Origin of the sequence: Paraburkholderia sp. (assembly GCF_035948235.1) — a bacterium.
Lineage (GTDB): Bacteria > Pseudomonadota > Gammaproteobacteria > Burkholderiales > Burkholderiaceae > Paraburkholderia.
This window is the reverse complement of the sequence record NZ_DASZJJ010000321.1, coordinates 1-56733: the sequence shown is the minus strand read 5'-3', so window position 1 is coordinate 56733 and position 56733 is coordinate 1. Positions and strand designations below refer to the sequence as shown.

54 protein-coding genes and 1 pseudogene (1 of these 55 only partly in view) are annotated in these 56733 nt (G+C 66.4%); 19 read left to right on the top strand and 36 right to left on the bottom strand.

All coding sequences use genetic code 11. The annotated features are described in order from the left end of the window. The 3 genes from VG320_RS28545 to VG320_RS28535 all read right to left on the bottom strand — a co-directional run. Positions 1-520, bottom strand: partial view of a glycosyltransferase family A protein gene (locus tag VG320_RS28545; RefSeq protein ID WP_327203411.1) — the 5' portion only. It extends 323 nt beyond the left edge of the window; 520 of the gene's 843 nt are visible here — the first part of the coding sequence; its start codon is at positions 518-520; its stop codon lies beyond the left edge, outside the window. Between the two features lie 110 nt (positions 521-630). Next, a complete protein-coding gene (locus VG320_RS28540) occupies positions 631-1353 on the bottom strand; it encodes an LrgB family protein (protein WP_327203410.1) in 723 nt (240 codons plus the stop codon). Between the two features lie 66 nt (positions 1354-1419). Then, positions 1420-1881 (bottom strand): CidA/LrgA family protein, encoded by a 462-nt coding sequence (locus VG320_RS28535; RefSeq protein WP_327203409.1) that lies wholly within the window; start codon positions 1879-1881, stop codon positions 1420-1422. A gap of 152 nt (positions 1882-2033) precedes the next feature. On the opposite strand from VG320_RS28535, the gene VG320_RS28530 reads away from it, so the two are divergent. Then, positions 2034-2981, top strand: a complete 948-nt coding sequence (locus tag VG320_RS28530; RefSeq protein ID WP_327203408.1) for a LysR family transcriptional regulator — start codon at positions 2034-2036, stop codon at positions 2979-2981. Positions 2982-3047: 66 nt separating this feature from the next. Here VG320_RS28530 and VG320_RS28525 read toward each other — a convergent pair whose 3' ends face one another. Then, positions 3048-4790 carry an OmpA family protein gene (locus VG320_RS28525; protein ID WP_327203407.1) on the bottom strand — a complete coding sequence of 581 codons (1743 nt, stop codon included), beginning with the start codon at positions 4788-4790 and terminating at the stop codon, positions 3048-3050. Between the two features lie 261 nt (positions 4791-5051). Then, positions 5052-6683: a GMC family oxidoreductase gene (locus tag VG320_RS28520; protein ID WP_327203406.1), complete on the bottom strand. Its 1632-nt coding sequence runs from the start codon at positions 6681-6683 to the stop codon at positions 5052-5054. Positions 6684-7164: 481 nt separating this feature from the next. On the opposite strand from VG320_RS28520, the gene VG320_RS28515 reads away from it, so the two are divergent. Continuing rightward, positions 7165-8904: an isovaleryl-CoA dehydrogenase gene (locus VG320_RS28515; protein ID WP_414696141.1), complete on the top strand. Its 1740-nt coding sequence runs from the start codon at positions 7165-7167 to the stop codon at positions 8902-8904. Between the two features lie 26 nt (positions 8905-8930). Continuing rightward, positions 8931-10373, top strand: coding sequence for a coniferyl aldehyde dehydrogenase (locus tag VG320_RS28510; RefSeq protein ID WP_327203405.1), 1443 nt, complete (start codon positions 8931-8933; stop codon positions 10371-10373). On the opposite strand, the gene VG320_RS28505 is transcribed toward VG320_RS28510, so the two are convergent. The 5 genes from VG320_RS28505 to fliE all read right to left on the bottom strand — a co-directional run bounded on the left by VG320_RS28505 (position 10370) and on the right by fliE (position 13701). Next, positions 10370-10759 carry an EscU/YscU/HrcU family type III secretion system export apparatus switch protein gene (locus VG320_RS28505; protein WP_327203404.1) on the bottom strand — a complete coding sequence of 130 codons (390 nt, stop codon included), beginning with the start codon at positions 10757-10759 and terminating at the stop codon, positions 10370-10372. The genes VG320_RS28510 and VG320_RS28505 overlap by 4 nt on opposite strands. Next, the gene (locus VG320_RS28500) at positions 10756-12288 is read right to left on the bottom strand and encodes a flagellar hook-length control protein FliK (RefSeq protein WP_327203403.1); all 1533 of its coding nucleotides are present in this window, start codon (positions 12286-12288) and stop codon (positions 10756-10758) included. The genes VG320_RS28505 and VG320_RS28500 overlap by 4 nt, the downstream gene beginning before the upstream one ends. 143 nt (positions 12289-12431) lie before the next feature. Continuing rightward, entirely contained in the window at positions 12432-12764 is a 333-nt protein-coding gene (locus VG320_RS28495) for a flagellar protein FliT (protein WP_327203402.1), read from the bottom strand. Then, positions 12761-13207 carry a flagellar export chaperone FliS gene (fliS, locus tag VG320_RS28490; RefSeq protein ID WP_327203401.1) on the bottom strand — a complete coding sequence of 149 codons (447 nt, stop codon included), beginning with the start codon at positions 13205-13207 and terminating at the stop codon, positions 12761-12763. Before fliS ends, VG320_RS28495 begins: the two co-directional genes overlap by 4 nt. Positions 13208-13365: 158 nt before the next feature. Further along, entirely contained in the window at positions 13366-13701 is a 336-nt protein-coding gene (gene fliE, locus VG320_RS28485) for a flagellar hook-basal body complex protein FliE (RefSeq protein WP_327203400.1), read from the bottom strand. 320 nt (positions 13702-14021) lie between these two features. Here fliE and fliF point away from each other — a divergent pair, with 320 nt between their 5' ends. The 13 genes from fliF (at position 14022) to fliR (ending at position 26161) form a co-directional block, all read left to right on the top strand. Further along, positions 14022-15815: a flagellar basal-body MS-ring/collar protein FliF gene (gene fliF / locus VG320_RS28480; protein WP_327203399.1), complete on the top strand. Its 1794-nt coding sequence runs from the start codon at positions 14022-14024 to the stop codon at positions 15813-15815. Continuing rightward, positions 15805-16800, top strand: coding sequence for a flagellar motor switch protein FliG (fliG, locus tag VG320_RS28475; RefSeq protein ID WP_027816082.1), 996 nt, complete (start codon positions 15805-15807; stop codon positions 16798-16800). Before fliF ends, fliG begins: the two co-directional genes overlap by 11 nt. After that, positions 16793-17491 (top strand): flagellar assembly protein FliH, encoded by a 699-nt coding sequence (gene fliH, locus VG320_RS28470; protein WP_327203398.1) that lies wholly within the window; start codon positions 16793-16795, stop codon positions 17489-17491. Before fliG ends, fliH begins: the two co-directional genes overlap by 8 nt. Further along, positions 17485-19116 carry a flagellar protein export ATPase FliI gene (fliI, locus tag VG320_RS28465; protein ID WP_327203397.1) on the top strand — a complete coding sequence of 544 codons (1632 nt, stop codon included), beginning with the start codon at positions 17485-17487 and terminating at the stop codon, positions 19114-19116. Before fliH ends, fliI begins: the two co-directional genes overlap by 7 nt. A 31-nt stretch (positions 19117-19147) precedes the next feature. Next, positions 19148-19597 carry a flagellar export protein FliJ gene (gene fliJ, locus VG320_RS28460; protein WP_327203396.1) on the top strand — a complete coding sequence of 150 codons (450 nt, stop codon included), beginning with the start codon at positions 19148-19150 and terminating at the stop codon, positions 19595-19597. Positions 19598-19725: 128 nt separating this feature from the next. Continuing rightward, entirely contained in the window at positions 19726-21249 is a 1524-nt protein-coding gene (locus VG320_RS28455) for a flagellar hook-length control protein FliK (protein WP_327203395.1), read from the top strand. A gap of 337 nt (positions 21250-21586) precedes the next feature. Continuing rightward, positions 21587-22090, top strand: a complete 504-nt coding sequence (gene fliL / locus VG320_RS28450; RefSeq protein ID WP_327203394.1) for a flagellar basal body-associated protein FliL — start codon at positions 21587-21589, stop codon at positions 22088-22090. 46 nt (positions 22091-22136) lie between these two features. Continuing rightward, a complete protein-coding gene (gene fliM, locus VG320_RS28445; protein ID WP_322048782.1) occupies positions 22137-23135 on the top strand; it encodes a flagellar motor switch protein FliM in 999 nt (332 codons plus the stop codon). Next, positions 23128-23622: a flagellar motor switch protein FliN gene (fliN, locus tag VG320_RS28440; RefSeq protein WP_414696140.1), complete on the top strand. Its 495-nt coding sequence runs from the start codon at positions 23128-23130 to the stop codon at positions 23620-23622. Before fliM ends, fliN begins: the two co-directional genes overlap by 8 nt. Continuing rightward, on the top strand, positions 23619-24161 hold the full coding sequence (gene fliO, locus VG320_RS28435; RefSeq protein WP_327203393.1) for a flagellar biosynthetic protein FliO: 543 nt from the start codon (positions 23619-23621) through the stop codon (positions 24159-24161). Before fliN ends, fliO begins: the two co-directional genes overlap by 4 nt. After that, positions 24162-25061 carry a flagellar type III secretion system pore protein FliP gene (gene fliP / locus VG320_RS28430; protein WP_327203392.1) on the top strand — a complete coding sequence of 300 codons (900 nt, stop codon included), beginning with the start codon at positions 24162-24164 and terminating at the stop codon, positions 25059-25061. It begins immediately after the preceding gene. Between the two features lie 11 nt (positions 25062-25072). Next, on the top strand, positions 25073-25342 hold the full coding sequence (gene fliQ / locus VG320_RS28425; protein WP_167070205.1) for a flagellar biosynthesis protein FliQ: 270 nt from the start codon (positions 25073-25075) through the stop codon (positions 25340-25342). A 27-nt stretch (positions 25343-25369) separates the two neighbouring features. Next, positions 25370-26161, top strand: a complete 792-nt coding sequence (gene fliR / locus VG320_RS28420; RefSeq protein WP_327203391.1) for a flagellar biosynthetic protein FliR — start codon at positions 25370-25372, stop codon at positions 26159-26161. A 100-nt stretch (positions 26162-26261) separates the two neighbouring features. Here fliR and flgL read toward each other — a convergent pair whose 3' ends face one another. The 12 genes from flgL to VG320_RS28360 all read right to left on the bottom strand — a co-directional run bounded on the left by flgL (position 26262) and on the right by VG320_RS28360 (position 38686). Further along, positions 26262-27503, bottom strand: a complete 1242-nt coding sequence (gene flgL / locus VG320_RS28415; protein WP_327203390.1) for a flagellar hook-associated protein FlgL — start codon at positions 27501-27503, stop codon at positions 26262-26264. Between the two features lie 14 nt (positions 27504-27517). Further along, a complete protein-coding gene (gene flgK, locus VG320_RS28410; RefSeq protein WP_327203389.1) occupies positions 27518-29536 on the bottom strand; it encodes a flagellar hook-associated protein FlgK in 2019 nt (672 codons plus the stop codon). Positions 29537-29815: 279 nt separating this feature from the next. Then, positions 29816-30571, bottom strand: coding sequence for a flagellar brake protein (locus tag VG320_RS28405; protein ID WP_327203388.1), 756 nt, complete (start codon positions 30569-30571; stop codon positions 29816-29818). A gap of 325 nt (positions 30572-30896) precedes the next feature. Beyond that, the gene (gene flgJ, locus VG320_RS28400; protein ID WP_327203387.1) at positions 30897-31907 is read right to left on the bottom strand and encodes a flagellar assembly peptidoglycan hydrolase FlgJ; all 1011 of its coding nucleotides are present in this window, start codon (positions 31905-31907) and stop codon (positions 30897-30899) included. 11 nt (positions 31908-31918) lie between these two features. Continuing rightward, the gene (locus VG320_RS28395) at positions 31919-33118 is read right to left on the bottom strand and encodes a flagellar basal body P-ring protein FlgI (protein WP_327203386.1); all 1200 of its coding nucleotides are present in this window, start codon (positions 33116-33118) and stop codon (positions 31919-31921) included. Next, a complete protein-coding gene (flgH, locus tag VG320_RS28390; RefSeq protein ID WP_327203417.1) occupies positions 33112-33783 on the bottom strand; it encodes a flagellar basal body L-ring protein FlgH in 672 nt (223 codons plus the stop codon). Before flgH ends, VG320_RS28395 begins: the two co-directional genes overlap by 7 nt. Before the next feature lie 164 nt (positions 33784-33947). After that, complete coding sequence (gene flgG, locus VG320_RS28385) at positions 33948-34736, bottom strand: flagellar basal-body rod protein FlgG (RefSeq protein WP_103705770.1); 789 nt, start codon at positions 34734-34736, stop codon at positions 33948-33950. A gap of 64 nt (positions 34737-34800) precedes the next feature. After that, positions 34801-35559: a flagellar basal-body rod protein FlgF gene (gene flgF, locus VG320_RS28380; protein WP_327203385.1), complete on the bottom strand. Its 759-nt coding sequence runs from the start codon at positions 35557-35559 to the stop codon at positions 34801-34803. Between the two features lie 32 nt (positions 35560-35591). Further along, positions 35592-36824, bottom strand: coding sequence for a flagellar hook protein FlgE (flgE, locus tag VG320_RS28375; protein ID WP_327203384.1), 1233 nt, complete (start codon positions 36822-36824; stop codon positions 35592-35594). A gap of 32 nt (positions 36825-36856) precedes the next feature. Continuing rightward, complete coding sequence (locus tag VG320_RS28370; protein WP_327203383.1) at positions 36857-37576, bottom strand: flagellar hook assembly protein FlgD; 720 nt, start codon at positions 37574-37576, stop codon at positions 36857-36859. Between the two features lie 79 nt (positions 37577-37655). Continuing rightward, positions 37656-38081 carry a flagellar basal body rod protein FlgC gene (gene flgC / locus VG320_RS28365; protein WP_322048747.1) on the bottom strand — a complete coding sequence of 142 codons (426 nt, stop codon included), beginning with the start codon at positions 38079-38081 and terminating at the stop codon, positions 37656-37658. A gap of 89 nt (positions 38082-38170) precedes the next feature. Continuing rightward, positions 38171-38686: a flagellar basal body protein gene (locus VG320_RS28360; protein WP_327203382.1), complete on the bottom strand. Its 516-nt coding sequence runs from the start codon at positions 38684-38686 to the stop codon at positions 38171-38173. 227 nt (positions 38687-38913) lie between these two features. Here VG320_RS28360 and flgA point away from each other — a divergent pair, with 227 nt between their 5' ends. The 3 genes from flgA (at position 38914) to VG320_RS28345 (ending at position 41255) form a co-directional block, all read left to right on the top strand. Then, positions 38914-40233 (top strand): flagellar basal body P-ring formation chaperone FlgA, encoded by a 1320-nt coding sequence (gene flgA, locus VG320_RS28355; protein ID WP_327203381.1) that lies wholly within the window; start codon positions 38914-38916, stop codon positions 40231-40233. A gap of 169 nt (positions 40234-40402) precedes the next feature. Further along, positions 40403-40759 (top strand): flagellar biosynthesis anti-sigma factor FlgM, encoded by a 357-nt coding sequence (gene flgM, locus VG320_RS28350; protein WP_327203380.1) that lies wholly within the window; start codon positions 40403-40405, stop codon positions 40757-40759. Between the two features lie 49 nt (positions 40760-40808). Next, the gene (locus tag VG320_RS28345; protein WP_327203379.1) at positions 40809-41255 is read left to right on the top strand and encodes a flagellar protein FlgN; all 447 of its coding nucleotides are present in this window, start codon (positions 40809-40811) and stop codon (positions 41253-41255) included. Positions 41256-41497: 242 nt separating this feature from the next. Here the strand turns inward: VG320_RS28345 and VG320_RS28340 are convergent, their stop codons facing one another. The 14 genes and pseudogenes from VG320_RS28340 to VG320_RS28275 all read right to left on the bottom strand — a co-directional run. Beyond that, complete coding sequence (locus VG320_RS28340) at positions 41498-42229, bottom strand: RNA polymerase sigma factor FliA (protein ID WP_027816052.1); 732 nt, start codon at positions 42227-42229, stop codon at positions 41498-41500. Between the two features lie 359 nt (positions 42230-42588). Next, positions 42589-43371, bottom strand: a pseudogene (locus VG320_RS28335) (MinD/ParA family ATP-binding protein); the annotation flags it as partial. Continuing rightward, a complete protein-coding gene (gene flhF, locus VG320_RS28330; protein WP_327203378.1) occupies positions 43364-45466 on the bottom strand; it encodes a flagellar biosynthesis protein FlhF in 2103 nt (700 codons plus the stop codon). The gene flhF and the pseudogene VG320_RS28335, both read right to left, overlap by 8 nt. A 264-nt stretch (positions 45467-45730) precedes the next feature. Continuing rightward, positions 45731-47830 (bottom strand): flagellar biosynthesis protein FlhA, encoded by a 2100-nt coding sequence (gene flhA, locus VG320_RS28325; protein WP_327203377.1) that lies wholly within the window; start codon positions 47828-47830, stop codon positions 45731-45733. Next, entirely contained in the window at positions 47830-49137 is a 1308-nt protein-coding gene (gene flhB, locus VG320_RS28320; RefSeq protein WP_327203376.1) for a flagellar biosynthesis protein FlhB, read from the bottom strand. The genes flhA and flhB overlap by 1 nt, the downstream gene beginning before the upstream one ends. Positions 49138-49400: 263 nt before the next feature. After that, positions 49401-50645, bottom strand: coding sequence for a DUF3443 domain-containing protein (locus VG320_RS28315; protein WP_327203416.1), 1245 nt, complete (start codon positions 50643-50645; stop codon positions 49401-49403). 86 nt (positions 50646-50731) lie between these two features. After that, entirely contained in the window at positions 50732-51226 is a 495-nt protein-coding gene (locus VG320_RS28310; RefSeq protein WP_327203415.1) for a DUF2844 domain-containing protein, read from the bottom strand. A gap of 464 nt (positions 51227-51690) precedes the next feature. Next, on the bottom strand, positions 51691-52422 hold the full coding sequence (cheZ, locus tag VG320_RS28305; RefSeq protein ID WP_327203375.1) for a protein phosphatase CheZ: 732 nt from the start codon (positions 52420-52422) through the stop codon (positions 51691-51693). 2 nt (positions 52423-52424) lie between these two features. Beyond that, positions 52425-52820 carry a chemotaxis response regulator CheY gene (gene cheY / locus VG320_RS28300; RefSeq protein ID WP_027816047.1) on the bottom strand — a complete coding sequence of 132 codons (396 nt, stop codon included), beginning with the start codon at positions 52818-52820 and terminating at the stop codon, positions 52425-52427. A 149-nt stretch (positions 52821-52969) separates the two neighbouring features. Then, positions 52970-54118, bottom strand: a complete 1149-nt coding sequence (locus tag VG320_RS28295) for a chemotaxis response regulator protein-glutamate methylesterase (protein ID WP_327203374.1) — start codon at positions 54116-54118, stop codon at positions 52970-52972. Next, positions 54115-54939: a chemoreceptor glutamine deamidase CheD gene (gene cheD / locus VG320_RS28290; RefSeq protein ID WP_327203373.1), complete on the bottom strand. Its 825-nt coding sequence runs from the start codon at positions 54937-54939 to the stop codon at positions 54115-54117. Before cheD ends, VG320_RS28295 begins: the two co-directional genes overlap by 4 nt. Next, complete coding sequence (locus tag VG320_RS28285; protein WP_327203372.1) at positions 54936-55922, bottom strand: CheR family methyltransferase; 987 nt, start codon at positions 55920-55922, stop codon at positions 54936-54938. Before VG320_RS28285 ends, cheD begins: the two co-directional genes overlap by 4 nt. Next, positions 55919-56095 carry a hypothetical protein gene (locus tag VG320_RS28280; protein WP_327203371.1) on the bottom strand — a complete coding sequence of 59 codons (177 nt, stop codon included), beginning with the start codon at positions 56093-56095 and terminating at the stop codon, positions 55919-55921. The genes VG320_RS28285 and VG320_RS28280 overlap by 4 nt, the downstream gene beginning before the upstream one ends. A gap of 59 nt (positions 56096-56154) precedes the next feature. Next, positions 56155-56733: methyl-accepting chemotaxis protein (locus VG320_RS28275; RefSeq protein ID WP_327203370.1), on the bottom strand; the 579-nt coding region annotated here is incomplete at its 5' end.

Genomic DNA, 56733 nt, shown 5'->3' with positions numbered 1-56733 from the left:
TCGACACGGTGTTGCTGAGCACCGCAGCATGACGCTCGAAGGCGGGATGCTGGACGATGCGCGACGGAAAGCCGGCGAATTCGGCATCGAGGCGCACGGCGGCGGCGTGCGGATGCTGCTCCAGATGGGCGAGCGCGGCGCTCAGTGCGCCGCTCAGGTACTCATCGTCGGCGTCCAGAAAGGCGACGAAAGGCGTATTGGCATGCAGTGCCGCCCAGTTTCGCGCGCGCGCCGCGCCGCCGTGACGCACCGTCTGCAAGAGCCGGATACGGTCGTCGTGCATGGCGTAGGTGCGCACGGTCGACGCCGTAGCATCAGTCGAACCGTCATCGACAACGAAGATTTGCGCGACTTCGGCTTGCGCCTTGCAGCTTTGCAGCGCGCGCGCAAGCGTGGCGGCGCGGTTGTAACACGGGATGATGATCGAAATGGAAGGCATGAAACGCAACGCGAGTGGACCGAAGCCGCCGGGCGTGCCTCGATGCTCAAGGCTCGAAGCCGCCGCCGGAGCGTGGATCATAGTGGCGTCGCGAAATGCCGGGAGGCTTTGAAGCGCGTGGCGATGCGCCCGGTTGCGCAAATCGAATTCGTTCTATGGCGCGCGAAAGTGGATCAGGGCGATCCGGCCGATCAAACCGGCAGAAAGCCCAGCGCAGGCGCAAGTAACACCATCACCACGCCCGCGATCATCATCGTGAGGCTGGCGACGACGCCCTCTTCGCGCCCCAGTTCGCGCGCCTTCGCGGTGCCCACGCCGTGCGCCGCCGCGCCGAACAGCGCACCGCGCGCGAGGCGCGTGCGCAACGGCACAAGCCCCAACACCAGTTCGCCGAACAGCATGCCGCATACGCCCGTGGCGATCACGAACAGCGCGGTGAGGTCGCGCGGCGCGTGAATCTTGTCGGAGACGGCGAGTGCAAACGGCGTCGAGATCGATCGCGTCATCAGGCTGCGTTGCAGTTCCGGCGACAGATGCAGCAGTTTGGCCAGCGTGAGCGAGCCGCCCACCGCCACGATGATGCCCACCGTCACGCCCACGGTCAGCGAGATCCAGTGCTTCTTGAGCAGATCGCGGTATTCGTAGATCGGCACGGCGAAGGCGACGGTGGCGGGGCCGAGCAGCCACATCAGCCAGCGTGTGTCCTGAAAGTAGACCGGATACGGAATGTGCAGCAGCAGCACCAGCGCCGCGAGCACGGCGGGCACAGCCACGAGCGGCGTGAGCCAGGGCGAGCGAAAGCGCGCATAGAGCGACTTCGAAGCGAAATAGAGCGCGACCGTCAGGATGAAGCAGCCGGCGGCGATCAGCCGCGAAGCATCGTCGGCGAACAGGGATGCATAAAACGTGTTCATGACGGGATCATCCTTTTGGAGTGCGTACGATATGCGCCAAATAAAGGGCGCGTTGAATCAGGTCAGTCAGGCGCGCGCCAGATGGCGGGCGTGGCGCACGTTCTGCACGCGGCGCAGCGCGAGACGGCGCTCCAGCCCTGCAGCCTGCTCGACCGCAAAAGCCACCGCGAACATCACCATCAGCGTGCCGCCGACCACCACCAGCGCGAGGCGCCAACCGTCGGCGCGAAACAGGCCACCGTACTGCACCGCCGCTACGGCGGCCGGGATGAAGAACAGCAACATGTCGGAGAGCAGCCAGTCCGCGCCCGCCTTGACCCAGCGCGGCGTGACGCCGCCGCAAAACAGCAGCGCGAGCAGCAGAACGAGGCCCACCACGCCGCCCGGCACCGGCAGATGCGCGGTGCGCGTCAGCGCATCGGCGACGTACCAGACACCGGCGAGCAACGCCGACTGCGCCGCGATCCGGCCTGCGCGCGCCATCAAACCCTTTTTCGGGGCGGATGCGGAGGTGTTCGGAGCAGTCATGGCAAACCCTAAGTGACAGTGGAATGGAACTGAGTATAGGGTGCAGCGCAGCATAAATATAATGACTTGTAATCATCGACTTCATTCCATAATGGAATGCACGGACACCGCGAACCGTCGCGGCCCGTGAGCGACAACCAGGAGACAGAACCGTGGAATTGCGCGCGCTACGCTATTTCATCGAGGTGGTGCGGCAGCAGAGCTTTACCGCCGCCGCTGAGGCGCTGCACGTCACCCAGCCCACCATCAGCAAGATGGTGAAGTCGCTGGAAGACGAAACCGGCACGCCGCTGTTGCTGCGCGATGCGCGCCAGATGGTGCTCACCGACGCCGGTCGTATCGTCTATCAGCGTGGCCAGGACGTGCTGGCCGCGCACGCGCAGTTGCAGGCAGAACTCGCCGATCTTGGCACGCTCGGGCGCGGCGAAGTCACCATCGGCATTCCGCCGATGGGCGGCTCGCTATTCACGCCCGCCATCGCCGCCTTCCGCCAGCGCTATCCCAGGATCGAACTCAAGCTCTTCGAGCAAGGCTCGCGCGCGATCGAGGCCGCGCTGATCTCGGGCGAACTGGAACTGGGCGGCGTGCTATTGCCGATCGACCCGGAGCAGATCGACGTGCTGCCGATCTCGCACGAATTGCTGTGGCTGGTCGCGCCGCGCGGCTCGCGCTGGGACGGTGCGCAAAACGTGCCGCTCGCGGATCTGGCGGCCGAGCCATTCGTGTTCTACGGCGAGAGCCTGGCGCTCAACGATGTCGTGCTCAACGCCTGCCGCGCCGCCGGTTTCACGCCGCAGATCGTCGGTCGCAGCGGCCATTGGGACTTGATGGCGGCGCTGGTGCTCGCGGGCGTGGGCATCGCCTTGCTGCCTGCGCCTTACGTGCGTCGGCTCGATGCGGCGCGCTTTACCTGCCTGCCCGTCGCCGATCCGCAGATCACCTGGGATATGGCGATCGGCTGGAAACGCAACGGCTATCTCTCGCATGCGGCGCGCGCGTGGCTCGCGGTGGCGCGCGAGGAATACGGCAAGCCATCGTCCTTTCTCGACGATTTCGTGCGGCCGCCCGGCCTCGAAAAACCCGCCGACGCAGCGGGATAAAACGCACAATAAAAAAAGCCGCCCGGCTCGCGCCGGACGGCTTTGTCGTTTTGACCGCAGTGATGCTTACTGCTTTGCCGTGAAGGCGATGCGGCGGTTGTGGAAGCGCCCGCCTTCGGTGTCGTTGCTATCGATCGGATTGGCGTCGCCGTAACCGGCGGCGGTGAGCGTCGAGGCGCTCACGCCTTGCGTGACCAGGTAGGTCAACACGGCCTGGGCGCGGCGCTTCGACAGCGTGAGGTTGGCCGTCTTGTCGCCCACGTTGTCCGAATAGCCCGCCACTTCCAGACGCACCGGCTTGCCCTGCTTCGCGCAGGCCTTCAGCACTTTGGCCGACTGGCGCAGATCGTCGCCCGCCGAAGCCGGAATCGTCATGCTGCCGGTATTGAAGTTCACCACCTGCAGGTTGAGCACCTTCGCGACATCGTCGCCCGCGCACGAAGCGTCGGCGCCGAACAGGCCCTTCACGGCGTCCTGGAACGACTGCGTAGCGTCGGCCACGGCCTTCTGCACATTGAACACGCCGATATCGACGCCCGAGCCGAACAGTGCCTTGAGCTTGTCGAGCCAGCCGAGTTTCGCGTCGGCCGCCGTGCCGCTCAGTTCGACGTGCGAGCCGTCGATCTTCACTTCCGCGCCGGGCAGCGCCATCAGCGGCAGCAGGCCGTCGAGGTGCGCGAGCCAGTCGGCAGGCTTCGTCTTCGGATCGACCGTGACGTTGGCGGTGAACTTGCCGTCGCCGAACTTCTTCGTGAGGGCGTCCATCAGTTGCGCCTTTTCGGCGTCCGAACCAACGGTTGCGTCGATGACCGGCACACCGGCCTTATCGACCTTGAACGAGAGATGCGAATCCTGCGTCGGCGCGGGTGCGGCCGTGGCGTCGCTCGCGGACGAAGCCGCGCTCGCTGCAGAAGCATCCGAAGTCGCCGCCGCTGCCGCAACGCTCCCACTCGCCTCCGACGCCGCGACGACCGCAGGCGCGCTCGCCACTGCAGCCGCCGAAGCCTCCGGAGCCGCTGCGGTGTTCTGCGCGGCGTCATCCTTCTGGCATGAGCGCAGCGCGAAGAACGCGAGAATCAGCGCGATGGCGGCCAGCAGCCACCAGAGCCAGGAATGCTTGCGCTTTTCCGGTTCGATCGGCGGCGTCGAGGAGCTGACGGTCTGCGGCGGCACGGCAGCGGGAACCGGGCGCTCAACCGGTTGCGGATGCTCCAGATGCGCCGAAACATCCTTCAGGCGCGCGAGGATCGAGCCTGCGAACGCAGCCGCACTGCCCAGGCCCACGGCATGGGCGAGACGATCCGTGAGGCTGGCGTTGACCGACGAAAGCTGATGGCCAAGCAGCGTAGGCAGATGGCCTACGGAGCCTTGGGAGGACGTGAAGTGCTGCTTCAGGATGCCCATCAGCACCGCGCCAACCACGCCGGTCAGCGAGAAGGCCGTCGATTGCGCCGCGCCGGTTTGTGCCGCGACCGCGTCAGACAGCGCGCCCACATTGACGCCCGCTGCGCGCTGGACCAACTCGCTCCCCGACGTTTCGAGCTGGTTCAGGCCCGTCGTGCTGGAGAGCAGTTCGGGCAGTTGCTTGCCGATCAGTGCGTTCACGTCCGGCGACATGAGCGTGGAAAACAAACCGCGCGCGCCTTCTGCCGTGCTGCCACGGTGCATGACAGCGGCAACGATCGCGGGTGCGGCAACGCCCGTGACTTTACGGGTGAGATCCGGCGTGAGGCCGAAACGCCCGGCCAGCTTGCGGACCACGTCATCGTTCATGACGACGTCCAGCAGTTGAAAGACATTGATGCTCATCGAGCGGTTCCTCCAGTTCGCGGACGCGCCAACTGACACGCCCAAGGTGCCGCGCGATTATATGGAGTTCTAAATCTCGAAAATGCGGGAGGTCTTGATGCCGCACACTCTTTGACGAAAAACCCCATTAAACAGGTGGTTTTCGTCAAAAAAACGTCAAGAGCGACGCAAAAGCGAGGCATAGTGCGCCTCGCTTTTGCGTCGCATGTGCGTATCAACGGAGCAAGAGAAAGCCTGGTTGGGAAAAGTAGAAAACGCCTGTCAGGCGATCACGTTTGCGGCCTGCGCGGGGGTGCCCAAACGCCGGGTCTCGGCGATGAAATCCGCGGCGCGCTCGCCGATCATCACCGTCGGCGCGTTCGTGTTGCCGCCAATCAACGTCGGCATCACGGAGGCATCCACGATGCGCAGATGCGTGACGCCACGCACACGCAGTTGCGCATCGACGACCGAGCGCGCGTCGCCGCCCATGCGGCAGGTGGCAACAGGGTGATAGATCGTGTCGGCGTGCGCGGCGATGGTCGCGCGCAGTTCGGCATCGCTCTGGCCTGCGTGCGTGTAGATTTCGCGACCGCCCATCTGCGCGAGCGGCGCGGCATCCAGGATGCGCCGCGCCAGGCGCGTGCCTTCCACCAGCAGATCGAGATCGCGCGAATCCGAGAAAAAGCGCGGGTCGATCACGGGCGCGACGCGCGCATCGGCGCTTGCGAGCGTGACGGTGCCGCGGCTCGCGGGACGCAGCACGCACACATGCAGCGAATAACCGTGGCCCCAGTGCAGGCGGCGGCTATGGTCATCGACGAGCGCGGTGCAGAAGTGCAGTTGCAGATCGGGCCGCTCCAGCTCCGGGCGGCTCTTGAGAAAACCGCCCGCCTCAGCGACGTTGGTGGTGAACATGCCGCGCCGCTTCGCCAGATAACGCACGAGTCCCGGCACCATCTTCGCCGCGCCGCGTAGCGAATAGCCCACCGTCTCGCTCGAATGCACGCGCTTGTTATAGGTGAAGTCGATATGGTCGATCAGATTGCGGCCGACTTCGGGCGCATCGTGCAGCACGTCGATGCCGTGCGCGCGCAGTTGATCGGCGGGACCGATGCCGGAGCACATCAGCAGTTGCGGCGAATTGAACGCGCCTGCCGCGAGAATCACTTCGGCGCGTGCACGCAAGGTTTCCGTGCGGCCGCCTCGGACGATTTCGACGCCGCTTGCGCGCATGCCGTCGAAGCTCACGCGCAGCACGGTGGCATCGGCGAGCAGATGCAGATTCGCGCGCGGCGTGCCGTAGAGATAGGCGCGCGCAACCGTGCAGCGTTCGCCGCCGCGCTGCGTGACCTGGTAGAAGCCGACACCTTCCTGTTCGGCGCCGTTGAAATCGTCGTTGGCCGGAAAACCCGCCTCGCGCGCGGCGGCTACAAAGCGCTGCGCCACTGGATTGCGTTCGCACAGATCGGCTACGCCCAGCGGTCCGCCCGCGCCGTGCCACGCATTCGCGCCGCGCGAGTTGTCTTCGGCACGGCGGAAATACGGCAGCACGTCGTCCCACGTCCAGCCCTGGCAACCCAGTTGCGCCCACTCGTCGTAATCGAGCCGATGGCCGCGCGTGTAGATCATCGCGTTGATGGCGCTCGACCCGCCGAAGCCGCGTCCACGAGGCTGGTAACCGCGCCGTCCGGCGAGACCTGGCTGCGGTTCGGTCTGGTAGGCGTAGTTGTTCTTGCCGCGAAACGGTACGAGCGCGGCCACGCCCATCGGCATGTTGACGAAGAGATTGCGTTCGGTGTGCGGGCCAGCCTCGATCAGCGCGATGCTGGCGTCAGGACAGCGTTCGGCCAGACGCCCGGCGAGCGACGCGCCGCCCGAGCCGCCGCCTACGATGATGTAGTCGTATTCCATGCTATCTGCCTCCCATCCTGTGCAGCGCTGTCGGCCGGAGTTGCCGCCCTGTCGCAAAGCGAGGCTAACTCGGGTCCCAGCGGCGCACGCGTCTCTCTCTATTGCGTTGCGCCTGGCGTCGGGATGAGGCACGCTAGATGCACGCTCGTTCGATTTCTTTGTATCGCGCATTGTAGGAAGCGTCCGAAGTCTCGGTCAGCATTTATGTCAGAGCGCATCCTCTAATTCTGACGGGCGTGTGGCGGGCATTCGGCGGCTACCATGAAGGACGGTTCAGCCGACAGAGCTGAAAGGTTCCGGCAAGCATCACAGGGAGCGCCGGGGCATTCTCGTACCGCAATTGCCGCGGTACGTCTTAACTCGGGCGCTTGATCGCGCGCCCGCAGCCGCCTCCCGCAATAACGCATCGAGAACATCAAGACAAACACGACAGGCCGCGCTCACGAGCCAACCCGCGCGCCGCCGATGGAGACAGGTCACGATGGAACCGCTCGAATTGACTCAGCATGATCCCGGCACGACGCACGAGGTCACGAATCAGGCGCCGCCGCTCGCCGATTACAATCTTTTTGCATGCGATGCCGCGCTGGGCGAAGCGCTGACGCGCGCGGGCGCCGACTGGCACCGCGCGGCGCTCACGCAACACGGCGCGAAACTGGGCCTTGCAGCCACGCTGGAACTGGCCGATCTCGCCAACCGCCACGCGCCCGAATTGCACACGCACACGCCGCGCGGCGAGCGTATCGACGCCCTCGAATTCCATCCGGCGTGGCACGACCTGCTCGCCTTGCTGCGCGCCGAAGGCCTGCACGCGTTGCCGTTCTCGGAACCGCGCGCAGGCGCGATGGCCGCGCGCTGCGCGGGCTACTTCCTGCATGCGCAGCTCGAATCGGGCTCGCTCTGCCCGCTCACCATGACCTTCGCGAGCATTCCCGTGCTGCAAAACGAGCCCGCGCTGTTCGACACGCTGCGCGACAAGCTCTACACACGCGAACACGACGCGCGCGACGTGCCGCTTGCGCACAAGCGCTCGATGATGATCGGCATGGGTATGACCGAGAAACAGGGCGGCTCGGACGTGCGCAGCAACCGCACCGAAGCGCGAGCGGCAGGCGTCGCGAGCGGCCGTGGCGCGCCCTATCTGCTCACCGGTCACAAATGGTTCTTTTCCGCGCCGCAGTGCGACGCGCACCTGGTGCTCGCGCGCACGCCGGAACACGCGGGCCTCTCCTGCTTCTACGTGCCGCGTTTCCGACCCGACGGCACGAAAAACACCGTCAATGTGCAGCGCCTGAAAGACAAGCTCGGCAACCGCTCGAACGCCAGCAGCGAGGTGGAATTCTTCGACGCCTACGGCGTGATGATCGGCGATGAAGGGCGCGGCGTGCCCACCATCATCGAGATGGCCAACTACACGCGGCTCGACTGCGTGATCGGCAGCGCGGCGCTCATGCGCGCGGCGCTGGTGCAGGCGATCCACCACGCGCGCCACCGCAGCGCGTTCGGCAGACCGCTCGCCGAACAGCCGCTCATGCAGAACGTGCTCGCCGATCTCGCGCTGGAATCCGAAGCCGCGACGGTGCTGTTCATGCGTCTCGCGCAGGCCTTCGAGCAAAGCGCCGATCAATCCCCTCAAGCCGAAGAAAGCGATCTCGCCCGTGTGGCCCGCGCCTGGCGGCGCATCGTCACGCCCGCCGCGAAGTTCTGGGTCTGCAAGCGCGCGCTCGCTTTCACTGGCGAGGCGATGGAAGTCTGGGGCGGCAACGGCTATGTCGAAGAAGGCCCGATGGCGCGCTTCTACCGCGAAGCGCCCGTCAATTCGATCTGGGAAGGCTCGGGCAACGTGATGTGTCTGGATGTGCTGCGCGCGCTCGAGCGCGAGGCCGACGCCGCCCAGGCGCTCTTTCTGGCCTGGCGGCGCGAGGCGGCGGGGCACGCGGTGCTCAGCGCGGCGCTCGACCGCCTATCGGCACTCCTTAATGGCGCGCCCGGCACGCGCGAAGCCAGCGCCCGGCGCATCTGCCAGCAGATCGTGCTGATTGCGCAGGCCATGCTGCTGCGCGCGGGACCGCCCGAAGTCGCCGACGCCTTTATCGCCACGCGACTGGACGAGCACGACGCCGATTGCGGCCGCGTGTTCGGCACCCTGCCCGCGCGCTTTGACCACGCGGCGCTGATCGAGCGCGCGTTTTGCGCTGCCGCGCCCGCCAGCGGCCACTGAATGCGAGACAAACACAAGGACCGACCATGAAGCAGGATCTGCCCGAAGCCGTCGCCAACGCCCACACCGATGCGAACGCGTCGAAACTGGGCGCCCTGCTCGCGGCGCAGCGCGAAGCGTATCTACGCGCGCCGTTCCCGGCGTGGAGCGAGCGAGCGCGCCACCTGCGCGCGCTGCGCGACGTGCTGTTCGCCAACCAGGACGCGCTGGCCGACGCGATGAACGCCGACTTCGGCCAGCGCTCCAAGGCCGAAGTCGCGCTCGCGGAATTCCTGGTGCTCAAGCAGGAAATCGATTCGGCGCTCAAGCATGGCGAACGCTGGATGCGCGTGCAGCGCCGTGCCGTCGGCAAATGGCTGATGCCGGGCCGCGCGCGCGTGGTGCCGCAGCCGATCGGCGTGGCGGGCATCGTCGTGCCGTGGAACTATCCGCTGCAGCTCGCCGCCGGGCCGCTCGTCTGCGCGCTCGCGGCGGGCTGCCGCGCGATGGTCAAGATGTCGGAGCTGACGCCGCGCACTTCGGCGCTGTTTGCGGATCTGATCGCGCAGACCTTCGCGCCCGATCACGTCACCGTCGTCAACGGCGACGCATCGGTGGGCGCGGCGTTCACGGCGCTGCCCTTCGATCATCTGCTGTTCACCGGCTCGACGCGCATCGGCCATGAGGTCATGCGCGCGGCTAGCGCCAATCTCACGCCGGTCACGCTGGAGCTGGGCGGTAAATCGCCCGCGCTGATCGGTGCGCATGCGCGCTTCGACTACGCGGTGGACAGCCTGCTGCTGGGCAAGACGCTTAACGCGGGGCAGACCTGCATCGCGCCCGATTACGTGCTGCTGCCGCGCGGCAAGGAGGAGGCCTTCATCGCCCGCGCGCGCGTGCGCTTTAACGAGCTGTATCCGGATTTCGCCAACAACCGCGACTACACCTCGATCATCTCGGCGCGGCATTACGAACGGCTGGAACGGCTCGCCGACGAAGCGCAGGCCGAAGGGGCGCAACTCCACGCACTGGGCCCGCGCGACGCTGCCACGCGCCAGTTCGCACCGGTGCTGGTGACGGGCGCGGGCGCGCATACGCAGTTGATGCAGGAGGAGATTTTCGGGCCGCTGCTGCCGATCGTGCCGTACGACTCGCTCGACGAGGCGCTGCGCTACATCAACGCGCGTGCGCGGCCGCTGGCACTCTACCTTTACGCCGACGACGCGCGCACCGTCGATCGCGTGACGCACGAAACCATCGCGGGCGGCATGTCGGTGAACGAGACGCTCATGCATATCGCCGCCGAGGGGCTGCCGTTCGGCGGCGTCGGCGCAAGCGGCATGGGTTCGTACCACGGCTACGAGGGCTTCTGCACGTTTTCGAAGATGAAGCCCGTGTTCACGCAGGCGCGCCTGAACGGGCGGCATCTGATCGCGCCGCCCTACGGCAAGCTGTTCAATACGCTGATTCGCGTGATGCTGAAGTTCTAGCGCGCCGGCAGTGCCGGAAAGCGGAACGGATTGATCGCGAGCGCCTTCGCGTCGGGCGTGCCTGGCTGCGCGGCAGGACTGGCCTGCGCCTGTTTTTCGGCGGCCTTCGCATTGCTGTCCACGGCTTCCAGGCCGTGCAGCCACGCGAGCAGTTCCGCCACGGCCTGATAGAGCTGCGGCGGAATCTGCGAATCCAGATCCACTTGCATCAGCAGCGACACCATCTGGGGCGCTTCGTGAACGTGCAGGCCCGCTTCTCTCGCGCGCTGCACGATCATCTCGGCGACGATCCCGTAGCCCTTCGCCACCACGCGCGGCGCGCCATCGCGCGAAGCCGGATCGTCATAGGCGAGCGCCGCGGCGCTCTTGCGGTTGGTGCGGCTCATCCGCGCTCCCAATTGTTCGGATCGGCCGCAGCAGCGGCTTCGGCACCCTGCGCTTCCTGCGCCGGAGCCTGAGGAGCGGGCTGTGAAGCGGGCTGTGAAGCGGCGTTGCGCGCGTAAGCGTCGGCTGCGCGCGCGGAATCCGCCGGACTCGCGTGCGGCGTCACGCCGCCAATCTCGCGGATCGACAGCCCGGCAAGCGACAGCCCGAGCGCCTCAAGCCGTCCACGCAGCGCCTCGCTATTGTCGGTGAGGCGTTGCGCGCCGCCGGGACTCGCCTGCACGCGCACCGCGAGCGTCGCCCCGGTGAGCGTCAATTCCGCATCGACGGTGCCCAGCGACGGCAGCGAAAGCGTGAGGCGCGTGTGCCAGGGCGTCGCGTCCTCGTCGGCGCCGCGCCCGCCGTGCGGGTCGCGCGCGTCGTAGTCGTCCGGCTGGATGGTCCAGTCGAGGCGCACGCCCGGCCACGCCTCGCCGGTCCAGCGGAATTCGCCGGTCGCGAGCAGATCGAGCTGCTGGCGTACCAGCGGCAGCAGCGCTTCATGCACGCCGGCACCGGCGCCCGCGCCGCCTGGCACATGAATGGGCGGCAGCAGCGTATCTCCAGACGCCGAAGCCGCGTTGCCGCGCGCATTTTCCTGCGCAAACGCGGCGGCGCCGGCTTGCGCGGCGCGCGCGAACGCTGCCGATGACGGCGGCTGCCCGCCCGGAGTCCCCGCATTGGCCGCCGCGCGTGCGTTCTGCTGGCCTGGGTTCGGCAATTCGGTCCAGAAAACGTCGTCGATATCGTCGGCGGACTCGCTCCAGTCGAGCGACAACTGCGCGCCGCCGGTCAGGCGATTCTGCGGTTCGTCGGCAAGCTCGCCCAGCGTGCGCTGGCCGCGCAGCCATTGGGCCAGATGCGATTCGTAGAAGAGACCGCTGGTCGCGACGGTCTGCGCAAGCGACGCGGCCAGCGCCGCAACCGGCCCCGCTTGAGCCGCGAGTGCGACGCCGGTGGCGTTCTGCGCGCTTTGGGCGCTTTGGGTGCTTTGGGCGGCCGCGCTGTTCGTTGTGTTCGAAGGGTTCGCCGCAGTATTGGCGCCGTCGGCGCCTTCGCCATCCTGCGCGGCGCCCGCGAACGCGGCCTGCGCTTCGAGTTCCGCGAGCAAGGCGGCTTCCAGCGCCTGTGCGGCGGCGCTCGCCGGATTGGCCGGATTGGACAGCCCCGGCAGTGTCAGCGATTGCGGGTCGCCGCTGCCGGCGTCCGCGGCGTTGGGATCGGCCCACACCGGCGCGCGACCGACCACGGCGGGCGTGGCCTCGCCGCCCGAGCGGATGATCGCGTCGAGCGCCAGCGCGACCGCCGACAGCACGGTCTGCGCCGAGGCCTGCGGCGAGTCGGCGCTTTGCGTGTCGGGCGCGGCGATGGCGCCGCCCGCGAGCGCGGAAATGCCCGTCTGCGCGGTGCCGGCGCTGCCTTGCGCGGCGGGCCCCAGCGCGCCTATGCGGCTCGCGAGCAGCGACGCGGCGCTGGTGTCGATTCCGTTCATGCGGAGCGTGGGCCTGGTGTGGCGCCGCGCGCCCCCGTCAATGCGGATGGCGGTGCGGCTTTATTGTGTTTGCCCGGTAATGAGCCGGACGGTGATCGGACCTTCCTGACCTGACGCCCCGAAGGCGCGGTGTCAGCGCTGGATCAGCGCGCTCCGTACATCTCCTGCAGCACCCGCGCGGGATGCGCCGTGCCGTGAAAGAGCGCCGACAGGCGCGCCATGCACGGGCTGGCGAGGTCGCGGATCGCGGCATCGTCGGCGAGAATCTGCCGGATCAACTCGAATTTGCGCGTTCGCTCGGCGATGGTCAGCCGTACGCCGAAATCGGCGTCCTTGAGCGCGTCTACGAGGTGCCGGTATTCCTCCTGGAGCCCAATCAACTCGTTCCAGTGTGCGTCGCGTGCGGCGCAGAGCATCTGCCCCGAGACCGTCGCGATCGCTTCATAGTGGGCGAAGTAGTCTGCTTTCGAACTCATCTCGTCAATGAACCGGACGATGGTCCGGAGGCCTGTGCGGCCATCCTTGCCACTTCCGGCGCAATCCCCAACCAGGCTTCCTCGAGCGTTGCCAGCAGGCCATCGACTTCGACCAGCATGGGCTCGCTCTGATGAATATTTGCTTCCAGCAAGCGTCGCGTCATGTAACTGTAAAGTGAGTTCAGGCGCTGGGCGATTTCGCCACCCGCCTCGACGTTCAACGCCAGCTGGAGCCCGCTTTCGACGATCCGGATCGCCTTTCCGATCGCCTCGCCACGCGGCCCCACGTTGCCCATCTGCATATGCATGCGGGCCTGTGCAATCGCTTTGCGCGCACCTTCGTAAAGGAGCGCGATCAGCTTGTGCGGACTCGCGCCCATCACCCCCGTTTCGACACCCACGCGTGCATAGGCGTTGGCTCCAGACTGGGCAGGGGAAAACATCGGCGCTTCTCCTTCAAACGTACGGCTGTGGATACGGTGCATCCGGCCCTTTGCCATGAAGGCGCGTGCCGGTTCTAGCCGGGTTATCGGAAGGAGAAGCGAGAAGCTTTAATGAACATGGCAGGCGAGCGCGTGGGGTGCGCCTTATTGCACCTTTCTTACACCTGGATCTGCATGATGTCGGTGTAGGCGGCGACGAGCTTGTTGCGGACCTGCAGCCCGAACTGGAAGCCGATATTGGCCTTTTGCATGTCGACCATCACGTCGTTGAGCGAAACGTTGCTGGCCCCAAGCTCGAACGCCTGCGACTCGCCCACGGCCTTTTGCTGGTCGCCGCTGATCTTGTCGATCGACGCCTTGAGCGCCGAGGCGAATTCGCCCGCGGTCGCCGCCCCCGAGGCGCCATCGGCCGCAGCCGTCGCGCCTGCCGCCTGCGTGGCCATCGCCTGCATCTGCGCGAGGGCCGACGTGAGTGGGTTGACTGGCACAGTCATGTTTGCTCCACGATAAAGAGAGTGTGCAGGGCGGGCGGCGCTCGACGGGATTTCCACTAGTGCGCGCGGCCCCGGTCCGGCCCGCGCGGTGAGCTGATCTCGCCCCCCAGGACCCGGTCCGCATACACATTCCGGAGTCTGGTCGAGAGCATAGCAGCGGGCTATTTCCGAAAGCCCCGAAACTAGGGGGAAAACCCGGCTCTATTCGCGCAATCGGGTTGTCACGGGCTCCGGATAATCCCAGTCGTGAAAGTCTCCGTCGTTGGCTGCGTTTTCTGGCCCGCGGCGGGACATGCAAGTCTCCCGGAGATACCCGTCGCATGGATTCGTCTGCCAACTCTTTGATCAACCCCGACGCCCGCATGGGCCTCGCCACCAGCGGCGCCGCCACCGGCGCAAGCGCGGGCGGCGCCATGCCTGGCGGCGCGGAGGACCTCGGCGGTGGCTTCGCGCAGCGCCTGGGCTCGCTGTCGTCGCTGCGCAGCGTGCGCGGCAATCCGCGCGCGCCACTCATCATCGCCGTGGCCGTGCTCGTCGCCGTGGTCGCCGGTCTGATCCTGTGGTCGCGCGCGCCCGACTACAAGGTGCTCTACAGCAACCTGTCGGATCGCGACGGCGGCTCGATCATCACCGCGCTGCAGGCCGCCAACGTGCCCTACAAGCTGTCGGATAGCGGCAGCGCCATTCTGGTGCCGTCAGACCAGGTCGGCGAAATGCGCCTGCGTCTGGCCCAGCAGGGTCTGCCCAAGAGCGGCTCGGTCGGCTTCGAGCTGATGGACAACCAGAAGTTCGGCATCAGCCAGTTCGCCGAGCAGGTGAACTACCAGCGCGCCCTCGAAGGCGAGCTGGAGCAAACGATTCAGTCGATCCAGAGCGTGAAGTCCTCGCGCGTGCATCTGGCCATTCCGAAGCCTTCGGTGTTCGTGCGCGAACGCGAAGCGCCGTCGGCATCGGTGCTCGTCAATATGTATCCGGGCCGCGTGCTCGACGACGGCCAGGTGGCCGCGATCACGCACATGGTGGCCTCCGCCGTGCCCGATCTGCCGGTGCGCAACGTCACGGTGGTCGACCAGGACGGCAATCTGCTCACGCAAAGCGCTACCAGCGCGGGTCTGGACGCCTCGCAGCTCAAGTACGTGCGCCAGGTCGAGCACGACACGCAATCGCGCATCGACCAGATCCTCGCGCCCCTGTTCGGCTCGGGTAACGCGCGCTCGCAGGTGAGCGCCGACCTCGACTTCTCGCATCTGGAGCAGACCTCCGAAAACTACGGTCCGAACGGCAACCCGCAGCAGGCTTCGGTGCGCAGCCAGCAGCAGAGCATCGCCACGGATTCGGCGCAGACCAGCGCGGGCGGCGTGCCGGGCGCGCTGTCGAACCAGCCGCCGCAACCGGCTTCCGCGCCGATCGTTGCGCCCGCGGGCGCCAGCGGCGCAGCCGCCAGCACGCCGATCTCGGATCACCGCGACACCACCACCAACTACGAGCTGGACAAGACGGTGCGCCACTACCAGCAGGCGGCGGGCGACATCAAGCGCCTGTCGGTGGCCGTGATCGTGAACTATCAGCCGAAGGTCGACGCCAAGGGCCACGCCACGATGCAGCCGCTCGACGCGCAGAAGCTCGCCCAGGTCGAACAGCTGGTGAAGGACGCGATGGGCTATGACGCGAAGCGCGGCGACTCGGTCAACGTGGTCAACGCCGCCTTCCAGCAGGACGTCGATCCGAACGCCAACCTGCCGTGGTGGCGCCAGCCGGACATTCTCGCGCTGGCCAAACAGCTCGCGACGTGGCTTGGCATCGGCGTGGTGGCCCTGTTCCTTTACTTCGTGATGGTGAAGCCGGCGCTGCGCCGCGCCTTCCCGCCGCCGCAGCCGGCAGTGGCCGCCGCGGCGCTGGGCAGCGACAGCGAACCGCTGATGCTCGACGGCCTGCCGCAAGTCGAGAAGATCGAAGGCACCGGCGGCGAGGTCGAAGGCGACCCGACGCTGCTGGCCCTCGAAAACGAGAAACACAAGTTTGAACGCAACCTGGAATTCGCCCGCAGCATCGCGCGCCAGGATCCGAAAATTGTCGCAACCGTTGTCAAGAGCTGGGTGAACGATGAGCGCTGAAGGAGCCGTCAAGAGCGCACTGCTGCTCATGTCGATCGGCGAGGAAGAGGCCTCTCAGGTCTTCAAGTTCCTCGGGCCGCGCGAAGTGCAGAAGATCGGCGCCGCCATGGCCGCGCTGAAGAACGTCAAGCGCGAGGAAATCGACGTCGTGCTGCAGGAGTTCGTCAAGGAAGCGGAGCAGCACACGGCGCTCTCGCTCGACTCGAACGACTACATCCGCAACGTGCTGACCAAGGCGCTGGGCGAGGACAAGGCCGGCGCCGTGATCGACCGCATCCTGCAGGGCGGCGACACGAGCGGTATCGAAGGCCTGAAGTGGATGGACTCGGGCTCGGTCGCGGAACTCATCAAGAACGAGCACCCGCAGATCATCGCGACGATCCTGGTTCACCTGGACCGCGACCAGGCGTCGGAAATCGCCTCGTGCTTCACCGAGCGGCTGCGTAACGACGTGCTGCTGCGTATCGCCACGCTCGACGGCATCCAGCCGCAGGCGCTGCGCGAGCTGGACGATGTGCTGACGGGCCTGCTCTCGGGCAGCGACAACCTCAAGCGCAGCCCGATGGGCGGCATCCGCACGGCCGCCGAAATCCTCAACTTCATGACGAGCCAGCACGAAGAAGGCGTGATCGAGAACGTCAAGCAGTACGACGCCGAGCTTGCCCAGAAGATCATCGACCAGATGTTCGTGTTCGAAAACCTGCTCGACCTCGAGGATCGCGCGATCCAGCTCCTGCTCAAGGAAGTGGAGTCGGAATCGCTCATCATTTCGCTCAAGGGCGCCCCGCCGGCGCTGCGCCAGAAGTTCCTCGCGAACATGTCGCAGCGCGCCGCGGAACTGCTCGCCGAAGACCTGGACGCGCGCGGCCCCGTGCGCGTTTCGGAAGTCGAGGCGCAGCAGCGGCGTATCCTGCAGATCGTGCGCAACCTCGCCGAGAGCGGTCAGATCGTTCTAGGCGGCAAGGCAGAAGACGCTTATGTCTGACGAAGCAACGCGAGAGTCGGCGCAGGCTGCGCAGCGGCGCGCGCGCTCGGCGTATCAACGCTGGGAGATGGCGTCGTTCGACCCGCCTCCCCCGCCCCCGCCGCCGCCCACGCCCGACGAGGAAGCCGCCTTCGCCGCGCAGTTGCAGCAACTGCGCGACAACGCCCATCAGCAGGGTCTGGCGTCCGGCCACGTGGCGGGCCAGGCGCTCGGCTACCAGGCGGGTTACGACCAGGGCCAGAAGCAGGGTTTCGAGCAAGGTCTCGAACTCGCGCGCGGCCAGGCGAACCAGCTGGCGCAGCTTGCCCAGCGGTTTTCCGACGCGCTGCAGACGGTCGAGGCCGGCGTGGCCGACACGCTCGTCGAACTGGCGCTCGATATCGCCCAGCAGGTGGTGCGCCAGCATGTGCAGCACGACCCGACGGCGCTGCTGGCCGCGGCACGCGAGGTGCTCGCGCATGAGCCGCAGTTGGTCGGCTCGCCGCAACTCGTGGTGAGCCCCGCCGATCTGCCGGTGGTGGAGGCGTATCTGATGGAAGATCTGCAGGCGCGCGGCTGGACCGTGCGCACCGACGCCACGCTCGAGCGCGGCGGCTGCCGCGCCCAGGCGGCGACCGGCGAAACCGATGCGAGCATCGCCACGCGCTGGGAGCGCGTCACAGCGGCGCTGGGCAAGGCGCGGCCATGGTAAATACGACGCTCCACCAGACCGTGCAGCAGGCCATCCACACGGGCGGCCTCACGCCGCTCGAGCAGGAACTGGCGCTGGCCTCGTTCGGCCCCGGCGCGCACGATCCGGCGCAAACGGCTGCCGTACTGGTGGACGACGACGCACCCGCGCAAACCGATGAGGCCGCAACGGCCGCGGGGCAGGACGAAGGCCTGGAAATCCCGCCCTACGTGCCGCCCGCCAATTACGATCCGAAGAACCCCCATCTGGCCGTCTGGAACGCGCATCTGACGAGCGTGCGCGAGCGCAACGCTCTCGCGCTGCCCCTGCGCGGCTGCGGGCGCCTCACGCGCGCAGCCGGCCTGGTGCTGGAAGCCGTGGGCTTGCGCCTGGCCGTGGGTTCGGAAGTGATGATCGAATTGCCGCCCGGCAGTTCGCTGCCGATGGCCGAAGCCGAAGTGGTCGGCTTCGCCGCCGACAAGCTGTTCCTGATGCCCACCACCGAAGTCGCGGGCCTGTTGCCCGGCGCGCGCGTGTGGCCAATGGAAAGCGCGCCGATCGCCGATCCGATGGCGGGCGCCAAGCGTCTGCCGGTTGGCTGGGGCATGCTCGGGCGCGTGGTGGACGCCTCGGGCAAGCCGCTCGACGGCCTCGGGCCGCTCAACACGGAAGCCGACGCGCCGCTCACCGCGCCCGTCATCAATCCGCTGAACCGCGAGCCGATCCACAAGGTGCTCGACGTAGGCGTGCGCGCGATCAACGCGCTGCTCACGGTCGGGCGCGGCCAGCGCATGGGCCTGTTCGCGGGCTCGGGCGTGGGTAAATCGGTGCTGCTGGGCACCATGGCGCGCGCCACCAGCGCCGAAGTCATCGTGATCGGCCTGATCGGCGAGCGGGGCCGCGAAGTGAAGGAATTCATCGAGCAGATCCTGGGCGAAGAAGGCCTCGCACGCTCGGTGGTGGTGGCCGCGCCCGCTGACGTGTCGCCGCTGCTGAGCATGCAGGCGGCTTCGTACACCACGTCGCTGGCCGAGTATTTTCGCGATCAGGGCAAGCATGTGCTGCTGCTGATGGATTCGCTCACGCGTTACGCGATGGCGCAGCGCGAAATTGCGCTGGCGATCGGCGAGCCGCCCGCGACCAAGGGCTATCCGCCTTCGGTGTTCGCGAAGCTGCCCGCGCTCGTCGAGCGCACCGGCAACGGCCCGGAAGGCGGCGGCTCGATCACGGCGTTCTACACCGTGCTCACCGAAGGCGACGACCAGCAGGATCCGATCGCCGACTCGGCGCGCGCGATTCTGGACGGCCATATCGTGCTCTCGCGCGCGCTCGCGGAAGCGGGGCACTATCCGGCCATCGATATCGAAGCCTCGATCAGCCGGGCCATGACCGCGCTGATCGACGACCAGCATCTGAACCAGACGCGTGCGTTCAAGCAGATGCTTTCGCGCTACCAGCGCAACCGCGACCTCATCAACGTGGGCGCTTATGTGAGCGGCCGCGACGCGGTGCTCGACCGCGCGATCCAGTTGTATCCGCGCATCGAGGCGTTTTTGCAGCAAGGTTTCCGCGAGACGGCGGATTATGACCAGAGCGTCGGCATGCTCGGCGCACTGCTTGGCAATGCTGGAGCGGGCCGCGCCTGACGCGTCCGCCCACTGAGCGAGGAATTTCGACATGACGAAACAGACCGCGTTGCAAACCCTCATTGGTCTCGCGCAGGACGACGTGGATGCCGCGACGCAGCGCCTCGGGCGCGTGCAGCGCGAGCGCGGCGAAGTCGAAAAGCAGCTCAAGGCGCTGATCGACTACCGCGAGGAGTATCACGTGCGCTTTACCGAATCCGCGCGGGCCGGCATGGCCGCGGGCAATGTACGCAATTTCCAGGCGTTTATCGACACGCTCGACTCCGCCATCGAGCAGCAGCGCCGCATGCTCGACCAGGCGACCCAGCGCGTCGAGGCGGCCAAGCCGGAATGGGCGCGCACCAAGCAGAAACTCGGCTCGTACGAAGTGCTGCAGACGCGTCAGGACGCCGTGCAGGCGCGCAAGGAAGCGAAGCGCGATCAGCGCGACTCCGACGAGTTCGCCGCCCGCGCGCTGCGCATGCGCACGTCGCCGCTGTAGAACGTGGTTTTTTGCAGGCGCATTTGCACTATCTACAAGCCGAAACCAAAAATTGACGCCGACGCCCGCATCGCTTAGCGTGACGGGCGCCGCGATTTACACCGATCAAGTTATCCGGGGCAGACCTCATGTCGCTTCTTTCCGCAGTCAGTTCGCTTTTCGGGGCCGTGGACACCGCCTCCAGCGGTAACTCCGGCGCCAGCCAGGCGAACCAGGCGAGCCAGGGCTTTGCGCAGACGCTGCAGCAGAGCATGGCCGCACAGGCCAGCCAGGCGCAAAACACCAGCCAGCAGGCCATCCAGCAGCAGAGCGCGCAGGCCGCGCAAAGCTGGAGCGCCGCGCAGCAAAACGCCCAGGCGTCGCAAAACGCGCAATCCTCGCAGTCGAGCCAGTCCAGTCAATCGAGCCAGTCGAGTCAGTCGTCGGGTAGCAGTTCGTCGACGCAAGGCACGAAGCACGCGTCGAAGTCCAGCCACAGCACCAATAGCGCCAATAGCGCCGACAACGCCAGCTCGCAGCAACAGACCGACGCGGCGGGCCAGGCCGCCGCCGCGCAAGCCCAGCAGGCGCAACAGGCCCAGCAGGCTGCGCAGGACCCAAGCCAGGATCAGAGCGGCGACGGTAGCGACGCCAGCCAGGCCGCCACCGACGCCACGCTTGCAAGCGTCGCCGCCGCAGCCACGTCGGCAGCCGCGAGCGCCACCGGCACGGCTGCGGACGGCAGCACGGCCACGTCCAAATCGGCCAGCGACGCCCTCACCGCCGCGCTCAGCGCGCTGCGCGGCGGCGCGGCCACCCTGAACACACGCGGCACCGCTGCGACGGCGACGGACGCCAGCGCCGCCTCGGGCAGCACGAACATCGCCAGCAGCTTCGCGACCCATCTGGGCGAGCAGGCGAAGTCGAAGACGCTCGGCACCGTTATCGACGACAAGAGCGCCAGCGCCGGGGCAGCCAAAACCGTCGCGGGCGCGGCGACCGACACGGCCACGCAGGGCGCCACGGCGGCGCTCGCAGCAGCAGCGCAAGCCACCACGCAAACCGACACGTCGAGCGCCACCAACGTAGTCACCGACGCCCTCGCCGCCAGCCAGGCCGCCGCTGCCGCCGCGCAGGCGCAAGCGACCCAGGCGGCAAGCAGCGCCACCAACCCGACGGCCGCCGCCGCCGCGGCATCGACCACGCTGTCGCCGCAAGTGGGCACGTCGGACTGGGAAGACGCGCTCGGCCAGAAGGTCGTGTTCCTTTCGAACGCGCACCAGACATCGGCGGAACTCACGCTCAATCCGAAGGATCTGGGCCCGCTCCAGGTCGTGCTGCAGGTCGCCGACAACCACGCGCATGCCCTCTTCGTCTCGCAGCACCAGCAGGTGCGCGAAGCCGTCGAAGCGGCCCTGCCGAAGCTGCGCGAGCAGATGCAGGAAAACGGCATCGGTCTGGGCAGCGCCAGCGTCACCGATGGCTTTGCGCGCCAGATGAACCAGCAGGCGCAGCAGCAGCAACAGGACGGCAGCGGCTCGGGCGGCAGCTCCCGTTCGTCGCGCTCCGGGTCCTCGGGCCTGGCCTCTACGGGCGGCGTGGATGACGTGGCCAGCAGCGCCGCCACCACCGCCACCACGCGCACTGTCGGCCTGATCGACACCTTCGCTTAAAGCCGGATCGCGCGGCCCGACGCATCAGGCGTCGCGCGCCGCGCACCCGCTGACGCGGGACCTCGCGGGACCTTTCAAGGACTCGCCCGCGCCCGGCCTTCCTGCTACGCTCCTCCCCCCATTCCTGCTGCACTGCTGCTGCACCGCTTCGACGTTTGCCGCGCCCCGCCACAAAGCCACGAGATAGCCGGAAATCCCCCGTCTATTCTTCCCATCGCTGTAAGGCAAAAGCCGGAACAATGCAGGCTGCCGGAATGAATGCGAGCACCACGCCGACCAGGCGTCGCCCGCGATCCGAACCCCAGAAGTATCGAACGCACCAGATCCGCACACCGACATGGCGACCACGACCGCAAACCAGCAAGCCGCCCCGCAAGGCGCAAAACCCGGACCGCTGAAGCGCATCCTCCTCATCGCGCTTATCGCGATCGTCGCCGCCGGCGCCGCCGGCGCGGGCGTGTGGTTCTTCATGTCGCGTCATGCCCCAAGCGCCCCGACCGCCAGCGCCCCGCCGCCGGCCGCCGTGCCCGTCTACTACGCGCTCGAGCCGATGACGGTGAACCTGCAGTCCGACGACGGCGAAACCCATTACCTGCGCATTGGCCTGACGCTCAAGCTCGACAGCCAGGCGACCCAGGACGCGCTGGTCGCGCGCATGCCGGAGATCCGCAGCCGCGTGCTGCTGGCCCTGTCGAACAAGAACCCGACCGATCTCGCGCCGCTCGACGGCAAGCGCAATCTGGCCGCCGAGCTGGCGAAGCTGATCGCCCAGCCGTCCGATCCGCGCGCCGAGCCGGCCAAGGTCGAGGACGTCCTCTTCACCGAATTCGTCGTTCAGTAAGAGCCATGCACAGCGCGCAGACATTCGAGGGCTTCGCATCATGAGCATGGGTCACGACGAATTCATGTCGCAGGAGGAGGTCGATGCCCTCCTCAAGGGCGTCACCGGCGAAGTCGATACGGAATCGAGCCAGGCCGAAAAGCAGGGCGTGCGTCCGTACAACATCGCGACGCAGGAACGCATCGTGCGCGGCCGGATGCCCGGTCTCGAGATCATCAACGAGCGTTTCGCGCGCCTGTTGCGCGTGGGCATCTTCAATTTCATGCGCCGTACCGCCGAAATTTCGGTCGGGCCGGTGCGCGTGCAGAAGTACAGCGAGTTCACGCGCAACCTGCCAATTCCGACGAACCTGAACCTGGTGCACGTCAAGCCGCTGCGCGGCACGTCGCTGTTCGTGTTCGATCCGAATCTGGTGTTCTTCGTGGTGGACAACCTGTTCGGCGGCGACGGGCGCTTTCACACGCGCGTCGAAGGCCGCGACTTCACGCAGACCGAGCAGCGCATCATCAGCAAGCTGCTCAATCTGGTGTTCGAGCACTACACGACCGCCTGGAAGAGCGTGCGCCCGCTGAATTTCGAGTACGTGCGCTCGGAAATGCATACGCAGTTCGCCAACGTGGCGACGCCCAACGAAATCGTGATCGTCACGCAGTTTTCGATCGAGTTCGGCCCGACCGGCGGCACGCTGCACATCTGCATGCCGTATTCGATGATCGAGCCGATCCGCGACGTGCTGGCTTCGCCGCTGCAGGGCGAAGTGCTCGACGTGGACCGCCGCTGGGTGCGCGTGCTGTCGCAGCAGGTGCAGGCCGCCGAGGTGGAACTCACCGCCGATCTGGCGCAGGTGCCCATCACCTTCGAGCAGATCCTCAATATGAAGAAGGGCGATGTCCTGCCGATCAACGTTCCCGAGCACATCGTCGCCAAGGTGGACGGCGTGCCGGTGATGGAATGCGGCTACGGAATTTTCAATGGTCAATACGCGTTGCGGGTCCAGAAGATGATCAGCGCAGCCGACACGATGAAGGAAGGTGGATATGAGTGACATCAACGGCACGAGCGCTGACGAACCGGTGCTCGATCCCAACGACCCGGCGGCAGCGGCGCAGGCAGAAGCAAATACGATAACGAGTGCAACGAGCACGGAAGACGAAATGGCGATGGACGATTGGGCTGCCGCACTGGCCGAGCAGAACAGCAACGACGCACCGGCAGCCGCGCCCGCGGCAGTGTTCCAGCCGCTTTCGAAGGTCGATCAGAACTCGACGCGCAACGACATCGACATGATTCTGGACATTCCCGTCCAGATGACCGTCGAACTCGGTCGCACCAAGATCGCCATCCGCAACCTGCTGCAACTGGCGCAGGGCTCGGTGGTGGAGCTGGACGGCCTGGCGGGCGAGCCGATGGACGTGCTCGTGAACGGCTGCCTGATCGCCCAGGGCGAAGTGGTGGTGGTGAACGACAAGTTCGGTATTCGCCTGACCGACATCATCACGCCGTCCGAACGGATCCGGAAGCTGAACCGATGAGATTTCAGGCCGTGCGCGGTACGTTTGCTTGTGCAGTGTTCACCGCAGTGCTCGCGCTGTGCAGTGGCGCGGCTCACGCCGCCGACCTGCAGGCGGTCAACCAGGCAGCGCGCTCGGCCTCGGGCGCTTCGGCCGTCATCACGGGCAGCGCAGTGCCGTCGCTTGGCTTCGGTGCGGTACTGCAAACCGTGCTCGGCCTCGTGCTGGTGATCGCCGTGGTATTTGCCTGCGGCTGGCTGGCGCGGCGTCTGGGGCTGCAGCACGGCCCGAAGAACGCCCTCGTTAAAACGGTGGGCGGCGCCTCGCTCGGCGGCAAGGAGCGCGTGGCCGTGGTCGAGATCGGCGACACCTGGCTCGTGCTGGGTGCGGCGCCCGGCAGCGTGCGCCTGCTGCACACCATGCCCGCGGGCGAATTGCCGAATGCGGCGAATGTCGCTGGCGACCCTGCCCTCCAGGGCACCTTCGGACAGCGCTTTCGTGACGCGCTGAAGCACGAGGCAGGCAAACGTTTCAAGCGTCACGACGGCGGAGCGCAGTAAATGCAAGGCAGTTCCTTTTCCGACCCGGTGGCGGCGGTGGTTCCACCCCCATCCGCCCACGCGCACTCTTCTTCGATCGTGACGCCACATCCCGGCCATAACGGCTTCTTCTCCCGCTTCAAGGCGCGCCTCGCGCATTCGGCCCTGCCGCTCGCGCTGCTGTTCGCGCTGGCCGCCGTCGTGCTGATGCTGCCGCATCTCGCGCATGCGCAGGCCGCGCAGCCGCAAGGCCTGCCCGCCTTCAACACGAGCCCCGGCCCCGGCGGCGGTACGACCTATTCGCTGAGCGTGCAGACGATGCTGCTGCTCACGATGCTGTCGTTCCTGCCCGCGATGGTGCTGATGATGACGAGCTTCACGCGCATCATCATCGTGCTGTCGCTGCTGCGCCAGGCGCTGGGCACGACGACCACGCCGCCCAATCAGGTGATCGTCGGCCTCGCGCTGTTTCTGACGCTGTTCATCATGTCGCCAGTGCTCGACAAGGCCTATAACGACGGCTACAAGCCGTTCGCGGCCGGCACCCTGCCGATGGACGAAGCCGTGACGCGCGGCGTCGCGCCCTTCAAGACCTTCATGCTGCGCCAGACCCGCGAATCCGATCTGGCGCTGTTCGCGCGCATTTCGCACGCGCCGCCCATGCAGGGCCCCGAGGACGTGCCGCTCACGCTGCTGGTGCCCTCGTTCGTGACGAGCGAGCTGAAAACGGGCTTCCAGATCGGCTTCACGATCTTCATTCCGTTTCTCATCATCGACATGGTGGTGGCGAGCGTGCTGATGTCGATGGGTATGATGATGGTGTCGCCCGCGACGATTTCGTTGCCGTTCAAGCTGATGCTGTTCGTGCTGGTGGACGGCTGGCAATTGCTGATCGGCTCGCTCGCGCAGAGCTTCAGTTAAGGAGAGATGCGATGACGCCCGAAATGGTCATGACCCTCTCGCACGAAGCGATGTATGTCGCGCTGCTGCTGGCTGCGCCGCTGCTGCTCGTGTCGCTGATCGTCGGTCTGGTGGTGAGCCTTTTCCAGGCGGCCACGCAGATCAATGAGAGCACGCTCTCGTTCATCCCCAAGCTCGTTGCGATCGCGGTTACGCTGGTGATCGCCGGACCGTGGATGCTCACCACGATCCTCGACTACATGCATCGCATGTTCACAAGCATTCCCGCCCTCGCGGCCTGAGCGCGCGCAGGCGCGCTCTTCCTCTCGATGTTCACCGTCACTTACGCGCAGCTCAATCTCTGGCTCACCGCGTTCCTGTGGCCGTTCACGCGCATCCTCGCGCTGATCGCGACCGCGCCGGTGGTCGGCAACCGCTCGATCTCCACGCGCGTGAAGATCGGCCTTGCGGCGTTCATCACGCTGATCGTCGCGCCCACGCTCGGCGCCATGCCGCAGGTCACGGTGTTTTCGGCCGAAGGCGTGTGGATACTGGTGAACCAGTTTCTGATTGGCGTGGCGCTGGGCTTTGTGATGCAACTGGTGTTCGCCGTGGTGACGGCCGCCGCCGATCTGATGGGCGCCGGCATGGGCCTGAGCTTCGCGTCGTTCTTCGATCCGCAGGCCAACACGACTACGCCCGCGCTGTCGTCGTGGTTCAACATGATGGCGATGCTGACCTTTCTCGCCCTCGACGGGCATCTGCAGATGATCGCGGCCATCGTGGAGACTTTCACGAGCGTGCCGGTCTCGGCCAACGTGCTCAGCGGCAACGGCTATCGTCTGCTGGTGGGCTGGGGCGCGATGGTGTTCAATTCGGGGCTGCTGCTGTCGCTGCCGGTGGTGGTGGCGCTGCTCATCACCAATATTTCGCTGGGCATTCTCAACCGCGCCGCGCCGCAGATCGGCGTGTTCCAGATCGGCTTCGCGGTGACGATGCTCGTCGGCCTGCTGTTGGTCCAGCTGATGATGCCCAGCCTGATTCCGTACTTCTCCCGGCTGTTCGATAGCGGGATCGATCAGATGGGACGGGTGGCGGCGGCGCTGAAGCCGCCGGGGTGAGGGGCGGGGAAGTAAAGTCCCGTTTATCCAAACCCCACAAACAAAAACGGCGGCAAGCTCCAAAGCTTGCCGCCGTTTTTTTAGCCTCCAACCCGCTACATCAAGGATTGATGTACTGGAACAGCGAAAGCTGCTGCGTGGCCGCGAAGCTCTTCTGCGACGCCGACAGCGCGTTCGAAATCTGCTCGTACTGCGTGATCGCCGCCACCGTATCCGTGCTCACCAGATCGTCGAGATTCGAGGTGATCTGCAGCGAGTTCGTCGACGTAACGGTCTGCAGCGCCTTCACTTCCTGCTCGCGTCCGCCCACCGATGCCTGCAGCGTAATCACATTCGACGTCGAGTTGCCGATCTGCGTGAGGCCCGTCTGCAACGCGTTCTGCAGCGTCGCCGTGGCGGTCGGGTTGCCCGTCGCGGAGGTTTGCAGCGCCGAGATCACGGCGTCGATGCTCGAAAACACGCTGCTGTTCTGCGCCGCCGTGGCCGGCGTCACCGAAAAACTATCGCCCGACTCGGGCGTGCCCGAGATCGTCACATTCATGCCCGACCCCAGGTCGATCGCCGAACCGTCCGTGTACGGCTGGTTCGATGCAAGCGTCGTGGCGGGGTTGGTGGTGTTGTCGGTCACCGTGTAGGTGAGCGCACCGGTCGTGCCGCCGATCTGGATCGACAGGTTATGGCCGTTGGTTGCCTGGGTCGGGTCCGTGACGGTCACGCCGCTGATCGTGCCCGTGCCCTTGTTGTCCAGGCTGCCCGAAGCCACCGCCGAGGTGCCCACCGACGACACGGTCTGGAACACCGCAGCGCCCGTGTCGCTGATGGCGATCGAGCGCGAGCCCGCCACCTGCACGGTGCGCTGGCCCAGGTCGCCGTTGTAGGTGACGCCGCCGCCGGACTGGTTGGTGAAAACCTGCGACGTGCTCTGGAAACCCGAGAACAGGTAGTTGCCCGCGCCGTCCGTGGTATTGGCGAGCGTGAGCAACTGGCTGCGTTCGCCCTGCAACTGCTTGGCGAGCGCCTGGCGGTCGGAGTCGTTGAGCGAGCCGTTGATGGCCGACTGGATCTGCTGGCTCATCGCCTGCAGCGTGCTCGTCACGCTGGAGAGCGTCGAGTCCTCCAGTTGCAGCGACGAAAGCGCCGTGTTCTGGTTGCTCGCGTACTGCGTGAGCGTGGCGCTCGTGGCCGAAAGCGTCACGGCCTGGGCGGCGCCCAGCGGGTTGTCCGCCGGGTTCGAGATGGCGATGCCCGTCGAGATCTGCTGCTGCACGCCGAGGAGCTGGGACTGCTGGTTTTCCATCGTCGAAAGGCTCGACGAGTAAATCTGGGAAGTCGCGATACGCATGGTTGGTCAGCGCCTCACTGGAAAATGCCGAGCAGGGTCTGGAACAGCGACGCCGCCGTCTGGATCACCTTGCTGTTGGCCTGATAGAGCTGCTGATACTGCAGCAGGTTTGCCGCTTCTTCGTCGAGGTTCACACCCTGCACCGACTGCTGCTGCGAGGTCAGTTGCGTGACGAGCGAGGTCTGCGAGGTGCTCGACGCCTTCAACTGGCTCGCCGTGTTGCCGATCGCGTTCACGTAGTTCGAATACGCGTTGGTGAGCGTCTGCGAGTCGGTGAAGGCGGTGCCCGAAGTCAGGTTCGCGAGCGCCAGCGCGTTACGGCCGTCCTGCGTGCCGCTGGTGTTCTTCGTGATGGTGAAGGTGTCGCCCGTCGAGGGCGTGCCCGTCATCGTGAAGCTCACGTTATTGGTGTCGCCGGCCGTGCTCGACGTGATCGCGATGGTCGCGCCCGTGCTCGGGTCGTAGCTCACCGGCGTGTCGCCGGCCGCGTCGATCGTATAGGTGGTCGGCGTGCTGGAGCCCGGCACCGTCACCGATACGGTCGAATTCGGCGGGAAGCCGGAAAGCGTGCCGCCCGTGCCGGAAGTGGCCGCCGTGTAGGTCAGCGTGGTGGGCGTCGAGGACACCGTGTAGTTCGAGCTGACCGCGCCTTGCGTGACGTTCGCCGTGCCCGCGTTGCCGGTGGTCGCCGACACCAGCACCGGCGCGGATGCCGCGATCGCCGAAGGATCGCTCGTGGCCACCGCGAAGCTGTCGAGCGCGCCTGCGGTCGGCTGGATCACGTAGGAATCGCCGTCGGCCATCGTGCCCGACGAGGTGATCGAAAGACCGCCTGCCGTGAACGGATTGGTCGCGCTCGGCTGCGTGGTGGTCGACTTAACCACCGTATTGGTGGTCGAATCGGTCAGCGTCCACGTGCCGCCCGCCGTGCTCGAATACGACAGCGTGTAATTGTCGGTCGGCGGGCTGACGGCGTCCGTCAGCGTCGCCGCGACAGTCGCCGTGCCAGTGTTGTTGCGGTTGCCCGTGACCTGCGGCGCGCCCACCGTGAACAGGTTGCCGCCCTGCCCACCGCTGAGCGTGAGGCCCAGCGAATTCTGCGAATTCACCTGCGCGGCAAAACTGGTGGCGATCGCACCAAGCTGCGATTCGGCCGGATCGAGCGTGTTCTGCACGAACGACACGAGGCCGCCCACCGTGCCGCCCGTGAGCGCTGCGCTGGAAAGCGGCTGCGCCGTGGTGGTCGAACCGGGCAGGCCTTGCCACGCCACCGTCAGCTCGGACGGGTTGGTGCTGGACGCCTGGGTCGTGAGGTTGTAGTTCTGGCCGCTCACCACCAGCGGCTGGCCGTTGCCGAGGAACACGCTATAGCCGCTGCTGTTCTGCACGACCTGCACGCCCACCAGTTGCGAGAGGTTCGAGACGGCCTGATCGCGCTGGTCGAGCAGCTGGTTCGGCTGCTGCCCCCCCGCGCTCGCGGTGGCGATCTGCGTGTTGAGCTGCGCGATCTGCTGCGTGTACGTGTTGATCTGCGAAACGGCGTTGGTCAGCTGCGTGTTCACGCTCTGGCGCAGCGAGTCGTATTGCGCGCCGGCCGAGTTGATCTGGTCCGCGAGCGTCTGCGCATCGGAGAGCGCGGTCTGGCGCACCGAGCTGCTATCCGGCGAATTCGACACGTCCTGCAGACCCGAAAAGAACGACGTGATCGACGATGCGATGCCCGACGTCGGGCTGCCGACGAGGTTCGAGAGCTGCGTGGCCAGCGTGTACGAAGCGGTCAGCGAGCTGTTGGTCGATTGCGCGTTGTTGAGCGCGGTCGTGATGTACTGGCTATAGGCGCGCTGCACGGTCGCCGTGTTGACGCCGCCGCCGATATAACCCGAGCTGGTCGCCTGGCCATTCGCTTCGCTGTACACCGCGCTTTCCACGTTGTAGCCCGCGGTCGACGAATTGCTGATGTTCTCGCCGGCAGTAGCGATGCCGATCTGGGCCGCCTGCAACCCGGAGAGACCGATCGAGAAAATGTTGGACATGCGTAATCCTCGTGGACGGCCGGCCCGACCTGCCGGTCGGAGGGGCCGCGTGGGTGAACTTATGTGATAACGGCAGCGCAGCGCCGAAATTAAGCTGCGGTAAGGGAGAATTTCGAGGGGGAAACGTTTGGCGCGAGGAGCGTGTTTCGCCCTGCCGGGCGCGCATGCGCGGCGCATCGGCAAGGCATGCGGCGCACGCGAACGGCGCGCCGCGAAATGTGCGGCAAGCGTGGCGGCGGCCGCGATGGCCACCGCCGCTGTTTGCGCTGCAGTGCGCTCTTAAGCGCGCTGAAACGCCCGACGCTTCATTTCGAGCTGCGTGATATAGCGCTGCAGGCTGTTTTCCGCGGCGCCCGGCAGCGTTTCGAAACGCAGACCGAGGTGATAGCGGCGATCGCCATTGGGCAGGTCGATGAAGCGCAGCACCACCAGCGCGAGATCGACGCGCAAGGTGCCGTGACCGCGCAGCTCCAGCTCCACGTCCACCAGCTTCAGGCCCATGTCGAGCGCCGCCGCGCGTTCGTCCGTGGTGCGCAGACCCAGGCCGCCCAGCGAGATATCGTGCACCTCGAACTGGAAGCGCTGGCCGTCCATCGGCAGCGCGCCGCGCACGATGCACGGCTCCATCACCGGCGTATCGACGCGGAAATACTCGCGGCGCTGCACGTAATAGAGCACTTCGGGGAACGTGGCCTCGAACGCGGGTCGCCCTTCGAAGGTCGTTTCGCGCGGCATGCCGGTGGTGAATTCCACGCGCACGCCGTCCGGCGAGGCATGGAACTGGCATTCCTGCTGGGCGAGCACTTCGCGGTTCTGCTCGGACACCGCGCCCCAGTCGAACGTGAAGGTGCGCTCGCGCGCATCGACGTCGAGGATGCGCGTGACCAGCTGGCCTCCGCGGTATTGCAAGGTCAGGAAATCGCCGCGATTGGCGAGATTGCGCAACTGCACCCCGACTTCGAGCGGGTTGCGACGGCCATAGTCGGGGCTTTCGCCATCGACTTCTTCCTGTTGATTCGACTGAACGGTATTCATCGGCCTGCCGGAATTTCGTGGACATGCCGGCGCGCCCCAGAAGGTGTCGTTGCGCGCCGTCCGGGCGGTCTTCGCCGCCCCTGATTCTTTTGGATCTCGCCTGCATTAGCGGCAGGATGACGCGGAAATTTAGGGCTTCGGCGTAAAAAATCTGCAATCCGCGAATCGTGCCGGCAGGCGCCGCACCCATTTCTTTCGCGATTTCACCGCGATCGTTCGTCAAGTCACACGCAACGTCGTCAAGGCAACGTTTGCTGTCGGCTGACCAGGCGCGCGACATGTTATGCGCGACGCATAAGAAAATCAGAGGTGAGTCAGACGCAGGTCAGGCCATGCGCTGCATGATCGACATGAGCTTCTTCGCGTAATGCGGGTCGGTCGCGTAACCGGCGCGCTGCATGCCCTGAGCGAAACTTTCGGCGCTGCGCGAGCCGCCGTTGATGACCGAGGCGTAGCGCGGGTTGCTCTTGAGCACGTTGGCGTAGTCGCTCATCGCGTCTTCGTACGAGTCGTAGGCGCGGAACTTCTCCACCACGCGATGCGGCGCACCGTTCACGTACTCGGTGGTCATGGTGGAGACGGTCTTGCCGGTCCAGTCTTTGGTCGCCTTGATGCCGAACACGTTGTAGCTGGTCGAGCCGTCCGCCTTCATGATCTCGCGCTTGCCCCAGCCCGATTCGAGCGCGGCCTGACCGACGATGAAGCGCGCCGGAATGCCGGTGGAGTTGCTGGCTTGCTGCGCGGCGTTGGCGAGCTTGTTGACGAAGGCGTCGACCTTGTCGTCGCCGCTGGCGCGCACGGGCGGCGTGAGCGCGCTATTGGCGTCCCAGCCCTGGCCCTTGCCGAGCGCGCCATTGGCCGAGGCGTTGCCGTAGGCGCGGCCAAGCGCGCTCAACATCGCCATATTGCCTTCCTTGCCGCTGCTGCCCGAGCCCGACAGGCCCTGCATCGCGCTGGCGATGCCGCCCGCGCCATCCGCACCACCGGCGCCACCCAGGCTGTTGGCGTCGCCGCCCATGCTACGCATGAGCTGCTTGATCATGGCATTGGCCACGCCAATGCCCTTGTTCGACATCTGCTGGGAGAGCTGCTGGTCCAGCATCGACTGGAACTGCGCGCCGTCGTTGGAATCGAGCGGGCCGTCCGAGGGCGTCGCATCGCGCATGCTCTTGAGCATCATCTGCGTGAACACGGCGTCGAACTGCTTGGCGGCTGCCTTCACGCCCTGCTGCGGCGAGGCGTTGGCCGCCGCGCGCATGGCGTCGAAGCCCTGCACGTCCAGCGCGAAGCGGTTCGTGAGGTCGAGATTGCCGTTGCCGATATTCGAGTTATCCATTTTTCACGTCCTTAGATAATTTCGAGGTCAGCGCGCAGTGCGCCCGCCGCCTTCATCGCCTGCAGGATCGACATCAGATCCGCGGGGGTTGCGCCGAGCGCGTTGAGCGCCTTCACCACTTCCGCGAGATTGGCGCCCGCCGTCACCAGCTTGAGCGCGCCGTTATCCTGCTTGAGCTGGATCTGCGACTGGCGCGCCGCGACCGTTTGCCCGTTCGAGAACGCGCCCGGCTGGCTTACCGCCGTCTGCGTGTTCACGACCACCGAAAGATTGCCGTGCGCCACCGCGCAGGATTCCAGCGTGACCATCTGATTCATGACGATCGAGCCGGTACGCGCGTTCAGGATCACCTTCGCCGCCGGCTGGGCCGGGCGCACGTCCAGATTCTGGATCTGCGCGATGAAACCCACCTGCGAGGCCGGGTCAGCCGGGCCGCGCACCTGGATCGTGCGGCCGTCGACCGCTGCCGCCGTGCCCGCGCCGAATTCGTTATTGACCGCCGACACGATGCGCTGCGTCGTGTCGTAGTCCATGTCGTTGACTTCCATCTGCAACAGGCCGCCAGCCTGCGAAACGGGCGAAGGCACCGCGCGCTCGACCGTCGCCCCCGACGAGATACGCCCCGCCGCGAGCTGGTTCACCTGCACCTTGCTGCCGTTGGCCGACGCGCCCGCGCCGCCCACCGCCACGTTGCCCTGGGCCAGCGCGTAGACCTGGCCGTCGGCGCCCTTGAGCGGCGTGAGCAGCAGCGTGCCGCCGCGAATGCTCTTGGCGTTCGCCAGCGACGACACCGTCACGTCGATCTGTTCGCCCGGACGCGCGAACGGCGGCAGCGTCGCCGTCACGATCACGGCCGCGACGTTCTTCAGCTGCATGTTGTTGAGCGTCTGCGAGGAACCCGACGAACTCGACGTGTTGTTGATCGAGATGCCGAGGTTCGCAAGCATGTTCGCGAGCGTCTGCGTGGTGAACGGCGCCTGGGTCGTCTGGTCGCCGGTGCCGTCCAGACCCACCACGAGACCATAACCGATCAGCGGGTTGTCGCGCACGCCCGCGAATGTGACGAGATCTTTCACGCGCTCGGCGCGTGCGGGCGTGGCGTAAGTGAGCAGCGCCGAGCAGGCGACCACGAAGCCCACCACCACGCCAAAGGCGGCTAGCAGGTCTTTCGCGCGCGAGCGGCGCGTGCGCTGGAATCGGATCTTTACCATGGCGCGACATTCAGGAAAAAGCGTTGCAGCCAGCCCATGGTCTCGGCCTCGTCGATTACGCCCTTCGCGGAGTATTCGATCTTCGCGTCGGCGACGTCGGTCGAGAGCACGGAGTTGTCTCCGGCAACAGTGTTCGGATTCACGACGCCGGAAAAGCGCACGTATTCATTGCCCTGGTTGATGAGCATCTGCTTTTCGCCCGACACCACCAGGTTGCCGTTGGGCAGCACGTTCGTGACCGTCACGGTGATGACGCCCGTGAAGGTGTTGGAAGCGTTCGCGCCGCCCGTGGCGTCGAACTGGTTGGCGCCGGTGGCCGACAGGTTCGCGCGCGAGAAGAAGCCCGGCGCGAAGCCCGCGGTCGGCACGTTGAAGCTGGTGCTGCCGCCACGCTTGGTGTTGGCGCCCGAGGACTTCGTCGCGTTGATGTTTTCGGAGATGACGATGGTGAGGATGTCGCCGGTATTGCGCGGACGCTGGTCTTCGAACAGCGGACGCCCCGCGTAGCCCGGGTTATAGATCGAACCCGGCGAGACGTTGACGGGCGGCGGCGGCGGCACGGCCGTCATCGGCTGCTGCACGATCGGCTGCCTGTTCGGCACATAGGCGCAGCCCGCCAGCGCGGCAAGCGCGAGCGACACCGACGCCATCGCGGCGCGCGGCATCGCCCGGCGCACCGACTGCTGGCGCGAGCGAGAGTTGAATTGAACGGACTGGCCCATATTTCTCACCACTTCTATTCCGTACTGCTATTGCTGTTGCTTCAGGTTCCCGGCGACGCCGGAAGTGTCCCTGAGACCTGCGCCTAGACCCGCGCTGCCTTCTGCGCTTAAACCTGCATCTGGCTCAAGGTCTGGAGCATCTGGTCGGACGTCGTCAGCGCCTTGCTGTTGATTTCGTAGGCGCGCTGCGTCTCGATCATGTTCACGAGTTCCTGCACCACGTTCACGTTCGACGATTCGACATAGCCCTGGTTGAGCGTGCCCGAGCCGTTCAGGCCCGGCGTCGTGACCGTGGGCGCACCCGACGATGCCGTTTCCGACACGAGGTTCTCGCCGTTGCTTTGCAGGCCGGCCGGATTGATGAACATGGCGACCTGCAGCGAGCCGATCGTCGTGTTGCCGGTCGAGCCGGGCGTCGTCACCGTCACCACGCCGTCGCTGCCGATGGTGAGCGACGTGGCGTTGGCGGGCACCGTGATGGCGGGCATCACCGGATAGCCGCTCGACGTCACGAGCTGACCCTGCGAGTTGGTCTGGAACGAGCCGTCGCGCGTGTACTGCGTGGTGCCGTCGGGCATCTGCACCTGGAAGAAGCCCGCGCCGTTGATCGCCACGTCCTTCGAGTTGCCGGTCTGCTGCAGGTTGCCCTGCGTGTAGAGGCGCTCGGTTGCGACCTGCTGCACGCCGGTGCCGACCTGGCTGCCCGAGGCCATCTCGGTGGTCTGCGTGGAGTTTGCGCCCGGCTGACGCAGCGTCTGGTACATGAGGTCCTCGAACACCGCGCGCGAGCCCTTGAAGCCATTGGTGCTCACGTTCGCGAGGTTATTCGAGATCACGTCCATCTGCGCCTGCTGGGCGTTCATGCCGGTGGCGGCGATGTAGAGCGATCGGTTCACGGTGTCTTTCTCCCGGCGCGTAGTCTGCAAATCGTGTCTGCGAGACCGGCGGCCATAAAAATGCTTAGCTGAAGTTGAGCAGCTGGTTAGCGCTCTGTTCGTTCTGGTCGGCGGTCTGCAAAAGCTTGGTCTGCATCTGGAACTGGCGCGCGTTGGTGATCATCGAGACCATCGCGGCAACCGGGTTCACGTTGCTGCCTTCGAGCGATTCCGTGGCGATCTGGACCGTCTGGTCCGCGTCGGCCGGATTGCCGTCGGCGGTGCGAAACAGGCCGTCGTCGCCACGCTGGAGCGATCCCGCAGGCGGGTTCACGAATTTGATCTGGTCGATCATGGCGATGGCGCTGGCAGGGCTGCCCGGCGCAATCGCCGAAACCGTGCCGTCCGAGCCGATCGTCACCGCCGAACCCGGCGGCACGGCGATCGGGCCGCCGCCGCCGATCACCTGCTGGTTGCTGGCCGTCACGAGCTGGCCGTTCTCGTCCACGTGCAGGTTGCCCGCGCGCGTGTACGCCTCGTTGCCGTCGGCGGTCTGCACGGCCATGAAGCCGTTGCCCTGGATCGCGATGTCGAGCGGATTGCCGGTCCTGGAAATCGCACCGGGCGTCATGTCGGAGCCTGGCGTCGCCGACAGCACGAACGTGCGCGTGGTCGAATCGTTGACGGTCGAGCCGTCGCCGAACGACATCGGCACGGAACGGAAATTCGCCAACTGCGCGCGAAAACCCGTGGTCGAGACGTTGGCCAGGTTGTTCGCGACGACGGCCTGCTGCTCGAGCGCCTGGCTCGTGCCCGTCATCGCGGTATAGATCAGTCGGTCCATGATGTGCCCGGTGCGTTAGTTCACAAACTCGCTTACATCTGCAGCAGCGTCTGGTCGACGGTCTGCTGCGTCTTGATGGTCTGCGCGTTGGCCTGGTAGTTACGCTGCGCCGTGATCAGGTCGACGAGCTGGTTGGTCAGGTCGACGTTCGACGATTCCACCGCGCCGCCCGTGAGCGTGCCGTGGTTCGTGCTGCCCGGCGTCGAGACCTGCGCCACGCCCGAAGCCGCGGTTTCCTGGAACTGGTTGCCGCCCAGGTTCTGCAGGCCGTTCGGGTTGTTGAAGTTGGCGAGCACGACCTGGCCAAGCGTCTTGGTCTGGCCGTTCGAGTAGTTGCCCGTGATGGTGCCGTCCGAGCCCACCGTGAAGTTCGACAGCGTGCCGCTGGCGTAGCCGTCCTGCGCGAGGTTGTTCACGCCCGAGGTGCCGCCGTACTGCGTCGTGCCGGTGAGATCCAGCGTGATCGTCTGCGCCTTCGCGCCGTCGGTCGGCGTGAGGTTCAGCGTGAACTGGTCGTTGGTCTGCGCGGTGCCGCCCGAGGGCGTAACCGAGGTCAGCGCGCCCGACGAGTTGAAGTTCATCGTGCCCATGTCGGTCATCGTGCCGCCCGCGACGCCGGCATAGACTTCCGCCGAACCCGTGGCGTTCTGCACGAAGTACATGTTGACCTGCTGCGTGCCGCCCAGCGAGTCGTACGCCGTGATCGACGTCGAGTAGTTGTACGAGTTCGAATTGGTCGCGTCGAACGGCGTGGCGGTCGGCGCCGTGGCTTGCGCGTTCAGGTTCACCTGCGCCGTGATCTTGCTGGTCGAGACCGGCGCGATGTTGGTGGTCGGCACCTGCAGCGGCACGGTTTGCGCCGAATTGACGACACCGTCGGTGCCTGCCGCGTAGCCCATCAGATCGTTGCCGGCGGCATCGGTGATGTAGCCGTTCTTGTCGAGCTGGAACACGCCGTTACGCGAATACGTGAGCGTGCCGTTGTTCGACATCTGGAAAAAGCCGCTGCCGTTGATGGCGACGTCCAGTGCCTGGCCGGTCGTGGTGATCGTGCCTTGCGAGAAGTTCTGCTGCACTTCCGAAAGCGAGGTGCCCAGACCGATCTGCGTGTTCACCGAGCTGGCGATGGTGTTCGCGTAGACGTCGGCGAACTGCGCCGCGCTCTGCTTGAAGCCGACCGTGTTGGCATTGGCGATGTTGTTGCCAATCACGTCGAGGTCGTTCGACGAAGCGGCGAGGCCGCTCAATCCTTGCTGGTAGCCCATGAGTGTTTACTCCGCGCTGTCGTTTATCAGGTTCAGAGAATGCCGGCCACGCTCGAAAGCGGGACCGTCTTGCCGTTGGCGAGCGAAAGGCCCGCCGTGCCATCGGATTGCTGGATCACGGCGTCGACCTTGCTCGCGACGAGCGCCGTCGCGGAGGTGGCCTGACCGTTGACCGTCGCGCTCGCGCTGATCGTGTAGTTGCCGTCGGCGACGGTCGCGCCCGTCGAATCGGTACCGTTCCAGGTGACCGGAATCGTGCCCGCCGACTGCGCGCCCAGATCGAGCGTGTTGACGACCTTGCCCGCCGAGTTGGTGATCGTGATCTTGACGTCCGAAGCCGCCGACGAGAGCTGCACGCCAAGCTGCGGCGCCGAGCCGCTCGACACCGCGGCCGTGCTGCCCGCTGCCAGCACCGTCGAGCCGATCAGCAGCGCCGACTGGGCGTTCTGGCCCGCGGAGAGCTGCGTCGAAAGCGACGACAGCGACGTGTTGAGGTTCGCGATGCCCGACACCGTGTTGATCTGGGCGAGCTGCGAGGTCATCTGCGAGCTGTCCATCGGATCGGTCGGGTCCTGGTTCTGCAGCTGCGCGACGAGCAGTTGCAGGAAGGTCTGTTGCAGATCGCTGCCGCTCGTGCCGCTGGTCGAGGTCGACGACGTCGACGAAGACGCCGAGCTCGTACCGTTCATGGTGTCGAGCAGAGTCTGCGAAACGGTGGCGGAACTGCCGCCGATAGTAGTGCTGGAGGTCAACGCGTTCTCCTCGGATACGCTGGTCTGTTGCTGGGTAGCGTGGGGTGTGGTTCCCGTTCCTGCGCCGGCTTTGGCTTTCTCAGGTGCCGATCGTCAGGGTCTTGAGCATCAAGGTCTTGGCGGTGTTCAGCGTTTCGATGTTGGCCTGATACGAGCGCGACGCCGAAATCATGTTCACCATTTCCTGGACCGGATCGACGTTCGGCATGCTCACGTAGCCGTCCGCGTTGGCGGCGGGATTGTCCGGGTCGTAGGTCTGTTTCATCGGCGTCGGGTCGTCGATCACGCCGGTCACCTTCACGCCGCCCACCTGCTGGCCCGACGCGCTGCGCGCGCCGCCGAGCGGGTTGACCGCGAACACGACCTGCTTGGCCTTGTAGGGCTGGCCGTCCGGGCCGGTCGTACTGTCGGCGTTGGCGAGATTGGACGCCGTCACGTTCAAACGCTGCGATTCCGCCGACATGGCGGAACCGGCAACGCTGAAGATATTCATGAGGGATGGCATGGTTTCGTTGACCTCTGGTCGGTGCGTCTTGCTGCTGGCCTTAAACGTTTGCTGTGCGGCGAGTGCCTGGCGCCGCTCATTGCCGATGCTTAGCTCGAACCCGACTGGATCGCCGAAAGCATCGTCTTGATCTGGCTCGACACCACGGTCATGCCCGATTCGAAGTGCAGCGCGTTGTCCGCGAACTGCACGCGCTCGGTGTCGAGATCGACCGTATTGCCGTCGAGCGCGGGCTGCGTCGGGATGCGGTACATCACCGGGCTCGAATACGTGTCTGCCGGGCCGCCGGTCGGGATCAGCTTCGCGTTGCCCGCCATATGCCCCGCTTCGGTCGCCGCCATCGACATGCCGCTCGTCACGCCCGCCGGCTGCGCGAGCGCGAGCGGCTGGAAGTTGCCGCCGGTCGGCTGCGCCATGCCGCCAGGCGTGCTCGCGCCCGCCTGCCTGAGCGCGCCCGCGAGCGACGACGAAAAGTCGACGTCGCGCGCCTGGTAACCCGGCGTGTCGGCGTTCGCGATGTTCGAGGACAGCAGCGCCTGGCGCGTCGCGCGCACATCCAGCGCTTCGCGGCCAAAGGCGAATTCGGCGTCGAGTTTGTCCAGCATCGGGCGTTCTCCGTTACACGAAATGAAAGGCTGCGTCGGCGCATTCATCGCGCATCCGTTCTTTACGTCGAACGCGCAGGCCTTTTCGCATGGAGAGGAATGTTAGGCGGGGGAAGCAAGAACCAATCGGACGAATAGCCGGTAACTCGCCCCTCTATTCGACGCCAGGAAGCGGGACGCGCCACCTAGAATGCGAGGCGTGTCAATGCAATAGAGGGAGAACGACCATGCCGACCACCGCCCACCTGCGCGCACGCCGCGCGGCAGCGCTCCGGCTCGCGCCCGGCCGTTCGGTCCGCGCTTCGGTGCGCATTCAGGCGTTGCGTGCTGCGCTGGCCGCGTTGATTGGCGCGACGCTCGGGCTTGCCAGCGGCGCCGCCAGCGCGCAAAGCGATGCATCGGCCCAGCAGATTTATATCGCCGGCCCCGGCGACCGCGCGGGTGAAGACGCGCAACGCATGAGCGCGATGCTCGCCGATTCGTCGAAGAACAAGGCCGCTGCCAACGCGAACGCCTACGCGGAAATCGCGAAGTCGCTGGCGTACCGCGCGCAAGTTCAGGCGCAGCAGCCGGGCCAGGCGCCCGAAGCGCAGAGCGGCATGATTTCGATTCCCGGTCCCGGCGAGCGCGGCACGGCCGCTGCCCGTAATGCCGCCGCCAACGACACGCCCCAGATCGTCACGATTGCCGCGCCGGGTTCGCCTGCTTCACCCGTTACGCCCACGGTTCAACGCCCCGCGCAGCCGATGCGCCTGCCTAATGTCACAGCTGCCAATGCGAACGCAGGCGGCTTCCAGCGCGTGAGCGTGGCCGCGCCGTCGCGCGCGGTAACGCCCGTGGTCGTGCAAAGCGCGGCGGCCTATGGCAAAGCCGCGCAAGCCGTTCAGGCGGCGCAGGCCGTGCAGCCCGCGCCGGTGCCGCCAGGCCAGGAAGACGGCGAGCGTATCCGCGCCGCCGCCCTCGCCTTCCTGCAGCAACAGTCGGCCGGTCTGCCGGGCAAGGTGGAAGTCAGCGTCTCGCCGGTGTTTCCGCGCGGTCTCGCGGCCTGCGCCTCGCTCGAACCGTTCATGCCGCCGGGCGCGCGCAGCTTCGGCCACACGATGGTCGGCGTGCGCTGCGTGGGCGCGAAGCCGTGGACGCTCTACGTGCAGGGCCGCGTGGCCGTGCAGATCACCTACTACGTGGCGTCGCGCCAGATCAATCCGGGCGAGGCGCTATCCGCCGTCGACTACGTGCCGCGCGACGGCGACCTCTCGACCCTGCCGCAGACGGTCATCACCGATCCGAGCCAGGCCAATGGCGCCATCGCGCTCATGCGCATCACCTCGGGCCTGCCGCTGCGCTCCGACATGCTGCGCAGCGCCGCTTCCGTGGTGATCGGCCAGACGGTCAAGGTGATCGCGGTGGGCGACAATTTCACGATTTCCTCCGAAGGCAGCGTGCTCAACAATGCGGCCCCCGGCCAGCTGGTGCGGGTGCGCACGCCCAACGGACAGATTATTAGCGGCGTGGTGAAAGACGCCGCGACGGTGCAGGTGCAGATTTAGGACGATTCGGGAGCAGATCCATGCCCGATGCATCACGATCGGGCCCGAAAATGCCCAGGATGGCTATGTGCGGAAGGACACGTAACATCGTGTAACGGCTGGTGTTTAGCGCTAAAGTTCGCGCGGCCCCTTGCCGTTATCAAGGCCATACGGATCAGGAAGCCCCATCGTGAAAATCGACACCTCCACCCGCAATGACGCGCTGCCGCTGCAGGATGGCCTCGCGCGCGTACAGCAAGGCGAAACCGCAAGCACCGCGACGGCCGGTGGCACGGCGTCCAGCGCCCCTGCCGCCAGTGCTCAGGGCGCCACGAGCACCAGCGGAGACGCCAACGTGAGCCTTTCCAACCTTTCTTCCTCGCTGCGTTCGCTCGCGGCGAGCGGCTCCGCCGACATCGACATGGACCACGTCCAGTCGATCAAGGACGCCATCAAGAACGGCACGCTGCAGATCGACACCGGCAAGATCGCCGATGGCATTCTGGACACCGCGCGCGGCCTGGTCAAACCGGCCTCGGGCAGCTAGACGGCCAGCGGCGGGCCGCCCGCATAACCCGCTTTAACGGTGGTACCCGATGAAAGACGCTCTTCTCGCCACATTGATCGACGAACACGCTGCAGTGGAGGCGTTCGCCTCGCTGCTCGCCTTCGAGGAGAAGGCGCTGACAACGGCTGACGGCATGGATTCGCTGCCGCAGATCGTCGAGCAGAAGACGACGCTCACGCAGCGCATGGCCGGGCTGGAAAAGGTGCGCGATGCGCAACTCAAAGGGCTGGGGCTGCCGACCGGGCGCAAGGGCATCGAAATGGCCTGCGACGGCGACGCGCGCCTGCAGGGTCAATGGGCGCTGCTCAAGGGTTCGACCGAGCGCGCGCGCCGGCAGAATCTGACCATCGGCATGATGGTTCGCACCCGCATGGAGCACAACCGCCGCGCACTGGCGATCCTGCGCGGGGAAACGAATACCGGCGCGTCGATGCTGTACGGGCCGGACGGGCGCTTGCCGCAATTCGGGCTTTAAGGTGCACGCCGCGGTTTGGTGAAGCCGCGTGACAGATGATGGGGAAAGCCGAAGCCGGGGGTGCTTCGGCTTTTTGCTTTTTGGGGCTCCGGCATGCGCATGGCAGCCGATGGCTCGCGCCGACTTTCTGCAATCTCGCCTCGCCGCTTTCCGTGAGCGCTCGCCCATAAAAAAAGCCGAAGCGCTCACACGCTCCGGCTTCCCCCTCCCTGCCGGCGCCGCCTTGGCGACGCCATCGTTGTTCAGTTCTCCGTTCCCGCCCACGCCATTTCGCGCAGACGCGTACGCAGACGCGCCACCGCCTGGCTGTGCAGCTGGCACACGCGCGATTCGCTGACTTCCATCACCGCGCCGATTTCGCGCAGGTTCATGCCGCGCTCGTAGTAGAGCGACATGAGCAGCTTTTCGCGCTCGGGCAGGCGCTCGATCGCCTCGACCAGCGCACCGCGCAGGCTGTCGTCCAGCAGCGCCGAGAGCGGGTCCGAGTGATCGACGCAGTAGCGGTCGAGGAACGGCTCGTCATCCGCCGAGCGGTCGAAGTCTTCGTAGTAGATCAGCTGGCTGCCATGCAGGTCCTGCAGCATCGACTGGTATTCGTCGAGCGGCATTTCCAGATGGTCGGCGATCTCGGTTTCGCTCGCCGCGCGCCCCAGACGCTGTTCGACCTTGTGCACCGCGCTCTCCACCTCGCGCGAGGTGCGGCGCAGGCTGCGCGGCAGCCAGTCGTTGCTGCGCAGCTCGTCGAGCATCGCGCCGCGAATGCGCTGGCTCGCGTAGGTTTCGAACTGCGCGCCCTGGTCTTCCTTGTAGCGGTTGGCCGCGTCCATCAGGCCGATCATGCCGGCCTGGATCAAGTCATCCAGATCCACGCTCGCGGGCATCTTCGCCACGAGTTGCAGACCCAGGCGCCGCACCAGCGGCGCATATTTCGCGAGCACATCGGCCTGCGAAATCTTTCCTTGAGCGTTATACATCGTGCTCTCCTCTCGACCGCAGACCGGCTTTTACGCCCGCTGCGATCCCATGCAAATTAGTCGCTTGTTTCCCTTGCTGCGCTTCTCGAAACCCCACGTCAGGCGTGTTGGGGCGTCGGGCGCGGCACGGGCGGGTCCGCCCGCCATCCTGCATGGGCCGACGCAGGCGCGGATGGAACGCCAGTGACGGTCGAAACAAATGATTCGGCGGCCTGGCCGCTGGCGAGCGCTGATACTGCGGCAGCCGCCACGCCCGCAGGCGCGGTTTGCACCGTCGGCGCCGCCTTGCAGCTGTCGGCGGCTACGGCTTCGGCGAAACTCGTCGAACGCTCCGCTCCCGTCGAACGGGCCGACAGCGCCGGGCGCATCGGCCAGTGCGGCAGTTCGGCGGCCACATGGCGGAAGTCGCGCGCGGCGGCCGTCGACGGGAACGCATCGACGATGCAGCGCGACAGTTGCACCGCGCGCGGCATGTGCGGATCGGCCGCCACGCAGCCCGCGTTTTCGAGCGACACCGCGAGGTAGCGGCTCGCTACACCGGCGAGGTTCTCGAACGCGGCCTGCGCTTCCGGTCCATGTTCGATGTGGTTCGCCAGCACGCGGAACTGGCCAATCGCATGCGCGAAGTGCAGCCGCTTCATGCAGGCGTACGCATCGGTGATCGCCTGCGCGGAAACACGCATCACGATCATCAGGTCATGCGCGTGCATCGCGAGCGGCGACAACGCGCCTTCGGCGTCGAGCTGCGCGTCGATCAGCACGAAATCGGCGGGACCGGTCAGCACCTTGTTCAATTGCGCGCTGGTGTACTGCGCACGCTGCTCGCGCGAGGCGGCCAGCACACCGAAGCCGAGGGCGTGACGCCCCACCGCTTCGTCGAGCGCCATCTCGCCGCGCATCACCGCCGCGAAGTTGCCCGCGCCGCGCACGCCGCCGAGCAGAACGCTCACCGAGCGCGGCCCGAGGCATTCGTCGATGACGAGCACGTCCTTGCCCTGGGCGGTCAGCGCGGCCGCGAGATTGATCACGGCGGTCGTGCGTCCCGGCGCGCCGGGGCCACCCGTCACCGCGATCACACGCGAGCCTTCACGCGCCAGCAAACGCCGCAGGCCTTCTGCCTGATCGATCACGAACTTATCCAAACCGGACCTCGGGGGCTTGCGAATTCGAGCGGTTCGACAGCGCCGAGAGCAGCGCCGGAATGTCGTCCTCGTGCGGCACGAACGGCGAGCGGTCGCGCGGCACGCAGAAGGCGCTGCGAATCAGGAAGCGGCGCGTGGCCACGTACAGGTTCTCGGGCACCTTCTGGCCGGTCGAGACGTAATACACCGGCAGCTTGTAGCGCAGCACCGTGTCGAGCGTGCTGCCCAGATTGGTCGCTTCGTCGAGCTTGGTGAGAATGCAGCCGGTCAGCGGCGATTCGTCCGGGCCGCTCTGGTAGGCCTGCACAACTTCGTTGAGCGTGTCGCCGTGATTGGTCGCCGAGAGCAGCAGCAGGCGCTGCACCGGGCGGCCCGTGCCGCACAGCATGGCGATCTGGTCGGCCACGGCGCGGTCGCGCTGGCTCATGCCGATCGTGTCGATCAGCACGATGTGCTTGTTCTTGAGTTCGGTGAGCGCGAGTTGCAGATCCGCGCCGTCGCGTACCGCATGCACCGACACGCCGAGGATCTTGCCGAAAATGCGCAGTTGCTCGTGGCCGCCGATACGGTAGCTGTCGGTGGTGAGGAGCGCGACCTTGCTGGCGCCAAAGCGCATCACGCAGCGCGCCGCCAGCTTCGCCGTGGTGGTGGTCTTGCCCACGCCCGTCGGGCCCATCAGCGCGAACACACCGCCGCGCTCCATCAGCGCTTCTTCGTCGTCGAGCACCGGCAGATTCGATTCGAGCACCGACTGCATCCACTCCATGCCGGCTTCTTCGGTTTCCACGTCGGGCAGACGCTCGATCATCATCTTGACGAGCTGCGCCGAGAACCCCGCCGCGAAGAGCTGCTTGGTGAGCGCGCCCTGCACCGGCGTGCGGCGCTGGCGCTCGCCCCACAGGAGGCCCGCGAACTGCTCTTCCATCATGCCGCGCATGGAAGCCAGCTCGTTCATCACGGTCTCGTTGACGACCTGCTCGATGCGCGAGCGGATCGCTTCGCTCACCGTTTGTGCGGTATTCGTTGCGGCAGCCGCCGCGGCTGCGGAGGCCTCCGCACCGGGGCCCGGGCCGGCGGCGTCGGCGCTCTGGCCGATGCTGCGCGCGGCGCGTTTGGCGGCGGCATGGGCGGCTTCGAGCGCCCATTGCGGCTGGCTCGCCTCGACATCGGCGGAATGCACCGGGTCGGCGGTCATGCCAAGGCCCCTCGCCATCGCGGCGGACGGCGACATGCCGGGCGCCTTGGCATTTTCCTGCTGGCTGGCGATACGGCGGGCGTGATCGATCAGCCAGGGATTCGTTTCGGCCATCGTGCGCGGCGCGCTCGCGGAGTCGCCGAACGGCTTCGCAACGGCCTGCTCCAGCAGGGCGGCGGCTTCGCGCGCGGCGGATTGATTCGAGCCCGAGCGGTTCGCCACGTTTGCGCCGTTCGCCGGGAACGTGCCGAACGGCTGCGCGGCCATCGTCTGGGAGGTAGGCGGCATGGTCGATTGCTGCGCGCCCTGGCCGGCGGCGGCGCGCGAGGCCGCGAGCGGCTGTGCGGCCGGGCTGCCAATTGCGGCTTCCAGCGCGCTGGCCGCGGCCTTCGACGGCTTCGGCTGGCTCGTTTGGGCCAGCGAGACCGAGATGTCGTCGGCATCGGCGTGATCGTCATCGGCGTCGGCGTCATGCTGGCCGTCGGCGCCTGCGGCGCCCGGCTCCACGCCCACTTCCGGGCTTGCGCCGAACACCGACGAGAACACATCCGGCATGCCGCCGCTCGCGTAGGGGTTGCCGAAGCTTGCGGCGGCAGCAGCGGCTGCAGCCGCCGGCGCGCTCATCGAGGTGCTGGCGCCAGGCAGGGCCGCACGCTGAACGCGCGACGCGAGCGCGGGCGACTGTGACTGCGCTTGCAACGATTGCGGCTGGGCGGCACCGAGGCGCGCGGCATCCGCCGGCGCGATCGCCGCGAGGTCGCTGTCCGCGAGCGCGACGATCTCGACACTGCCGTCGTCGAGCGTGCGATTCGACAGGACGACGGCGTCCGCACCCAGCGCTTCGCGCACGAGGCGCAGAGCGTCGCGGCTGTTGCCACCGATGAATTTGCGAATGTTCAAGCTATGCCCCTGATGAGGTAAGCGGCCTGCGCCGCCTGTCGTATGCCGATGAATTGCGTCTGGATCACTGCGGGACCACGCACCGCGCGAACCCTTTTCCGATGTTGGAATTATTTCGAAGGTGAGCAGGTCACGATCGGTGGATCAGGACGGGGAAATGTGGGTAATTCGGCCAATGACATGACGCGCTAACGAAAAAGCCCGCGACTGGGCGCGGGCTTTTTGCTGATGGACGCGAAGAGGCGCCGAACGCGCCGGCCAACCTCAACCCACCCCCACCACATTCACCACCTTCACATTGCGCGTATCCGGCACCTCGGCGTACGACAGCACCTTGAGCTGCGGCAGGCTGCGGCGCAGGAAGCGCGAGAGCATCGGCCGCAGCGCATGCTGCACCAGCAGCACGGGCGCCAGACCCAGCACCTGCTGACGGCCCATTGCCATTTCCGTCTGCGTGAGCAGCGTGTGCGCGAGGCCCGGCTCCAGCCCCGGATTCGGCCCGGACGTGAGCGTCTGCGACAGCACCCGCTCCAGATTGGCGTCGAGCCCCATCACCTGCATGTCGCCGCTGCCCGGGAACCACTGCTGCGTGATCGCGCGGCCCAGCGAGATGCGCACCGCCGCCGTGAGATCGTGCGCGTCGGGCATGCGCGGCGCGTGTTCGGCGAGCGATTCCATGATCGTGCGCATATCGCGGATCGGCACGCCCTCTTCCAGCAGGTTCTGCAGGACCTTTTGCAGCGTCGTGACCTGCATGATCTTCGGCACGAGATCGTCGACCAGCGACGGCGTGTCCTTCTGCACGCGCTCCAGCAGCGCCTGCACTTCGCGGCGGCCCAGCAGTTCGGCGGCGTGCGTCACCACGAGGTGATTCAGGTGGGTCGCCACCACCGTGCTCGAATCGACCACCGTGTAGCCGAACACCTGCGCCTGTTCGCGCATATTCGAATCGATCCAGATCGCCGGCAGGCCGAAGGCGGGATCGGTGGTCGGCGTGCCCGGCAGCACCGCGCTTACCTGGCCGGGGTTGATCGCCAGCCACTGGCCCGGATACGCCTCACCCGAGCCCACTTCCACGCCCTTGAGCGTGATGCGGTAGGCGTTCGGACGCAGTTCCAGGTTGTCGCGGATATGAATGACCGGCGGCAGGAAGCCGATTTCCTGCGCGAACTTCTTGCGGATGCTCTTGATGCGCTTGAGCAGTTCGCCGTCGGTGTTCTTGTCGACGAGCGGAATGATGCGGTAGCCCACTTCCAGGCCCAGCGTATCGATCAGCGCCACGTCGTCCCAGCTCGCTTCGGTGTTCTCCACCGGAGCGGCTGCGGCCGGCAGCACGTCCGCCAGCACGGCGCTCGCCTTCTTCGCCTCGGCGCTCTTCTTCATCACGCGGCCAAGCTGGATCGCGCCGCCGCCCAGCAGCAGAAACGCAAAGTGCGGCATGCCCGGGATCAGGCCCATCATCAGGATGATCGAGCCGGTGATCACCAGCACGCGCGGGTTGGTGAAGAGCTGACCGGTGAGCTGCGTGCCGATATCTTCGTTGGTCGCCACGCGCGAGACGATCACACCCGCCGCCGTCGAAATGACCAGCGACGGAATCTGCGCGACCAGACCGTCACCGATGGTCAGCAGCGTGTAGGTTTCGCCCGCCGAGGCGAACGGCATGCCGTGCTGCACCACGCCCACAATCAGGCCGCCGATGATGTTGATCGCCATGATCAGGAGACCTGCGATCGCATCGCCGCGCACGAACTTGCTCGCGCCGTCCATCGAGCCGTAAAACTCGGCTTCCTGAGCGATTTCCGTGCGGCGCTTGCGCGCGGCTTCTTCGTTGATGAGACCGGCGTTGAGGTCGGCGTCGATCGCCATCTGCTTGCCGGGCATCGCGTCGAGCGTGAAGCGCGCGGACACTTCCGCGATACGCCCCGCGCCCTTGGTGATCACCATGAAGTTGATGACCATCAGGATCACGAACACCACGATACCCACGGCGAAGTTGCCGCCCACGAGGAAGTGACCGAACGATTCGATCACCTTGCCCGCGGCGTCGGGGCCGGTGTGGCCTTCGAGCAGCACGATACGCGTCGACGCCACGTTCAGCGACAGGCGCAGCAGCGTGGAGAACAGCAGCACGCTCGGAAACGCCGCGAAGTCGAGCGGCTTCATGGTGTACATGCTGACGAGCAGCACCATCACCGACAGCGCGATATTGAAGGTGAACAGCAGATCTAGCAGGAACGGCGGCAACGGCAGGATCATCATGCCGAGGATCATGCAGATCAGGATCGGCCCGGCGAGTGCGCGCAGATTCGTGCTTTGCAGCATCTCTGGGCGCCGCGCGAGGAAACCAGTGCGGGCGTTCATTACGTTGCTCCTTCATTGCCGTCGCGCGCGGTGTCGGCGCGACCTGCGGTGCTTGCTTGATCCGGCGCTGCACTGGCAGCGTTTTTCGTTGCGGCGCTATTTGTGGCGCTATTTGCCGTGCCTTCGTCGGGCGACAGCGCTTCGTCGGCTTCTTCGGCGGCGTCCTCGTCGCTCACGCCGCCCTGGTCGAGTTCCGGCGGCACGTCGAGATCGGTCGGCTCCATCGGCACGTCGCCGCCATGCTCGCGAAAGCGCTTGAGCTGGTAGACCCACGCCAGCACCTGGGCGACCGCGCCGTAGAGCGAGCCGGGAATTTCTTTGTTCAGATCGACGTTGTGATAGAGCGCGCGGGCGAGCGGCGGCGCTTCGAGCAGCGGGATGTTGTTTTCGGTGGCGATGTCGCGAATGCGCGCCGCCACCAGGTTCACGCCCTTGGCGACCACGCGCGGCGCGCGCATGTCGCCGTCGGTGTATTGCAGCGCAACGGCGAAGTGCGTCGGGTTGGTCACCACCACGTCGGCCTTGGGCACCTGCGCCATCATGCGGCGGCGCGCCATGGCGCGCTGCTGCTGGCGAATGCGGCCCTTCACATGCGGGTCGCCTTCGTTTTCGCGGTGCTCGCGCTTCACCTCTTCCTTGGTCATGCGCAGCTTGCGGTGATACGACCAGAGCTGATACGGCACGTCGATGGCGGCCAGCAGGAACATGCCGGCCACCGTCATGCCGCAGCACACCACGATCAGGTGAAAGGCGTCGGCGAAAGCGCGCGGCGCGGGTTGCATGCCCAGCCCCAGAATCTCCTCGCGGTGATTCCACAGTGCCGAGCCGCCAATCGCGCCCACCAGCAGCGTCTTGACCAGCGACATGCCCAGTTGCACCGGCCCGTTCAGGGAAAAGATGCGCCCGAGGCCCGTCATCGGATTGAGGCGATCGAACTTCACGCCAATCGACTTGGTCGAGAACAGCCAGCCGCCCAGCGCCAGCGGCGCGAGCAAGGCGGCTGCGCCCGTCAACGCGAGCACGGGCAGCACCGCGAAGATGCCTTCGCGCGCGGCCACGCCCGCGCCCGTCAACATGCGTTTGGTCTCGAAAGCGCCTGCGTGATCGAACGTCAGCGCGCCGCACAGCATGGCCTGCAGATGTCCGCCGATGGTGTCCGAGAGCAGCCACGCGCCAAAGCAGCCCGCCGATAGCAGCGCGAACGTGGAAAGCTCCCGCGAACGCGCAATCTGCCCCTCCTCACGCGCCTTTTCGAGGCGCTTGGGAGTGGCTGATTCGGTTTTTTCGAGGTCGCTGTCCTCTGCCACAGATGCTCCGGTCGGCGGCGCACCCAGCCCGCCACCCTTGTGGTGACGGCGCACGCCCTTTTTCAGTGAGAGCGATTATTGCCTTGCGGCACAAGCGACGATCGAAGGATCAGGACAGGGAAACCCGGGTATTTCGCCGGATGGGTGCGCGCGGGAGCGCTTTTTGAGAGGCAATGAGGGCGGGAACGGTGCGGGTAGAAGCAGGGCTTGAAGCGCAGCGCCGGGTCTGCCGGAAACTGCGCTTCAAGCCTGCACGGGCGGACTCAGAACGCGACGTACGGCGCTTGCGTGCCGCCCGTGACGGACTGGTCGATCCCGTAATAGACGTAGCGGCCGTAGAAGAACGGCAGCCCAAGGTCGAGGCTCGAATTCGAACCGAACTGCCCCGCCAGGTCGTTGAAGGCGAAGAAGCTGGCATTGCCCAGCAGCGCGGACGCGTTCACCACGTTGAAGCTGATACTGCCCGAGGCGTTGTTCTGATCGACGAGCGTGGTGGTAAAGGTCAGCGCCGTGGCCGGGCAATAGAACGAGCCGAGACTGCCGCCGCACTGGGCGATGGCGCTATCGGCGAAGAAAATGCCGTTCGAGCCCGAATCTAGGAAGGCGCTCAGCGAGCGACCGTTGAACGTGGTCGAGAGGTCGCCCCACGCGGTGGTCGTAAAACGCTGGGAGGCCGCCAAGGCGTTATTCGACTGCGTGCCGATGCCGAATACCAGCGTGCCCGTGGCCGAGGCCTGGCCGCTGTTGGAGACGGGCGGCATCTGCAGGATCACGCCGTTGTTGTCCGTGGCGAAGTGCGCGACCGGGTTGGCCACCTGCTGCTTGAGCGCCACGGCCGTCTGGGTGCAGCTCGTGCCGTTCGGACACGCGAAGTAGTTGCTGTTCGCGGCCGTCACACAGGTCGCGCCGCAGTCCCAGGGCGCGACGCCGATACCCAGAATGCCGTTGGCCCCAAGCGCCGAAGTCGAATTCTGCGCCGCGCCGATGTTCGCGCAGGCCTGCGGCACCGACGAGCTGGCCAGGTCGCCGATCACCTGGATCGGGATGGCGCTGGCCGTTTCGCCGCCGATCTTGACGTCGGCGGTGCGCACCGTGCCCCAGGTGTAGCCGTCGGCGAATGCGGTGCATTCGGCCAGCGTGCTGCTGCCCGAACTCACCTTCGTCAACGCGCCCTGCATCGTACTGTTGAGCGCCGTGTTGAGCACGCGCAGGCCGTAGGAAGCGGTGTCCACCTGGACGTTGTTGATGGTCTGGCAAGTGCTGCTGCTCGCCACGCAGACCGTCACGCTGACGGTGGGAATGTTCGGCGTCGAGTTGGTGACGCCGCTGTTGACCGTCACGGTGACGGTATTGGCGGCGGTCGCGGCAATCGGTTGCTGGGTCGGGCCGGCAGGCAACGCCGAGGTGTTGCTGCCGCTGCCGCCGTTGGTGAAGGTGGTCGAGCTGCCCGAGTCGGAGCCGCCACCACCGCCGCAGGCGGCCAGCCCCGCTGTGAGCGCGAACGTCATGGCGAGCAACCAGCCACGCGGCGCGCGCAAGGAGCGAGCGAGGGCGTTGAGGATTCGGTAATTGAACACGCGTCGCCTCCCGTTCGTCATTGAATGTCGGACGTGCTGAAGCCCGCCGGCAACGCCTGCGGCAGCCACGCCTGCCCCGAGAACGCGCCCATGTGGCCGCCCGAATGCACGACGAGCGCGCTGTTCTCGACCGCGCCCGGCCCGCGCACGCCATTGGCGCGACTTGCCTGCACGCCCGCTACGTACTGCGGGAAGTAAGTGCCGAGCAGCGCGGAAAGATCCGGCATCTGCGGCCCGCTCCACGCGACCGCGAACACCGTGCCCGCGCTGGTGAGGTATTCGCGCACGGCGGTGCCGTTGGCGAGCGTGGTCTCGCGCACCGTATAGGCGGTGGACGTGCTGGAAGAACTGCTGGATGCGTTGGTTTGAACCGCCTGACGCGCCACCGCGGAAGCGACGCTGGGCCCGGATGTCGTATTGACGCTGGCGCCCGACGGCGTAGTCATGGGCGCGCCGCCGAGCGCAGCGCTGGCTGGCTGCGCACCGGCCAGCATCCCGCCGAGCATACCCATTGCGCATAGAAGCGCGACGCCGAGGCGCGACGCCGCGCCGGGCAAACGCCGTGCGGCGCAATCAGAAAGCGAACGGGATAACGCAGACGTGCCGACGGTCGATCCCGACGCGTCGGACATTTTGGTAAATGGTTGCGGATTCAAGGCGGCCCTCCCTCTCTCGGTGGCGCGTTCCTCCGCGCGGCGCGTGGCGCCAGCCGGCCCGGATCACGACAGCGGGCGAAGGCAGAAGGCGGACGGCGGCTAGACGGGGAACGGCTGGCTTCGCTTCGTTGCGCCGCTGCGGCACCCGTGGATGTCTGCTTACGATGGCAACGCGCGAACGTCCTCTAGTATGCCTGTCCCACATGACATGCGACAGATCGCCGGAGGGCCAGAATGCGCCCTGTCAGCAGGTTGTTAAGCGCCACGCATCATTCACGCAATCACCACCGATCACGCGGCGCCCAACCCCTCTCCCTGCGTCAGAAACCGAGGCTCGCCAGCAGGTCGTCCACCTGCGCCTGATCCTGCATCACGTCGGCCTTGCCTTCCGGATTGATCTGCGGACCGTTGAGCAAGCCTTCGGGGCTGCCCGTGCTCGCCTGCACCTCGGCCAGCGCCGCCGCCGTGGCCGCGAACTGCTCGCGCCGCTCCGGTGCGATGTTCTCGACCAGCACCGTCAGCAATTGCTGCTCGATCAGATAGACCACGTCCATGATCTTCTTGATCACCTGCCCGGTCAGATCCTGGAAATCCTGCGCCAGCATGATTTCGAGCAACTGCTGGTTGGTCGCCGTGGTCGTCTGCGGCACCACGTCCAGGAACTGGCGCGTGTCGTCCATCAGCGCGCGCACTTCCTCGCGGCCGATCGGTGCGCCGTACCAGGTCGCCCAGCGCGCCGACAGCACCTTCGCGTCGGCTTCGAGCTTTTCCTGCATCGGCTTGGCGACTTCGATTGCGGACAGCACGCGCTCGGCGGCCTGCTCCGTCATGTTGGCGACGTAACGCAGCCGGTCGCGCGCGTCGGGCACCGCCTCGGCGGCGCGCTCCACGTGCTTGTCGAGGCCAAGCTCGCGCATCGAATCGCGCAGCGTGCGCGTCAACTGGCCGATGCGCGCGAGGATGCGGTCCGTCGCGAACTCGCCCGAATCGGCGCCGGCGTCGTCATGCTGCCCGGCGGGCAGCGCCGCGGACGCATCAATGGGCTCGTTCACGCTCAGCTCCCGGTCTTCGCCATCTTTTCGAGAATCTTGTTGAGCTTCTCGTCGAGCGTGGCCGCCGTGAACGGCTTCACGACGTAGCCGCTGGCGCCCGCCTGGGCGGCGGCAATGATGTTTTCCTTCTTCGACTCGGCCGTCACCATCAGCACCGGCAGATGCGTGAGCGTAGCGTCGGCGCGGATTTCCTTGAGCATGGCCAGACCGTCGAGGTTCGGCATGTTCCAGTCCGAAATCACGAAGTCGTAGTTGCCGCCGCGCAGGCGCGCGAGGCCCGCTGCGCCGTCTTCGGCTTCATCCACGTTCGCGTAGCCCAGTTCCTTGAGCAGGTTGCGGACAATCCGGCGCATCGTCGGAAAATCGTCCACCACCAGAATCTTCATTCCCTTATCCATCTCGGTTCCATTCTCCAGGCTAAAACCCGGGCAATTATCCAGACAAGCGCGGCGCCTATCCAGATAAATTAATCGTGATCGATCGTACAGTCCTTACAGAACCATACGATCTCTCGAAATAGTGGCGCGCAAAGATTGCGCCGCATGCGTCAGACGCGCTGGACGCGCTCTCCCATCGAGGCGAGGCGCGTCATCACACGACGGCTCATATCCGCCAGCGAGGCGATCTCGTCGGCGGCGCCGAGTGCAATCGCTTCGCGCGGCATACCAAACACGATGCAGCTCGCCTCGTCCTGCGCGAGCGTGAAGGCGCCCGCCTTGCGCATTTCCAGCAGGCCCGCCGCGCCGTCGCGGCCCATGCCCGTCAGAATCACGCCGATGGCGTTCTTGCCCGCGTGCTGCGCCGCCGAGCGGAACAGCACGTCCACCGACGGACGATGCCGGTTCACCGGCGGGTCGTCGGACAAATGAGCGATGTAGTTCGCGCCGCTGCGCGCGAGCAACAGGTGAGCGTGACCCGGCGCGATGTAGGCGTGGCCGGGCAGCACGCGTTCGCCGTGCTCCGCCTCCTTCACGGTGATGCGGCACAGGCCGTTCAGGCGCTGCGCGAACGACTTCGTGAAACCGGGCGGCATATGCTGCGCGATCAGCACGGCGGGCGCGTCGGGCGGCAGCGGCTGCAGCACTTCGCGGATCGCCTCGGTGCCGCCCGTCGACGCGCCGACGATGATCAGCTTTTCGGTCGACACGAGCGGGTTGTTGATCATCGGCGCGGCGGCGGCCGGTGCATGCGCGTGGGCGGCGTGCGTCGCGTGCGTGCCCGCGTGCGGTGCGGCGCTCGCGCCAGTCGCCGGGGCGCTCGCACGCACGGGCGCGGCCGGACGCACGCGCGCGCGGGAAGCGGCGCGCACCTTGTCGGCGAGCTTTTCGGCGTAATCGAGCATGCCGTCGCGAATGCCGACCTTGGGCTTGGTCACGAAATCGACGGCGCCCAGTTCCAGCGCGCGCAGCGTGATTTCATTGCCGCGCTCGGTCAGCGACGACACCATCACGACCGGCATCGGACGCAGGCGCATGAGTTTCTCGAGGAAATCGAGACCGTCCATGCGCGGCATTTCCACGTCGAGCGTGAGCACGTCGGGGTTGTGCTGCTTGATCAGCTCGCGCGCCACAAGCGGGTCGGGCGCGGTGGCGACGACGGTCATGTCCGGCTGGCTATTGATGATCTCCGTCATCAGGCTGCGGATCAGCGCCGAATCATCGACGCAGAGAACCTTGATTTTTTGCACAGCGTTCACGCCTCCTCTACTGTCCTGGCGTTGTCATGGCCGAAACCCGGACCATGACTGGATGGCCGCGTGGCCGACGCGGCGCCCGCACCGAACAGCTCGATGCGCGGGCGCGCCGGCTGCGGCGCGGATGTTGGAAAGGGGTTGCTGCCTGCAGCGCCTGCACTGCCGTTCGCACCGGCGCGGGTTGTGCCGTTCAGGCCGAACAGCTCGACACGGGCGCGGGCCCGCGCGAGACGCTCGGCGCGCGCTTCTGCGCTTTGCTGGGCGAGCTGCTGCTCGCGCTCGGCGACGCTGGTCTCCTGCGACAGGCGCAGCTTCTTGACCATCACCTGGCCCGTGCGCGGCAAAAACGCGACCTTGCGCGGATGCGAGCCTTGCAGATCCTCGGCGGTGATGCGGATGCTTTCGGTCGCCAGATAGCGGCGCACGAAGGCGGAATTGCGATCGCCGATGTTCATCGTCGTCATGCCCGCCAGCACGGCCGCGCCGCCGAACACCTTGGCCTCGAAGCGCTCGCGGCGCCCGCCCGCCTTGATCAGCTCGTTGATGAGCACTTCCATCGCGTACGCGCCGTAGCGCATGGCGTCGGAGGCGGCGTGCGGGGCGTGGGCGGCATCGGCGCCGTCGTCGGGCAGCATGAAGTGATTCATGCCGCCGATCCCGGCGGTGCGGTCCTGAATGCAGGCGGCCACGCACGAACCAAGCACGGTGACGAGCACCATGTCCTCGTTCGTGGTGAAGAATTCGTTCGGCAGCAGCTTCACGCCGGGGCGATGAAAGTGCGTGTCGAAATAGCGGTTGGTCGCGATCGGCAGACGGGTGCTCATGCGCTCGCTCCGATCGGTTCGGCCTTGACGCCGGGTTTGGCGGCGGCTGTGGCGCTCGCGCCCGCGCTGCGGCCGCGCGTCAGTTCGTAGACGGTCTGGCCGCGCAGACGGAACGCCTGCGTCACATACGTGAAGTTCTCCGAATGCCCCGCGAACAGCAGACCGTCCGGCTTCATCAGCGGCTCGAAGCGCGTGAGCACCTGCGCCTGGGTCGGCTTGTCGAAGTAGATCATCACGTTGCGGCAGAAGATCGCGTCGAAGGTCGTGCGCAGGCCGTAATCGGCGTCGGTCAGATTGAGCTGCTCGAACTTGATCATCTGGCGCAGTTCCGGGCGCACCTTCACTAGCCCAGCATGCGAGCCGGTGCCTTTGAGGAAGAAGCGCTTGAGGCGTTCGGGCGTGAGGTGCTTGACCTGATCGTAGGCGTAGACGCCCGCGTCGGCCTTGGCGAGCACCTGGGTGTCCAGATCCGTGGCGAGCACGCGCGCTTCACGCGCGGCGCGTTCGCCCAGCGCTTCGATCAGCGTCATGGCGATCGAGTACGGCTCTTCGCCCGTCGATGCCGCCGAGCACCACACGGAAACCGGCTGCGCGCGACGTTTCACGAAATCGGCGAGGATCGGAAAGTGATGCGCCTCGCGGAAGAACGCCGTGAGGTTGGTGGTGAGCGCGTTGGTGAACGCTTCCCACTCGCTCGCGTCGTTGCGCTTTTCGAGTTCGTCGAGATAGTCGCGGAAGCTCTCGAGGCCAAGCGCGCGCAGACGCCGCGCGAGGCGGCTGTAGGCCATGTCGCGCTTGTGGTCCGACAGCGAAATGCCGGCGCGGCGGTGGATCAGCGAGCGGATGCGCTCGAAGTCCGCCGAGGTGAATTCGAAGTCGCGCGCGGCGCCCTCGCCACTGATGCCGGGCGCGCCCGCGCGCGGGGTGTCGGCGTGACGCTCGCGATCATTCCGATCGGGACGTGGAAAACGCAGCGCGTTCATGATGCCGCTCCAGCGCGCCATGCGCGCATGCCTGCTGCGTTCATCGAATCTTCCATGGCCGTTGCCGCCTGGCCGCCCGCCTGCAATGCGTGCGGCGCATGCGCGGCACGCGCCGCTTCCGCCGCCTTGCGGGCAGCGGCGCGGTACATTTCCGGCCGTCCTTGTGCGCTCATGTGCATTGCTGTGCTCGTCGCGATATCAGTGGTTCAAGGGTTCCGCTCGGCGCGGAGGTTCAGAAGGTTTCCCAGTCGGAATCGTCCGAAGCGGACGGCGCCGTGCTGGCGATCTGCGGTTCGCTGCGCGTCGCGGCGGCGGGCTTGAGCAGCGGTTTTGCCGCGCTCGCCTCAGCCGCCGGTTTGGCCAGCGGGACACGCTTCGCAGTGACGGGCTTCGGTGCAGCAGGTTTCACAGCAGCCGCAGCCACGGCTGACGAAGCCGCTGCCGGACGCGTTGCGCGCGATTCGCTGCTGTGGCTTGCGCCGTGACCCGCGTTGTGCCCCGCGTTATGCCCATTCGTGCGCCACGTCGCCAGCACGCTCTGCAGGTTGCGCGTCTGCTCTTCGAGCGACGCCGCCGCTGCCGCCGCCTCTTCCACCAGCGCCGCGTTCTGCTGCGTGACGGTGTCCATCTGCGTGACCGCGCGGTTGACCTGCTCGATGCCGCCCGACTGCTCTTCCGATGCCGCGCTGATCTCACCCATGATGTCGGTCACGCGGCGCACGGCCTGGACGATCTCTTCCATCGTCGTGCCTGCCCGGCCCACCAGCACCGAGCCGCTTTGCACCTTGTCCACCGAGTCGCCGATCAGCTC

Bases quoted from the DNA above. Each gene is read 5' to 3' on its own strand.
- VG320_RS28540 (WP_327203410.1), bottom strand. From the start codon at position 1,353: ATGAACACGTTTTATGCATCCCTGTTCGCCGACGATGCTTCGCGGCTG.
- VG320_RS28535 (WP_327203409.1), bottom strand. From the start codon at position 1,881: ATGACTGCTCCGAACACCTCCGCATCCGCCCCGAAAAAGGGTTTGATG.
- VG320_RS28525 (WP_327203407.1), bottom strand. From the start codon at position 4,790: ATGAGCATCAATGTCTTTCAACTGCTGGACGTCGTCATGAACGATGAC.
- VG320_RS28520 (WP_327203406.1), bottom strand. From the start codon at position 6,683: ATGGAATACGACTACATCATCGTAGGCGGCGGCTCGGGCGGCGCGTCG.
- VG320_RS28515 (WP_414696141.1), top strand. From the start codon at position 7,165: ATGGAACCGCTCGAATTGACTCAGCATGATCCCGGCACGACGCACGAG.
- VG320_RS28510 (WP_327203405.1), top strand. From the start codon at position 8,931: ATGAAGCAGGATCTGCCCGAAGCCGTCGCCAACGCCCACACCGATGCG.
- VG320_RS28505 (WP_327203404.1), bottom strand. From the start codon at position 10,759: ATGAGCCGCACCAACCGCAAGAGCGCCGCGGCGCTCGCCTATGACGAT.
- VG320_RS28500 (WP_327203403.1), bottom strand. From the start codon at position 12,288: ATGAACGGAATCGACACCAGCGCCGCGTCGCTGCTCGCGAGCCGCATA.
- VG320_RS28495 (WP_327203402.1), bottom strand. From the start codon at position 12,764: ATGAGTTCGAAAGCAGACTACTTCGCCCACTATGAAGCGATCGCGACG.
- fliS (WP_327203401.1), bottom strand. From the start codon at position 13,207: ATGTTTTCCCCTGCCCAGTCTGGAGCCAACGCCTATGCACGCGTGGGT.
- fliE (WP_327203400.1), bottom strand. From the start codon at position 13,701: ATGACTGTGCCAGTCAACCCACTCACGTCGGCCCTCGCGCAGATGCAG.
- fliF (WP_327203399.1), top strand. From the start codon at position 14,022: ATGGATTCGTCTGCCAACTCTTTGATCAACCCCGACGCCCGCATGGGC.
- fliG (WP_027816082.1), top strand. From the start codon at position 15,805: ATGAGCGCTGAAGGAGCCGTCAAGAGCGCACTGCTGCTCATGTCGATC.
- fliH (WP_327203398.1), top strand. From the start codon at position 16,793: ATGTCTGACGAAGCAACGCGAGAGTCGGCGCAGGCTGCGCAGCGGCGC.
- fliI (WP_327203397.1), top strand. From the start codon at position 17,485: ATGGTAAATACGACGCTCCACCAGACCGTGCAGCAGGCCATCCACACG.
- fliJ (WP_327203396.1), top strand. From the start codon at position 19,148: ATGACGAAACAGACCGCGTTGCAAACCCTCATTGGTCTCGCGCAGGAC.
- VG320_RS28455 (WP_327203395.1), top strand. From the start codon at position 19,726: ATGTCGCTTCTTTCCGCAGTCAGTTCGCTTTTCGGGGCCGTGGACACC.
- fliL (WP_327203394.1), top strand. From the start codon at position 21,587: ATGGCGACCACGACCGCAAACCAGCAAGCCGCCCCGCAAGGCGCAAAA.
- fliM (WP_322048782.1), top strand. From the start codon at position 22,137: ATGGGTCACGACGAATTCATGTCGCAGGAGGAGGTCGATGCCCTCCTC.
- fliN (WP_414696140.1), top strand. From the start codon at position 23,128: ATGAGTGACATCAACGGCACGAGCGCTGACGAACCGGTGCTCGATCCC.
- fliO (WP_327203393.1), top strand. From the start codon at position 23,619: ATGAGATTTCAGGCCGTGCGCGGTACGTTTGCTTGTGCAGTGTTCACC.
- fliP (WP_327203392.1), top strand. From the start codon at position 24,162: ATGCAAGGCAGTTCCTTTTCCGACCCGGTGGCGGCGGTGGTTCCACCC.
- fliQ (WP_167070205.1), top strand. From the start codon at position 25,073: ATGACGCCCGAAATGGTCATGACCCTCTCGCACGAAGCGATGTATGTC.
- fliR (WP_327203391.1), top strand. From the start codon at position 25,370: ATGTTCACCGTCACTTACGCGCAGCTCAATCTCTGGCTCACCGCGTTC.
- flgL (WP_327203390.1), bottom strand. From the start codon at position 27,503: ATGCGTATCGCGACTTCCCAGATTTACTCGTCGAGCCTTTCGACGATG.
- flgK (WP_327203389.1), bottom strand. From the start codon at position 29,536: ATGTCCAACATTTTCTCGATCGGTCTCTCCGGGTTGCAGGCGGCCCAG.
- VG320_RS28405 (WP_327203388.1), bottom strand. From the start codon at position 30,571: ATGAATACCGTTCAGTCGAATCAACAGGAAGAAGTCGATGGCGAAAGC.
- flgJ (WP_327203387.1), bottom strand. From the start codon at position 31,907: ATGGATAACTCGAATATCGGCAACGGCAATCTCGACCTCACGAACCGC.
- VG320_RS28395 (WP_327203386.1), bottom strand. From the start codon at position 33,118: ATGGTAAAGATCCGATTCCAGCGCACGCGCCGCTCGCGCGCGAAAGAC.
- flgH (WP_327203417.1), bottom strand. From the start codon at position 33,783: ATGCCGCGCGCCGCGATGGCGTCGGTGTCGCTCGCGCTTGCCGCGCTG.
- flgF (WP_327203385.1), bottom strand. From the start codon at position 35,559: ATGGACCGACTGATCTATACCGCGATGACGGGCACGAGCCAGGCGCTC.
- flgE (WP_327203384.1), bottom strand. From the start codon at position 36,824: ATGGGCTACCAGCAAGGATTGAGCGGCCTCGCCGCTTCGTCGAACGAC.
- flgC (WP_322048747.1), bottom strand. From the start codon at position 38,081: ATGCCATCCCTCATGAATATCTTCAGCGTTGCCGGTTCCGCCATGTCG.
- VG320_RS28360 (WP_327203382.1), bottom strand. From the start codon at position 38,686: ATGCTGGACAAACTCGACGCCGAATTCGCCTTTGGCCGCGAAGCGCTG.
- flgA (WP_327203381.1), top strand. From the start codon at position 38,914: ATGCCGACCACCGCCCACCTGCGCGCACGCCGCGCGGCAGCGCTCCGG.
- VG320_RS28345 (WP_327203379.1), top strand. From the start codon at position 40,809: ATGAAAGACGCTCTTCTCGCCACATTGATCGACGAACACGCTGCAGTG.
- VG320_RS28340 (WP_027816052.1), bottom strand. From the start codon at position 42,229: ATGTATAACGCTCAAGGAAAGATTTCGCAGGCCGATGTGCTCGCGAAA.
- flhA (WP_327203377.1), bottom strand. From the start codon at position 47,830: ATGAACGCCCGCACTGGTTTCCTCGCGCGGCGCCCAGAGATGCTGCAA.
- VG320_RS28315 (WP_327203416.1), bottom strand. From the start codon at position 50,645: ATGACGTTCGCGCTCACAGCGGGGCTGGCCGCCTGCGGCGGTGGTGGC.
- VG320_RS28310 (WP_327203415.1), bottom strand. From the start codon at position 51,226: ATGGGTATGCTCGGCGGGATGCTGGCCGGTGCGCAGCCAGCCAGCGCT.
- cheY (WP_027816047.1), bottom strand. From the start codon at position 52,820: ATGGATAAGGGAATGAAGATTCTGGTGGTGGACGATTTTCCGACGATG.
- cheD (WP_327203373.1), bottom strand. From the start codon at position 54,939: ATGAGCACCCGTCTGCCGATCGCGACCAACCGCTATTTCGACACGCAC.
- VG320_RS28285 (WP_327203372.1), bottom strand. From the start codon at position 55,922: ATGAACGCGCTGCGTTTTCCACGTCCCGATCGGAATGATCGCGAGCGT.
- VG320_RS28280 (WP_327203371.1), bottom strand. From the start codon at position 56,095: ATGAGCGCACAAGGACGGCCGGAAATGTACCGCGCCGCTGCCCGCAAG.